This is a genomic window from Embleya sp. NPDC020886 (genome assembly GCF_044333915.1).
Taxonomy (GTDB): Bacteria; Actinomycetota; Actinomycetes; order Streptomycetales; family Streptomycetaceae; genus Embleya.
On sequence record NZ_JBIRRX010000011.1, the window covers coordinates 1 to 57,671 of the forward strand.

Annotated in this window: 39 protein-coding genes and 1 pseudogene (1 of these 40 running past the window's edge); 19 read left to right on the plus strand and 21 right to left on the minus strand. The window is 72.4% G+C overall.

The window, feature by feature from the left end; genetic code table 11:
* Positions 1–636: 636 nt before the first annotated feature.
* The 5 genes from ACH4U8_RS31660 (at position 637) to ACH4U8_RS31680 (ending at position 5,280) form a co-directional block, all read left to right on the plus strand.
* Positions 637–1,596, plus strand: a complete 960-nt coding sequence (locus ACH4U8_RS31660) for an ABC transporter ATP-binding protein (RefSeq protein ID WP_379988014.1) — start codon at positions 637–639, stop codon at positions 1,594–1,596.
* Positions 1,596–2,444, plus strand: coding sequence for an ABC transporter permease subunit (locus tag ACH4U8_RS31665; RefSeq protein ID WP_360322077.1), 849 nt, complete (start codon positions 1,596–1,598; stop codon positions 2,442–2,444). The genes ACH4U8_RS31660 and ACH4U8_RS31665 overlap by 1 nt, the downstream gene beginning before the upstream one ends.
* Entirely contained in the window at positions 2,441–3,652 is a 1,212-nt protein-coding gene (locus ACH4U8_RS31670) for a histidine kinase (RefSeq protein WP_360322074.1), read from the plus strand. Before ACH4U8_RS31665 ends, ACH4U8_RS31670 begins: the two co-directional genes overlap by 4 nt.
* A 1-nt stretch (position 3,653) precedes the next feature.
* Positions 3,654–4,322 (plus strand): response regulator transcription factor, encoded by a 669-nt coding sequence (locus ACH4U8_RS31675; RefSeq protein ID WP_360322071.1) that lies wholly within the window; start codon positions 3,654–3,656, stop codon positions 4,320–4,322.
* Between the two features lie 265 nt (positions 4,323–4,587).
* Positions 4,588–5,280, plus strand: coding sequence for an RraA family protein (locus tag ACH4U8_RS31680; RefSeq protein ID WP_360322068.1), 693 nt, complete (start codon positions 4,588–4,590; stop codon positions 5,278–5,280).
* 25 nt (positions 5,281–5,305) lie between these two features.
* Here the strand turns inward: ACH4U8_RS31680 and ACH4U8_RS31685 are convergent, their stop codons facing one another.
* The 4 genes from ACH4U8_RS31685 to ACH4U8_RS31700 form a co-directional block, all read right to left on the minus strand.
* Positions 5,306–6,433 (minus strand): PP2C family protein-serine/threonine phosphatase, encoded by a 1,128-nt coding sequence (locus ACH4U8_RS31685; RefSeq protein ID WP_379988011.1) that lies wholly within the window; start codon positions 6,431–6,433, stop codon positions 5,306–5,308.
* A gap of 140 nt (positions 6,434–6,573) precedes the next feature.
* Positions 6,574–7,350 carry a VOC family protein gene (locus ACH4U8_RS31690; RefSeq protein ID WP_360322062.1) on the minus strand — a complete coding sequence of 259 codons (777 nt, stop codon included), beginning with the start codon at positions 7,348–7,350 and terminating at the stop codon, positions 6,574–6,576.
* 147 nt (positions 7,351–7,497) lie between these two features.
* On the minus strand, positions 7,498–8,358 hold the full coding sequence (locus ACH4U8_RS31695) for an arginase family protein (protein ID WP_395781795.1): 861 nt from the start codon (positions 8,356–8,358) through the stop codon (positions 7,498–7,500).
* A 157-nt stretch (positions 8,359–8,515) separates the two neighbouring features.
* A complete protein-coding gene (locus ACH4U8_RS31700) occupies positions 8,516–8,716 on the minus strand; it encodes a DUF1918 domain-containing protein (RefSeq protein ID WP_360322056.1) in 201 nt (66 codons plus the stop codon).
* Between the two features lie 178 nt (positions 8,717–8,894).
* Here ACH4U8_RS31700 and ACH4U8_RS31705 point away from each other — a divergent pair, with 178 nt between their 5' ends.
* Positions 8,895–9,512, plus strand: a complete 618-nt coding sequence (locus ACH4U8_RS31705) for an ATP-binding protein (protein ID WP_395782114.1) — start codon at positions 8,895–8,897, stop codon at positions 9,510–9,512.
* Between the two features lie 500 nt (positions 9,513–10,012).
* On the opposite strand, the pseudogene ACH4U8_RS31710 reads toward ACH4U8_RS31705, so the two are convergent.
* From ACH4U8_RS31710 to ACH4U8_RS31760, 11 genes and pseudogenes are all read right to left on the minus strand, one after another.
* Positions 10,013–10,450, minus strand: a pseudogene (locus ACH4U8_RS31710) (M48 family metalloprotease); the annotation flags it as partial.
* Positions 10,451–10,528: 78 nt separating this feature from the next.
* Positions 10,529–10,915: a BlaI/MecI/CopY family transcriptional regulator gene (locus ACH4U8_RS31715; RefSeq protein WP_395781796.1), complete on the minus strand. Its 387-nt coding sequence runs from the start codon at positions 10,913–10,915 to the stop codon at positions 10,529–10,531.
* A 166-nt stretch (positions 10,916–11,081) separates the two neighbouring features.
* Entirely contained in the window at positions 11,082–11,534 is a 453-nt protein-coding gene (locus ACH4U8_RS31720) for a DUF4267 domain-containing protein (protein ID WP_395781798.1), read from the minus strand.
* 132 nt (positions 11,535–11,666) lie between these two features.
* On the minus strand, positions 11,667–12,575 hold the full coding sequence (locus tag ACH4U8_RS31725; RefSeq protein ID WP_360322047.1) for a PhzF family phenazine biosynthesis protein: 909 nt from the start codon (positions 12,573–12,575) through the stop codon (positions 11,667–11,669).
* A 65-nt stretch (positions 12,576–12,640) separates the two neighbouring features.
* Positions 12,641–12,850 carry a ferredoxin gene (locus ACH4U8_RS31730; protein WP_395781800.1) on the minus strand — a complete coding sequence of 70 codons (210 nt, stop codon included), beginning with the start codon at positions 12,848–12,850 and terminating at the stop codon, positions 12,641–12,643.
* 28 nt (positions 12,851–12,878) lie between these two features.
* The gene (locus tag ACH4U8_RS31735) at positions 12,879–13,811 is read right to left on the minus strand and encodes a pyridoxamine 5'-phosphate oxidase family protein (protein ID WP_395781802.1); all 933 of its coding nucleotides are present in this window, start codon (positions 13,809–13,811) and stop codon (positions 12,879–12,881) included.
* Positions 13,812–14,007: 196 nt separating this feature from the next.
* Positions 14,008–14,664 (minus strand): hypothetical protein, encoded by a 657-nt coding sequence (locus tag ACH4U8_RS31740; protein WP_395781804.1) that lies wholly within the window; start codon positions 14,662–14,664, stop codon positions 14,008–14,010.
* An 88-nt stretch (positions 14,665–14,752) separates the two neighbouring features.
* The gene (locus ACH4U8_RS31745) at positions 14,753–15,595 is read right to left on the minus strand and encodes a hypothetical protein (protein WP_395781806.1); all 843 of its coding nucleotides are present in this window, start codon (positions 15,593–15,595) and stop codon (positions 14,753–14,755) included.
* A 259-nt stretch (positions 15,596–15,854) separates the two neighbouring features.
* Complete coding sequence (locus ACH4U8_RS31750) at positions 15,855–16,373, minus strand: GNAT family N-acetyltransferase (protein WP_395781808.1); 519 nt, start codon at positions 16,371–16,373, stop codon at positions 15,855–15,857.
* Between the two features lie 20 nt (positions 16,374–16,393).
* Entirely contained in the window at positions 16,394–16,996 is a 603-nt protein-coding gene (locus ACH4U8_RS31755) for a helix-turn-helix domain-containing protein (protein WP_395781810.1), read from the minus strand.
* Positions 16,997–20,103: 3,107 nt separating this feature from the next.
* Positions 20,104–21,570 carry a YibE/F family protein gene (locus ACH4U8_RS31760; protein ID WP_395781812.1) on the minus strand — a complete coding sequence of 489 codons (1,467 nt, stop codon included), beginning with the start codon at positions 21,568–21,570 and terminating at the stop codon, positions 20,104–20,106.
* A gap of 216 nt (positions 21,571–21,786) precedes the next feature.
* On the opposite strand from ACH4U8_RS31760, the gene ACH4U8_RS31765 reads away from it, so the two are divergent.
* Both ACH4U8_RS31765 and ACH4U8_RS31770 read left to right on the plus strand, forming a co-directional pair.
* Positions 21,787–22,227 (plus strand): Lrp/AsnC family transcriptional regulator, encoded by a 441-nt coding sequence (locus ACH4U8_RS31765; protein WP_360322847.1) that lies wholly within the window; start codon positions 21,787–21,789, stop codon positions 22,225–22,227.
* Between the two features lie 410 nt (positions 22,228–22,637).
* Positions 22,638–22,991: a DUF6204 family protein gene (locus ACH4U8_RS31770; RefSeq protein WP_360322849.1), complete on the plus strand. Its 354-nt coding sequence runs from the start codon at positions 22,638–22,640 to the stop codon at positions 22,989–22,991.
* Here the strand turns inward: ACH4U8_RS31770 and ACH4U8_RS31775 are convergent.
* Entirely contained in the window at positions 22,988–23,554 is a 567-nt protein-coding gene (locus ACH4U8_RS31775) for a 2'-5' RNA ligase family protein (protein ID WP_395781814.1), read from the minus strand. The two genes, ACH4U8_RS31770 and ACH4U8_RS31775, sit on opposite strands and share 4 nt — an antisense overlap.
* A 131-nt stretch (positions 23,555–23,685) precedes the next feature.
* On the opposite strand from ACH4U8_RS31775, the gene ACH4U8_RS31780 reads away from it, so the two are divergent.
* A complete protein-coding gene (locus ACH4U8_RS31780; protein ID WP_395781816.1) occupies positions 23,686–24,222 on the plus strand; it encodes a DoxX family membrane protein in 537 nt (178 codons plus the stop codon).
* A 103-nt stretch (positions 24,223–24,325) separates the two neighbouring features.
* Entirely contained in the window at positions 24,326–25,177 is an 852-nt protein-coding gene (locus tag ACH4U8_RS31785) for a hypothetical protein (RefSeq protein ID WP_395781818.1), read from the plus strand.
* A 47-nt stretch (positions 25,178–25,224) separates the two neighbouring features.
* On the opposite strand, the gene ACH4U8_RS31790 is transcribed toward ACH4U8_RS31785, so the two are convergent.
* Positions 25,225–27,156 carry a glycerophosphodiester phosphodiesterase gene (locus ACH4U8_RS31790; RefSeq protein ID WP_395781820.1) on the minus strand — a complete coding sequence of 644 codons (1,932 nt, stop codon included), beginning with the start codon at positions 27,154–27,156 and terminating at the stop codon, positions 25,225–25,227.
* 387 nt (positions 27,157–27,543) lie between these two features.
* Between ACH4U8_RS31790 and ACH4U8_RS31795 the strand changes: the two genes are divergently transcribed.
* Both ACH4U8_RS31795 and ACH4U8_RS31800 read left to right on the plus strand, forming a co-directional pair.
* Positions 27,544–32,562, plus strand: a complete 5,019-nt coding sequence (locus ACH4U8_RS31795) for an amino acid adenylation domain-containing protein (RefSeq protein WP_395781822.1) — start codon at positions 27,544–27,546, stop codon at positions 32,560–32,562.
* Positions 32,559–38,024, plus strand: coding sequence for an amino acid adenylation domain-containing protein (locus ACH4U8_RS31800; RefSeq protein ID WP_395781824.1), 5,466 nt, complete (start codon positions 32,559–32,561; stop codon positions 38,022–38,024). The genes ACH4U8_RS31795 and ACH4U8_RS31800 overlap by 4 nt, the downstream gene beginning before the upstream one ends.
* Positions 38,025–38,080: 56 nt before the next feature.
* Here ACH4U8_RS31800 and ACH4U8_RS31805 read toward each other — a convergent pair whose 3' ends face one another.
* Positions 38,081–40,657: a beta-glucosidase gene (locus tag ACH4U8_RS31805; protein WP_395781826.1), complete on the minus strand. Its 2,577-nt coding sequence runs from the start codon at positions 40,655–40,657 to the stop codon at positions 38,081–38,083.
* Between the two features lie 61 nt (positions 40,658–40,718).
* Between ACH4U8_RS31805 and ACH4U8_RS31810 the strand changes: the two genes are divergently transcribed.
* Complete coding sequence (locus tag ACH4U8_RS31810; protein WP_360322865.1) at positions 40,719–41,372, plus strand: TetR/AcrR family transcriptional regulator; 654 nt, start codon at positions 40,719–40,721, stop codon at positions 41,370–41,372.
* A gap of 7 nt (positions 41,373–41,379) precedes the next feature.
* Here the strand turns inward: ACH4U8_RS31810 and ACH4U8_RS31815 are convergent, their stop codons facing one another.
* Both ACH4U8_RS31815 and ACH4U8_RS31820 read right to left on the minus strand, forming a co-directional pair.
* Positions 41,380–43,671, minus strand: coding sequence for a hypothetical protein (locus ACH4U8_RS31815; RefSeq protein WP_395781828.1), 2,292 nt, complete (start codon positions 43,669–43,671; stop codon positions 41,380–41,382).
* Positions 43,672–43,946: 275 nt separating this feature from the next.
* Positions 43,947–44,849, minus strand: coding sequence for an alpha/beta fold hydrolase (locus ACH4U8_RS31820; protein WP_395781830.1), 903 nt, complete (start codon positions 44,847–44,849; stop codon positions 43,947–43,949).
* 184 nt (positions 44,850–45,033) lie between these two features.
* Between ACH4U8_RS31820 and ACH4U8_RS31825 the strand changes: the two genes are divergently transcribed.
* From ACH4U8_RS31825 to ACH4U8_RS31850, 6 genes are all read left to right on the plus strand, one after another.
* Positions 45,034–46,365 (plus strand): hypothetical protein, encoded by a 1,332-nt coding sequence (locus ACH4U8_RS31825; protein WP_395781832.1) that lies wholly within the window; start codon positions 45,034–45,036, stop codon positions 46,363–46,365.
* A 120-nt stretch (positions 46,366–46,485) separates the two neighbouring features.
* The gene (locus ACH4U8_RS31830) at positions 46,486–48,927 is read left to right on the plus strand and encodes an MFS transporter (RefSeq protein WP_360322873.1); all 2,442 of its coding nucleotides are present in this window, start codon (positions 46,486–46,488) and stop codon (positions 48,925–48,927) included.
* On the plus strand, positions 48,920–51,895 hold the full coding sequence (locus tag ACH4U8_RS31835; protein ID WP_395781834.1) for an ATP-binding cassette domain-containing protein: 2,976 nt from the start codon (positions 48,920–48,922) through the stop codon (positions 51,893–51,895). Before ACH4U8_RS31830 ends, ACH4U8_RS31835 begins: the two co-directional genes overlap by 8 nt.
* 3 nt (positions 51,896–51,898) lie before the next feature.
* On the plus strand, positions 51,899–52,852 hold the full coding sequence (locus ACH4U8_RS31840) for an alpha/beta hydrolase (protein ID WP_395781836.1): 954 nt from the start codon (positions 51,899–51,901) through the stop codon (positions 52,850–52,852).
* A gap of 245 nt (positions 52,853–53,097) precedes the next feature.
* Positions 53,098–55,026, plus strand: a complete 1,929-nt coding sequence (locus tag ACH4U8_RS31845; protein ID WP_395781838.1) for a CocE/NonD family hydrolase — start codon at positions 53,098–53,100, stop codon at positions 55,024–55,026.
* A gap of 1,359 nt (positions 55,027–56,385) precedes the next feature.
* Complete coding sequence (locus tag ACH4U8_RS31850) at positions 56,386–56,994, plus strand: hypothetical protein (RefSeq protein WP_360324726.1); 609 nt, start codon at positions 56,386–56,388, stop codon at positions 56,992–56,994.
* Between the two features lie 69 nt (positions 56,995–57,063).
* Here the strand turns inward: ACH4U8_RS31850 and ACH4U8_RS31855 are convergent, their stop codons facing one another.
* Positions 57,064–57,671: the 3' portion of a pyridoxal phosphate-dependent aminotransferase gene (locus ACH4U8_RS31855; protein ID WP_379992648.1), read on the minus strand. Its footprint extends 559 nt past the window's final position; the window shows 608 of its 1,167 coding nt (coding positions 560–1,167); its start codon lies off the right edge, out of view; the stop codon is at positions 57,064–57,066.

Genomic DNA, 57,671 nt, shown 5'->3' on the forward strand with positions numbered 1-57,671 from the left:
CCGGTGACCGTGGGACCGGGTCCATCTCCACCAGCCCACGTCGACCGTTTAGCACAAGGCCACCCGCTGCCGACCAAAACGCGACCGCCGGCCGCGAACGCCCGGCCCACTCGGGAAGGTTCCCCGGCGGACCCGACCGGGCCGCCCTCCCTCCGCGCCGTTGCCAGCGCCTTTCCCGTCGAGCAACGCCCACATCTCGCCGGGAAGTCCAGGGCTCCTGACCGCCGGTGACCCTGGGACCGGGCCCACCTCCGCCAGTCCACGCCGACCGTTTAGCACTGAGCCACCCGCTGCCGACCAAGACGCGACCGCCGGCCGCAAAACACCCCACCCACCCGGAAAGCCCCCGGCGAACCCAACCCGACCGCCCGCCCGCTCCGCCCCACACCCCCACACCCCCACACCCCCACACCCCCACACCCCCACACCCCCACCCCATGCCCTCCCGGCGAGCCCCGTGTCATCCCAGCGAGGTATCCGTTCACCCTCCGGGCGCATGAACGCCGTTGCAAGGTTCGCCCGCGCGGCGATCGTCGGGGCGCCGGCCGCCGGCTAGCGTTGAGGGCAGATCGGGCACCCGCCCGGTGGCCCTCCGCTCGGAGGCGCCGAAGCACCGGAGCCACGGAGACGGCAGCGATGATCAAAGCCGACGCACTCACCAAGCGCTACGGGCCCAAGACCGCCGTCGAGGCACTGACCTTCACGGTCCGTCCCGGCATCGTCACCGGCTTCCTGGGCCCCAACGGCGCGGGCAAGTCCACCACCATGCGGATGATTCTGGGCCTGGACCACCCGACCTCGGGCACGGTCACCGTCAACGGCCGCCGCTACGCCGACCACCGCGCCCCGCTGCACGAGGTCGGCGCGCTGCTGGAGGCCAAGGCGGTGCACACCGGGCGCTCCGCGTACAACCACCTGTTGTCGATGGCCGCCACCACCGGGATCCGCACCCGCCGGGTGCGCGAGGTGATCGAGATGGTCGGCCTGGACGAGGTGGCCCGCAAGCGGGTCGGCGGCTTCTCCCTCGGGATGGGCCAGCGGTTGGGCCTCGCCACCGCGCTGCTGGGCGACCCGGCCACGCTGGTGCTGGACGAGCCGGTCAACGGGCTGGACCCCGAGGGCGTGTTGTGGATCCGCACGCTGCTCAAGTCGCTCGCCGCCGAGGGCCGCACGGTCTTCCTCTCCTCGCATCTGATGAGCGAGATGGCGCTGACCGCGGAGCACCTGATCGTGGTCGGTCGCGGTCGGCTGATCGCCGACACCTCGGTCGCGGACTTCATCCGCAACGCCGTCCCCAACCAGGTCCGGGTCCGCACGCCCGACGCCGATCGGTTGCGCGCGCTGTTGTTCGGACCCGAGGTGCGGGTCACCGGCCGCGAGCGGGACGTCCTGGAGGTCACCGGGGTGTCCAGCGACGACATCGGCCGGCTCGCGTCGGCGCACGGCATCACCCTGTTCGAACTGGTGCCGCAGCAGGCATCGCTGGAGGAGGCGTTCATGGAATCGACCCGCGACGCGGTCGAATATCGAGTACCCGAGGGCGTGTCCGCGCGGGCGGCGGGCCCGGCCCGCCGGCGCGGCGGCGAGGTCGCGTGATGTCGGCCGGCACCGTCACCCCCGGCACCGGCACCGGACCCAGGTTCGTCTCCCGGGCCGCCGGCCGAGGCCGGGTCACCTTCGTCCGGGTGCTCAACGCCGAGTGGATCAAGCTGCGCAGCCTGCGCTCGACCTTCTGGGTGCTGGTCGCTGCGGTCTTCCTGGTGATCGCCCTGGGTGTGCTGGTCTGCATCGGCACGGTCAACCGCTGGCCGAACACGAGCGCCGCCGAGAAGGCCCGACTCTCCGCCCCGAACGCGAGCCTGACCGGGCTCTATCTGGCCCAACTGGCCATCGGCGTCCTCGGCGTCCTGGTGGTCACCGGCGAATACGCCACCGGTTCGATCCGGGCCACCATCGCCGCGGTGCCGCACCGGTTGCCGGTGTTGTGGGCCAAGACCGCGGTGTTCGGGGTGGTCACCTTCGTGCTGATGCTCGGCGCCTGCCTGGTCGCCTTCCTGAGCGGGCAGGCGGTGTTGGCCAAGGAGAACATCGACGTATCCCTCGGTGACCCGGGCGTGCCGCGCGTGGTCGTCGGCGTCGCGGTCTACCTCGCCGTCACCGGCATCCTGGCGATCGGCATCGGCGCGATCGTGCGCAACGCCGCCGGCGGTATCGCGATCGTGTTCGGGCTGCTGCTGGTACTGCCCGAGGTGGTGCGCGCGTTGCCCTCCGACTGGCAGAGCCGGATCACCAAGTACCTGCCCAGCGAGGCCGGTCAGGCACTCACCCGGTGGCATCCGAAGGGGGACGAGCTGTCCCCGGGCGCGGGCATCACGGTGTTCGTGCTGTACGCCGCGGTCACGCTCGCGGTGGCGGCGGTGTTGCTCCGCAGGCGCGACGCGTGAACGCGCTGTCGCGACGGTACGGCGGCGAGCGCGGGCTCGCCGTCGTACCGGCACGTGTGGTGGCCTTCACCCGCAGCCATCCGATCTGGGCGGACAGCACCCTCGCGGTGGCCCTGCTGCTGCTCTTCGAGGCCGGGAACCTGCTGCGGTTGTCCGGCTGGGTGGTGTTCGGGGCGGCCCTGACCCTGCCGCTCGCGCTGCGCCGCCGGGCCCCGATCGTGGTGTTCACGGCGGTGGCGATCGTGGCCCTCGGGCAGTGGGCGATCGACGCGCGCACCGGTGCGGACGCGAGTCTGCTGATCGCGCTGTACACCGTGGCCGCGAGCTGCAACCGGCGCCGGACGTTGTACGCACTCGCCGTGCTCGAGGTGGGCATCGTGCTGGCGGTCGCGCGCTGGACCGTCGACGGGTTCCGGTTCGGCGCGTTCGTCGGGCTCAGCGCGATGGCCGTGACCGCGGCGGTGCTCGGGGCCAACCTGCGGACCCGTCGGCGCTATCTGGCCGCCCTGGAGGAACGCGCCCAACGCCTGGAACGCGAACAGGAACAGCAGGCCGAACTCGCGGTGGCGGCCGAACGCTCGCGGATCGCCCGGGAGATGCACGACATCGTCACGCACAACCTGTCGGTGATGGTGGCTCTCGCGGACGCCGCCTCGATGACCGTGCACAACAAGCCGGAGCGCTCCGCCGCGGCGATGGAACAGGTGTCCGGCACCGGTCGGCAGGCCCTCACCGAGATGCGCCGCTTCCTGGGCGTGTTGCACGAGGACGAACCCGACGCCGCCCGACACCCGCAGCCGGACCTGGCCCGGCTGGGCGCGCTGGCCGAACAGGTGCGCGCGGCCGGCCTGCCGACCACGCTCACCGTGCAGGGCGACACCCGGAACGTGCCGCCCGGTGCCCAGTTGGCGGTCTACCGACTCGCCCAGGAGGCGCTGACCAACACCCTCAAGCACGCCCAGCCCGGGGCGAACGCGCGGATCAGGGTGTGCAGTTCGGCCGATCGATTGGAATTGAGCGTGGTCGACGACGGCCTCCCGCGCCGGATCGGGATCGGCGAGCGGGACGAACCGCGCGGCGGGCGCGGACTGGCCGGCATGCGGGAACGGGCCGCCGTCTACGGTGGAGACGTGGAAGCCGGGCCGTTGCCCGGAGGCGGCTGGCGTGTGTCGGCGCTGTTGCACCTGACCGATCCGGGAGGATCCTGACGTGGCCATCGACGTATTGGTGGTGGACGACCAGCCGTTGTTGCGGTTGGCGTTCACGATGGTCCTGGACGCCCAGGACGACATGAGCCTGGCCGGCGAGGCCGACTGTGGCGAGGAGGCCGTGCGGTTGGCCGAACTGAGGCGCCCGGACGTGGTGTTGATGGACGTACGGATGCCGGGCATGGACGGCATCGAGGCGACCCGGCTGATCACCGAGCGCTGCCCGGAGACCAGGGTGCTGATCCTGACCACGTTCGACCTGGACGAGTACGCGTTCGCCGGGCTGCGCGCGGGCGCCTCCGGCTTCCTGCTCAAGAACGCGCTGCCCGCCGAACTGCTGGGCGCGATCCGCTCGGTGGCGGCGGGAGACGCGGTGGTCGCCCCCCGGATCACCCGCCGCCTGTTGGAAACCTTCGCGCACCGGCTGCCGCAGCACGACGTCACGCCCGGCGCCGAGGACCCGCGACTGGCCCAGTTGACCGAGCGCGAACGCGGCGTGCTGATCGAGGTCGCCCGCGGCCTGTCCAACGCGGAGATCGCCGCCCGCCTGCACCTGTCGGACGCCACGATCAAGACGCACGTGAGCCGGGTGCTGGCCAAACTCGGCGTCCGCGACCGGGTCCAGGCGGTGGTGGTCGCGTACGAGAGCCGCCTGGTGCAGCCGCTCTGAGCCCCGGCGCCGGCCGCCGCTGCGAACCCCGACGACGCCCGGCTCGGGAGCCGCGTGCCGTCGTGGCCGGGGCGCGGCCCCCTTCGTCGCCATGGCCGGCAACACGCACACCACACCGGCGGCGGCCACCGCACCGCGACCCGAACCGGGAGCTTTCGAACTCCGGATCGTCGACGTCCGGAAGCGGGCGCGGATAGCATCGCGGGGCTGTCTCGCCGCATCCGCGCGCGTCCCCGCAGGACGACGCCGAGCCACGGAGCACGCCATGTCGAAGATCTTCGCCGAACTCTCCACGCCGCTCGTGGCGGACGCGTGTGTGCGACACCAGGTGCCGCTGCGGGTCGCCCCGCCGGGCATCGGCGCCGTGCTCCCCGGGCAGCGCATCGCCGGTCGGGTGTTGCCGGTTCGGCACTACGGCAGCGTCGACGTGTTCCTGGAGGCGTTCGGTGCGGCCGAGCCGGGGGACGTGTTGGTGATCGACAACGGCGGTCGTACCGACGAGGCGTGCGTCGGCGACCTGGCGGTCCTGGAGGCCGAGGCGGCGGGGGTGGCGGCCCTGGTGGTGTGGGGGCTGCACCGCGACACGCCGGAACTGGTGGAGATCGGCCTGCCGGTGTTCAGCTACGGCAACTTCCCGCCCGGCCCGACCCGGCTGGACGAGCGCGAGCCCGAGGCGCTGAGCACCGCCCGGTTCGGGCCGCATCTGGTGAGCACCGCCGACCTCGTCTTCGGCGACCGGGACGGCGTGGTGTTCCTCGCCGCCGATCGGGCCGCCGAGGTGCTCGCGACGGCCCTGCGCATCCGCGACACCGAGCGCGAACAGGCCCGCCGGATCCGGGCCGGCGAGACGCTGCGCCGACAGACCACATTCGACGACTATCTGGCCCGCCGCGCGATCGACCCGTCGTACACGTTCCGCCGGCACCTGCGCCGCACCGGCGGCGCGATCGAGGAGTAGCACCGGCCCACCGCCGGCATCGCGGTCAGGACCCGGGCGGATGGTCCGGCGGGTCGGGGGCGCGCGCGAGTGCCAGGACCAGCGCGTCGTCGGCGAGTCGGAGCACGCCGATGTGCCGGACCAGGTCGTCGCCCAACCGTTCCACCGCCAGGACCGGATCGGCGGTCACCCGACCCTCGCCGAACAACGCCCGGATCCGCTCGACCAGCGGATAGTGCCGGCCACTCGTGTCCCGCGCGTCGGCGAACCCGTCGGTCATCAGCAACAGCAGGTCGCCCTCGCGAAACGGCACCACCCACGGGCGGGGCGGCTCCGGATCCAGGTCGCCCAGGCCCAACGGCAGGCCGGGCTCGGGCGGTTCGAGCACATGCACGGCGCCGTCCGCCCGGATCGCCACCGGCTCCTCGTGACCGCGATGGGTGAAGGCCACGTGTTCGGGACGGACCTCGACCAGGAGCGCGGTGACGAATCGCTCCGGCGCGTTCCTGGCCACACTGGTGTCGATCCGGCGTGCCACGGTGCCCAGTTCGGGTTCGTCGTACGCGGCCTCGCGAAACGCGCCGATCGTGATCGCGGCCGTGCGGACCGCCCCCAGGCCCTTGCCGAGCACATCGCCGATGATCACCCGCACCCCGAACGGCGTGTCCAGCGCGATGTAGAGATCGCCGCCGAGCTCGGCCTCCTCGGCCACCGCGAAGTAGCGCACGGCCAGCCGCACCCCGCCGAGATCGTCGCTGGGCGGCAGCAGGATCGCCCGCTGCGCGGCGACGGCCACCTCGGAGACCGCGACCAGGGCCCGTTCGTGGTGGATGCGGGCGGCGGACAGGTATATCGCCAGCGCGGTCGCCATCACGTACATCCAGGTGCTGACCTGGAAGAGGTTGCTGTACTCGGGGCCCAGGTAGCCGTCCTGCGAGGCCAGCCAGTAGCGCAGCGGCAGCGAGACGCAGCCGATCACCAGGATGGCCAGGGGCCGTGCGGTCGCGGCGGCCAGGGTCGGCGCCAGCAGCAGGAACGGGTAGTAGACCGTCGAGGATCCGGTCGCCAGATCCACGGTCGTGACGACGACGAGAATGCTCACGGGCAGCCCGACCTGCCGGACCAGCGACCGGGTCGCCGCCCCGACCCCGCGCGGTGGTGTCAGGTTGCTCATTGTTGCGTCCATGATCGTGGGGAAGCCGGCCCCCGGGTGGCTTCGCGGCACCCGCCGAACAGGTGAAGCCGCCCGAACGGACGCGGTGGGCGTCCCGGAGCCGCGGCTCGATACGCCCACCGCGAGGCGGGGGCACGCCCTCAGGGCTGGGGTGCGCTCCGGATGATGGCGAAGGGCGCGCCGAAGGGGTCGGCCAGCCAGGCGAGGCGACCGACCTCGGGGACGTCGGTGGCGGGCATGAGCACCGAGCCGCGGTTGACCTTGGCCCGCTCCACGACGTCGTCCGCGTCGGCGACCTCGAAGTACGCGATCCAGTGCGGGTCCTGGCCGTGCGAGTCCGGAACGATGCCGCCGAACGAGGTGTCCTGCGGGTCGCCCTCGGCCGTGGACAGCACGGTGTAGGTCATCCCGGGCATCTGGAACTCCTGCGAACGCCAGCCGAACAACCCTCCGTAGAAGGCGAGCGCGGCGGCGGGTTCGACGCCGTGCAGTTCGACCCAGGCCAGGGAGTTGGGCTTGCCGAGCAACTCCGAGCCGTGGAAGGTGCCGGGTTGCCAGACGGCGAAATCGGCGCCGGCCGGATCGGTCAGCGGGGACATCCGGCCCATCTCCATGACGTCGAACGGCGCCACTCGAACCGTTCCGCCGCTCTTCGCGGTGGCCGCGGCGGTGGCGTCGGCGTCGGGGGTCCGGAAGTACACCGTCCACGCGGACGACGCGCCCTCCTCGGTGAGCGGACCGAGCCCGGCGACGGTCTTGCCCTCCTGCCGGAAGAGGCCGTAGCCGCCGGCGTCGGGGCCGGCGGACTCGAAGTCCCAGTCGAAGACGGCGCCGTAGAAGGTCGCCGCGGCGGTGGGGTCGGGGCTGCCCAGGTCCAGCCAGTTCGGCGAACCCGTCACGAAGTCGGTGCTGAGCACGTCGCTCCTTTGCCGGGCCGCCGGCGACCCGAATGACATTTTTTGTAGTGACTTGCCCAGTCTGACGCCGGACACCGGCGCCGGGCCCGCAAGCGCGCGGGCCCGGGCCCGAGGTGTCGCCGTTCCTGCGCCGTACGGGTGATCCGGCTACAGCGGTGCCAGGCCGTCGAAGATCTCGTGCAGGACGCGGTCGTCGCGGGTCGAGTCGGCCGCGGGCGCCGGCGCGTGCTCGGTGATGCCCAGCCCGGCCACGGTGAATTCCTCGGCAAGCGCGCGCAACGCCGCGCCCAACCGGGCCGGCTCCAGGCCGTTGGGCTCCGGGACGGACAACGCGCCGAATCGCTTCGGGTCCAGCACGTCGAGATCGACGTGCAGGTAGACATGCGTGGCCCCGGTGGCGGCCACGGCGGCCACCAGTCGGCTCGGGTCGTCGCATTGCTCGACGGACAACCGGCGAATGCCTTCGGCCTCGATGAAGTGTGCTTCGGCCGGGTCGACGGCGCGCACTCCGGCCAGGACGAGCCGCTGCGCGGACGGCCGTTGATCCGGTGGCGGCAGGAGCGCGGTGGGGCCGTCGCCCAGCAGGGTGCGCAGCACCATGCCGTGGAAGGCGCCCGAGGGGGAATCGTCCGGGGTGTTCAGGTCGGGGTGGGCGTCGAACCACACCACCGCGAGGCGTTCGCCGTGCCGACCCACCGCGTGCGCGATCGGCGCGAGTTCGACACCGCAGTCGCCGCCCACGGTGCACAGGGGGCCGTCGCCCCACTCGGCCAGCACCTCCCGCGCGGCCGAGCGCGCGCGGGCCAGGGCGTCGAGTCGGCGCACGCCGTCCCGGTCCGGGGCCGGATCCGCGTCGATGGCGAGGATCGTACGGCGCCGCGCGGGAAGCAGTGCGCTCAACCGGTGCGCGCCCGCGACCAGTCGGTCGGGGTGGGCGGTGCCGGACCCCTGCCATTGGGGGACGACCAGAAGGTGTTCGAAGCCGGGTGATGCATGAATATGTTTCACTCGACATACATTTGCAGGGGTGGGCGTGGGCTGTCCAGGACTTTGGGGCGACGGGGGTGGGCGGGTGCGCCGACCGGCTCCGCGCCGCCGTGCCGGGCCGGGTGCGGCCCGGCGCGTGGTCGGCGGCGCGGAGGGATGTTCGGGAAGGGTCGAGAGGCTAGTCGGCGTCGGCGGCGTCGTGATGCTCGACCACCGAGTCCGGGCCCGGCGACATGATCGATTCGTGTCCGTCGGCGGCCCGTACTCGATAGGGCGGGGTGCCGTCGGGGCCCAGGACCTCGACGATCTCCACGAAGTGGTCCTGTTGGCCGACGACTCGGCCGTGGATGAGAAGGCGATCGCCCTTGGTGGCGTGCATGCGGCCTGGCTCCTCTGGGTGGATGGCGTGCGGCGAGACCCCGAGTATTCGCATGGTAACAGGATGATTACGTGTGGTGACGGGTGGGTGCGATCGGGCGAAGCCGGTGGCTGGAGTCCGGGCCGGATCTCTCCTACAGTGCGTAGGACTTACTCTGCCCGGTGAGGAGAGACGTGCGATGGCGCAGCTTGCAGGTGGCGGGCCGGCCGACCCGGCGGACCCGGCCGGCCCGGCCCGCGCGGCACGCCCGACATCGCTTCGGGGCGGAGCGGTGTTCGACGCGGTCCCCGCCGAGGTGCCGCGCGCGCGGCGCGTGTTGGTCGCGGCCCTGCGCCGGTGGCACGTGCACGAGGACGACGTGCACACCGCGCAACTGGTCGCCGGCGAACTGCTGAGCAACGCGGTCCGCTACGGCAGCGGGCCGACGATGGACCTGGACGTGCGGCTGGACGCGGAGTCCATACACGTGGCGGTGCGCAATCGGCATGCTCGGCCCAGGCGGCTGTCCCGCGCCAACGGGTCGGCGGTGTCCGGTGCCTCGCTCGGACCGCGGGCGTTGCCGGAGCAGCGCAGGGCGCCGGCGCCGAGTGCGTGGGCGGGGTTCGACGATTCGATGCCGACGGATGCGGCTCCGGAGGAATCGCTCTGGGACCTGTCGGTCTGGGAACGCGAGTGCGGTCGTGGGCTTCGGCTGGTCGAGGCGCTGGCGCTGGAGTGGGGGAGCCGGCCGTTGGCGGGGGAACTGCTGGTGTGGGCCACGATTTCGCGGGGCGATCCGGAGGACGCCGGCTCGTAGGCGTCGCCCGGGGCCCCTGGGCCCTGTCCGCCGGATCTCGGTGGGGCCGCGCCGCCGGACGGTGCCTGGCGGGGGTGGGCGAACCGGGCCGGGTGGGTGCAGGCGTCGGTGATGTGGCAGCGGACCAGGGTGGTGCCGAAGTGTGCGGCGCCGACCAGGGTCGTGCCCACCACCAGGCCCGCCATGGTGAGCGCCCCGGCGCGAACGGCCGCGTTGCGCCGCCGGGTACCGATCGGGCAACCCTCCAGGAGCAGTCGGATGCGGCGGCCGGCGTAGGCCGGTGAGCGGCCGATCAGCCGATGCGGCGCGGCGACGGTACCGACCGGTGCGGCGAGCGCGGCCTTGCACACCGCGCTTGCCAGGACGAGTGGGTCGTGGTCGTGGTCGACCGCCCACACGTCGGCGTCGCGTTCCAGGTGGAAGGACAGTTCGTCGCCGGCCCGGGCGGTCCCGGGCAGCCATCCGGCGAGCAGTCGGCAGACCTCGGCGCCGGCCTGCCACCAGTGGTGCGCGCGGGAGATGTGGCTCTGCTCGTGGGCCAGTCCGGCCGCCAACTCGTCGTCGTCCAGCGCGGCCAACGCGCCCGCGCTGACCACGATCGCCCGATGTCGCCAACCCACCGCGGCGAGCAGCACCTCGCGGTCGCCGACCACGATGCTGCCGCCGGGACCGGGCAGCGGGAGCGGATGCGCGGGGGCGCGGGCGCCGCGCAGGCAGGCCCACAGACGTCGGACGGTGGCGGCCACGGCCAGGAACGTCAGCCCGACCAGCAGCAGTTCGGTGTCCCCGACGCCGGCGATCAACTGATGCGGCAACTCGCGCAGCCAACGTGCGAGGCGTGGGGTGTCCGGCAGGCAGATCACCGCGGTGAGCGCGGCGCCGACCGCGATGACGGCGCGGGCCACCAGGGCGGTTCCCCATACCGTCGCCGCGCCCACCGGGCGGACGATCCAGGGGGAGCAGGTGTGGTGTCACCACCGCCGCGGCCAGGAGCGTGGCCGGGACGGCGAGCGTGTTCATCGCGCGCCGCGCTCCCGTTCGATCCGGCGGGCGAGTTCGCGCAGGTCCGCCAACTCCGACACGTCCAGCCCGCCGACCAGTTGCGCGAGGGCCACCCGGCGGGCCGGCGCGGACGCGGCGGCCAGCGCGGAACTCACCGAGGACGATACGTAGTCGGCCTCGGTCACGGCGGGCCGATACACGAACGCCTGCCCCTCCCGGGCCCGGGCCAACAGACCGCGCTCGGCCAACCGATTGCACACGGTCTGCACCGTCGTGTAGGCCCCGCGCGAGGGCTCGGCCAGTTCGGATCGGATGCGCTCGACGGTGCCGGCTTCGATCCGCCACAACACGGCCATGATCTCGGCCTGCAACTCGCCCTGTACCCGTGGCGATTCGTCCATCGCGTGCTCCTTCCTCCGGTGTCCGGGCGCGCCCGCTCCGGCCGGTCGCGGGTCTCGACGGTACCCGCTCGCGGGCGCCCGTCGGAGGCTGCCCGACACACGCCGGCCGCCCGTCCCGTCGCCGCAAGGGCGGTCGGGGCGGGCGGCCGGGTCGAGGCCGAGCGGGTCAACGCGTCGCGGGGGCCGGGATCCGGGTCGTGGCCGGGGAGGCGGTCGTGGGCATCGCCGCCCGGGCCGCCGGGCGTTCGCGCAGCAGCAGGCCGGCGGTCAGCGCGACCAGGACCGCGGTGAGGCCGTGGATGCCGAGGGCCTTGCCGGTCGAGCCCTCGTTGCTCAGCACGATCACCATGTCGCCGGCGGGTATGAAGGACATGGCCAGCATCGCCCACCCCAGCGCTCGCCGGTGACCGGTCAGCAGGAGCGCGAAGAGCACCAGCCCGGTGCCCAGGTCACGCACGCCCTTGATGGCGAGGAAGGCGGTGCCCTCGTGCTCGGGCCAACTCGGCAGACCGAACCCGGACGCGCTCGACTGCGGGGCGATCAGGAAGGAGAGGCCGATGTAGAGGATGAACAGGCCGCCGAGTGCGGCCAGGGTGGTGGTGAGGTTCCTGACGTTCATGGTGGTCTCCCCGTGAGGCGGTGGTTCGGATCGGGCGGTCTTCGTCGTCCTGGAAGAACTCTCGCCGGGGGATCCTGGAAGGCGCATGGAAGCGACTTGGAGCCGCGGCCCGCGCCGGCCGCCGCAGGCTCGCTACGCGCGGCGCGGCGGTGGCGGGGCGTGTAGGGTGCCGGTGCCCACCATGGCGACGGTGCCGCCGACGGTGATCCGCTCCACGTTCTCGGCAGTGCCGTGCGCGGTGATGGTCAGGGTGCTGGGGCGGCCGACGAAGCGGCCCTGGGACAGGGTGCGTGCCGCGCCGGTGTGGGCCAGGCCGTGGCGCAGCAGGTAGGCCGCGACGCAGCCGGCGGCACTGCCGGTGGCGACGTCCTCCAATCCGCCGTCGTTGTTCCAGTGCCGGCCCTCGGGTGCGCTCGCGTCCAGCAGGTAGGCGAACTCGGCGCCGAAGCCGGCCAGGAAGGCTCCGAAGTCCGGGTGCACGATCCGGGCCCGGCCGAGCGGGTCGGCGCCGTCGACCGGGACGACCAGGTAGCGCAGGCCGGTGGAGACCACCTCCACCGGCAACGTCGGATCCAGGTCGGCCGGGTCCAGGCCCAGGGCTGCGGCGATCTCCGTCCGGCGCGCCGGGTCCGGTGCGGGAATCCACTCCGGCCGACCCTGGTCGAGCACGGCGGACACCCGGCCGTCGGCGTCGGCCCGGGTGCGCACCGGGACGACCCGGTCGGACAGGGCGATCGTCCAACGGCGTTCCTCGCCGACGGCGGCGCCCGACCCGGCGTGCAGGACGGCGCCGGCGCCGAGGACCGGGTGCCCGGCGAACGCGAGTTCCTCGAACAGGTCGAACACCCGGGCGTGCACCACGTCGTCGGCGTCCGGGGTGGTGACGAAGATCGTCTCGAAGTGCCGCAGCTCCTGGGTGATCCGGAGCATCTGCGCGGCGTCCAGGGCCGGCGGATCGACGAAGACCGCGAGGCTGTTGCCGGTGTAGGGGCGGTCGGCGAAGACGTCGACGTGGTGGTAGTCGATGGCAGTCGAAGGCATGGCCCGAGCGTATGCCGCCCGAACTGGGCCCGTGCGGGGTCGAGGCGGTGGCGGGCCGCGCCGAATCACGCCTCGCCACGCGGTGCGTCGGCGTCGACGGTGATCGCGCGGACCGGGCACATGGAAGCGGCGGTGCGTACGTGTGCGGCGTACGCGTCCGAGGGGTTGGTGTCGTAGTGCAGGTAGTCGTCCTCGTCGAAGGAGAAGACGGCGGGTGCGGCGAAGACGCACTGGCCGTGGCTCTGGCACAGGTTCGTGTCCACGGTGACGCGCATGAGGCAACTCCCTTGTCCGGTGGGTCGTTCAGTTCACGGGCGGGTTGAAGCGGGAGTAGTTCGGCGCACTCCAGCGCAGCGGGACGGCGTCGGGGATCTCCACCACGCCGGTGACGGTGAACTCGACCAGGCGCTGCGCTCCCGGCACCCGGGCGACTTCGTCCGCGTCCCAGATGGTGCGGGCGGCGCCGGTCAGATGCAGGGTCGATCCGGTGTCCCAGCCGGGCACCAACAGACCGGCCGCCGGATGGAGTTCGAGGTTGCCCAGGGTGAGGAACATGGCGTTGCCGACGTAGTCCGGCCAGCGCAGCACGGTGGGGGACAACACTTGGACGAAGCCGGGATTGCCACCTCGGTGCGACGCGTCGGTGTTGCCGGCTTCGTCCGAACTGGCCACGAAGAAGGTGTCGGTGGCCCGCAGGGTCTGCTGTTGGGCGGGCGTGAGGGCGACGCCTCGGGTGGGCGGCGCGGTGGCGGGGCGGGGAGCGGACTCCGGTTCGGACCTCGGGTCGGTGAGGAAGCGGAAGTCGCGTTTCTGGATGTACTTGGGGCAGTTGGCGATCACCTGGTCGAGGTCGACGCGCAGGCCGCCGGTCACCGGCGTGGAGCGGCCGTTGATCCGCATCCGGCGTCGGGACGTCGGCTCGATGGCGATCATGCCGACCGTGCTCGGCCCGGCGAGGGCCGCCGCGAGCGGGTCCGCGGCGAGCGGGAGCGCATCGACCAGGAGCGTGCGTGGGTCGGGGACGCGCAGGAAGCCGGGGGCACCGACCAGTTGCGAGGACCAGAGGCGGCCCGCGGCGTCGGTGCCGCCGACGATGATCATGGGCTGCTCGGCGAGGAACGCGGCGGCGACCGGCGGGATGGACTCCCCGATGCCGCCGAGTGCGAACGACGCCTGCCGAGTCAGGTCGGCGCGATCCTGCACCGCGCGTTCTCCGCGGTGGTATCGGGTGGCCACGGCATCCCCCTCCGTTGATGGTCCGGTGTGTGACGAAAGGGCGGGGCAGTGTCCCCGTCGCTCTATCTAATGATTACACACATCATGAACCATTAGAAGGAGAAAGCGTCCTCGTCTTCGATTTCCGGGTCCGGAAACGACTCCGCCCCGGACGGCGGGGCCGTCCGGGGCGGACTGTTCGGGGCGGGCTTTTCGTTCAGGTGGCGGGAGGTGGCGGTGGGTGCTGTCCTCGATCGGGGTCGGACAGGGCGGCGAAGTGCACTTGGCGGCCCAACGCCTGGAAGCCGTAGGTGAGTTGCTCATAGTGCACGCGTTGATCCTCGAGTTCCCCGGTCACCTGTGCGGTGCGCGGGACCGGCCCCGGGCGCGAGGTCGGGTCCGTGTCCGGGAACAACATCACCGGGTGCACGGTGCCCGGATGGCGAGGATCGCCCGAGCGTGGGAAGACCGTGAAGTCCCACGACTGGACGTCGCCCGGAGCCGTGCCCGCGTCGCGTAGCGAGAGGGCGTAGGCGGGCGGTTGTCGCCAGACCTGGAGGGGCGCGAGCACGGCGAGATGGGCGCCGACCGCCCGCCAGATCGGTACGGGCCGGCCGAGGTGGTGCAGGTCGCCGAACAGGTCCCGACGCAACTCCGCATAGCCCGGCGCGATCGCGGCCAGACCCTCGACCGCCGTCGCGACGTCGAGCCGATTGTCGCAGTACGCCAAACTGTGTGCGCGCGGGGCGAGTTCCCGGCGAATCCACGATCGGAGCTGGGCATCGAGGGCGCCGAGCGGGTAGGCGTCCTCGGCACACTCCGCGGTGAACAGCGCCGCCTCGTACAGACCTTGATACCGCGTCGCCAGGTCCACGTGCTCCCCTTGTCGCTCCGTCGCGGGATGGCCGCGCCAGGGTACGGCCATCCGCGTTGGCCCGGTCGGTGCCGGAGTGTGTGCGGGGTCAGCGGCCCAGTTGGGCGTAGGTCTTGAACGTGTAAAGGCCGTCCAGGGTGATCGAGTTGTCGCCGGCGGGCGAGGGCAGGTGGTTGCGCCCGTTGAGGAGCGTGCCCAGTGGGCCGCAGTTCGTGGCGGCCGGGAGCGCGACGGTGTTGTCCCACAACGTGCCCTTGAGGATGGGCGGGTCCTTGGACACCCATTCGTTGGGGCCCTTGCGCATCATGGTCAGCCGGATCGGGTGTTCGGCGGTGCCGATCGAACAGTCCTTGGGCAACAACGGCCCACCCAGGGCGAGCGTCACGTCCAGCCCACCGGCGGACGTACCGTGCGAGAGGAAATCGAACCAACCGCCGTACCTGGTCTCGACGTTCACCCCCAGGACGGGGGCCTGCTCGGGGAGTCCGGGGATGCCGAGCAGGCCACCGGCGGCCGGGCTCGGCGTCGCGTGCAGCGCCCCGAACACCTGCCCGGTCGAGCCGTCGGGCAGCGGTCCCTCGGCATGGGTGATGGTCATCGGCCGGAGCGGGACGTCGAGCCCGCCGAGTCGCATCCGGCCGGTGGCGACGTGCACTTCGCAGCGCCACTTGTTCGGGTCGGCGTTCGCCGGCAGCGCGGGGCAGTCGGTGAAGTCGAAGGCGGGCAGCGGCGTGGCGGCCGGGGGCGTGGCGGCCGGGGGCGAGGCGGCTGGATTCGTGGCGGTTGGGTTCGAGGCGGCTGGGTTCGAGGCGGTTGGGGGCGCCGGTCGACCGTTCGCCAGGGCCGGGGCGGTGCACAGTCCCACGGCGCCGAGCGCGAGTCCGGCACTTGCGACGACCCTGGCCAACTTGCGGTTTCTCGTGCGATCCACGCTGATCGTCCCCTTGTTTCGGCGGATGACTGACTCCCCCTGAAGGTAGGGAAGTCGGACCCCCGGGCAGTATCCGGCGACCCCCAGACTCGGCGCTGGTGCCGGCCCCCGCTCCGGGCGTGGTGCCTGCCGGGGGATGGGGGATCGGGGCGGGTCGGATCGGGTCGGATCGAGTTGGGTTGGGGCGTGTTGGGCTGAGTCGGGCCAGGTTAGGGAGAGTTGAGATGCGTGAGGGCAGATTAGGGCGGATTGGGGCGGCTCAGCTCAGTTGTTTGTAGTAGAAGCTGCAGTCCCGGAGCGCGCCGGCGGGGTCGGCCGCGTAGTCGGGGACCACGCCGTATCGGGTCCAGCCGGCCGCGCGATAGAGGTGGTCGGCGGTGCTGTCGGTCTCGGTGTCGAGCAGCAGCAGGGTGGCGCCCACCCGGGCGGCGGCCTGTTCGGCGGTGGCGAGCAGAGCACGGCCCAGGCCGCGGCCTCGGGCGTCGCGGTGCACCATGAGCTTGACCACCTCGGCGCGGTGCCGGCCGTTGGGCTTGCGTTCCAGGGCCAGGCTCACGGTGCCGGCGATGCCGTCCGCGCCTCGGGCGATCCAGACGCACAGGCTGCCGTCGGCGACGGCCGACTCCCGTGCTCGCCACCAACTCGCCGCCTCGGTCGCGTCGAAGGGCGCCAGGAAGCCGAGCGAGGAGCCGTCGGCGACGACGTCGGTGAGGAGGTCGGCCAGGCCGGCCACGTCGGCTCGGAAGTCGTCGGGGGTCAACCGGGTGATGGTGTGCATCGAGGTCTCCGTGGCTCTTGTTACGGCAGGACGATCAGCAGCGCGTACCGAACCGGCTCCGGACCGGCGCAGCGGAAGCGCGACGGTCCCCACAACCGGAAGCGCAGGCAGTCCCCGGCGCGCACCTCGTGTACGTGACCGCCGGCGGTCACCTCCAGGACCCCCTCCAACACCCAGATGTGCTGCTCCAACCCCGGTACGGGCGGCCCGTCGTAGGAAATGTCCGCGCCGCCCCGCAACGCCCCCTGGACCACCTCGCCCCGCAGCCCCGGATGCGGCGGCGACACCGACCGCCGGGTGAACCCCGAGGCCCGATCCACCCACACCTCCTGCCGCTCGGCACGCACCAATTGCGGCGGCTCCGCCTCCACCTCGGCCAACAACCGCGACATGGTCCGCCCGTACACCGCGCACAATCGACCCAGCAGAGCCGCCGTCGGACTGATCTCGCCCCGCTCCAACCGGGACAACGTGGATCGACTCACCTCGGCCCGCCGCGCCAACTCATCCAACGACCACCCACGCTCCCCCCGAAGCCCGGCCAGCCGACGAGCCAACCGCCCCTCGATCTCCGCCGGGCCGCTTTCTTCGGGCGCTGCCGCGCTGTCATCGGTGCTTCTCATGCTGGGGACAGTATCCCGAATATGAGACGGTTGGGAGGGTGGGGGGGTACCTGCGCTCTCCCCGGGCACCGGGGTCAGCGGCCCGGGGTCGGGTCGGCCTTGGGCGGGGGGTGCGTCTTGGTGGGGTTGGGGCGGGTGGCTTTGCGCTAACCGGTTGGCGTGGGCTGGGGGAGGTGGCGTGGTCCCGGGGTTGCCGGTGGTCGGGAGCCTTGGGCTCTCCGGGGAGAGGTGGGCGTTGCTTGCCTGGAAAGGCGCTGGCAACGGCGCGGAAGGGTGGGCGGTCCGGTCGGGTCCGCCGGGGAGCCTTTTCGAGTGGGTCGGGTGTTCGCGGCCGGCGGTCGCGTCTTGGTCGGCAGCGGGAGGCTCAGTGTTAAACGGTCGACGTGGTCCGGCGGAGGTCAGCCCGGTCCCACGGTCACCGGCGGCCGGGAGCCTTGGGCTCTCCGGCGAGACACGGGTGTTGCTTGCCTGGAAAGGCGCCGGCAACGGCGCGGAAGGGTGGGCGGTCCGGTCGGGTCCGCCGGGGAGCGTTTCCGAGTGGGTCGGGCGTTCGCGGCCGGCGGTCGCGTCTTGGTCGGCAGCGGGTGGCTTTGTGCTAAACGGTCGGCGTGGACCGGCGGAGATCGGCCCGGTCCCGGGGTCACCGGCGGCCGGGAGCCTTTGGCTCTCCGGCGAGAGGTGGGTGTTGCTTGCCTGGAAAGGCGCTGGCAACGGCGGAGCGGGAGGGCGGTCCGGTGAGGTTCGCCGGGGAGCGTTCCCGAGTGGGTCGGGCGTTCGCGGCCTGCGGTCGCGTCTTGGTGGGCGGCGGGTGGCTTTGTGCTAAACGGTTGGCGTGGATCGGCGGAGATGGACCCGGTCCCACGGTCACCGGCGGCCGGGAGCCTTGGATTCCCCGGCGAGAGGCGCGTGTTGCTCACCGGGAAAGGCGCTGGCAACGGCGCGGAAGGGTGGGCGGTGCGGTGAGGTTCGCCGGGGAGCCTTTCCGAGTGGGTCGGGTGTTCGCGGCCGGCGGTCGCGTCTTGGTCGGCGGCGGGTGGCTTTGTGCTAAACGGTCGGCGTGGGCCGGTGGAGGTGGGCCCGGTCCCGGGGTCACCGGCGGCCGGGAGCCTTTGGCTCTCCGGCGAGAGGTGGGTGTTGCTTGCCTGGAAAGGCGCTGGCAACGGCGGAGCGGGTGGGGCGGCTCGGTGAGGTCCGCCGGGGGCCTTTCCGAGTGGGTCGGGGGCGGTTCGGTGGGCGTTTCGGGTCGGGTGGTTGGGTGCAGGGGCTGTCGGAGGGCTTTGAGGGTCGCGATCGGGATGCCGAGGCTGCTTTGGGCGTGCGGGTTCGTGCTGACCTGCGGTTTTGCGAGGATGCGCGGTGCGAGTGCGTGTCGAAGGCCGGTTTGTGAATGCCGGTGATGGATTGCGTGTGGACCGGGCTCTCGGTGGGCGTTTCGGGTCGGGTGACGGGGGCGGCCCGCAAGGATTGCCGGCGGGGTGCCTTTCCGGGTGGGGCGGGCCTGTCTCGAGGGGCGTTTGGGGTTGGGACGGTCGGATGAGAGGTGGTCTGAGGGGTTCGAGGGTCACCATCGGGATCCCGAGACGGTTTCCGGCGCCCGAGTTTCCGCTGACCTGCGGCTTTACGGAACCGACCGGCGAGAGTGCGTGTCGAGGGCCGGTTTGTGCACCCCCGGCAACCGAAACCGCCCACTCACAGCCCTGCCCTTCTCCTTCTCACCCGCAACCGCCCACCCACCGCACGCCGAAACGGCCCGACCCACTCGGGAAGGCTCCCCGGCGGACCCGACCGGGCCGCCCACCCTTCCGCGCCGTTGCCAGCGCCTTTCCCGCCAAGCAACGCCCGCGTCTCGCCGGGGAGTCCAGGGTTCCCGGCCGCCGGTGACGGTGGGACCGGGTCGATCTCCGCCGATCCACGCCGACCGTTTAGCACTGAGCCATCCGCTGCCGACCAAGACGCGACCGCCGGCCGCAAGCGCCCGGCCCACTCGGAAAGGCTCCTCGGCGGACTCGACGAAAGCGCCCTCCCGCTCCGCCGTTGCCAGCGCCTTTCCGGCGAGCAGCACTCAGGTCTCGCCGGGGAGTCCAGGGCTCCTGACCGCCGGTGACCGTGGGACCGGGTCCATCTCCGCCGATCCACGCCAACCGTTTAGCACAAAGCCACCCGCCGCCCACCAAGACGCGACCGCACGCCGCAACCGCCCGACCCACTCGGGAACGCTCCCCGGCGAACCTCACCGGACCGCCCTCCCGCTCCGCCGTTGCCAGCGCCTTTCCAGGCAAGCAACACCCGTGTCTCGCCGGAGAGCCCAGGGCTCCCGGCCGCCGGTGACCGTGGGACCGGGCCGATCTCCGCCGGTCCACGTCGACCGTTTAGCACAAGGCCATCCGCTGCCGACCAAGTCGCGACCGTCGGCCGTGAACGCCCGGCCCACTCGGAAAGGCTCCTCGGCGGACCCGACGAAAGCGCCCTCCCGCTCCGCCGTTGCCAGCGCCTTTCCGGCAAGCAACACCCGGGTCTCGCCGGGGAGCCCAGGGCTCCCGGCCGCCGGTGACCGTGGGACCGGGTCGATCTCCGCCGGTCCACGCCGACCGTTTAGCCCTGAGCCACCCGCTGCCGACCAAGACGCGACCGCATGCCGCAACCGCCCGGCCCACTCGGAAAGGCTCCTCGGCGGACCCGACGAAAGCGCCCTCCCGCTCCGCCGTTGCCAGCGCCTTTCCGGCGAGCAACGCCCGCGTCTCGCCGGGGAGCCCAAGGCTCCTGACCGCCGGTGACCGTGGGACCGGGACAATCTCCGCCAGCCCACGCCGACCGTTTAGCACAAAGCCACCCGCCGCCGACCAAGACGCAGCCGCATGCCGCAGACGCCCGGCCCACTCGGAAAGGCTCCCCAGCGGACCCGACCGGACCGACCGCTCCCGCTTCGCTGCTGCCGGTGCCTTTTCGCCGAGCAACACCGCACGCTCGCCGGAAAGCCCAAGGCTCCCGGCCACCCGCGCCTCCGAGACCAGGCCCCCACCCCCCCAGCCCACGCCGACCGTTCCGCACAAAGCCACCCGCGCCCAACCCCACCAAGATGCAACCGCCGCCCGACGCCGACACCCCGGTCAGCGCCCCCGGTGTCGTCCCCGGGGCGTGGGTACGGGAGTGGGCTTGGCTTGTGTGGGGTCGTCTGTCTTCGGCTTGCCTCGGGGGGGTTTGCCGTGGTCGGCTGCGGCCAGGATTGCTGCCAGGGCGGTGGTGACCGGGACCGAGGCGATCAGGCCGATGCTGCCGACCAGGGTGCGGGCGATCTCCTCGGCGACGATCTCGCTGGTGGCTACGTCCAGGACGTCCCGACGGGCGATGGAGAACAGCAACATCAGGGGCAACGCGGCGCCCGCGTAGGCCAGTACGAGGGTGTTGACCGTGGACGCGATGTGGTCGCGGCCGATTCGGATGCCGGCTCGGTACAGCCGACGGGCCGTCATGGTCGGGTCGGCCTGCTTGAGTTCCCAGACCGCCGAGGTCTGGGTGACGGTCACGTCGTCGAGTACGCCGAGCGAGCCGATGATGAATCCGGCCAACAGCAGGCCGTGCAACTCGATGTCCGGATACATCGCGTGGACCAGGCCGGTCTCGTCGGAGGTGTTGCCGGTCAGGTGCGCCCACCCGATGAACAGCGACCCCAACACCCCGATCAGGGACAACGACACGAGCGTGCCGACCACCGCGACCGAGGTGCGGGTGGACAGGCCGTGGCACAGGTACAGCGCGACGAACATGATCGCGCTGCCGCCGACGACCGCGACCAGGAGCGGATCGGAACCGTGCAGGATGGCGGGCAGGATGAAGAACGACAACACCGCGAAGCTGATCGCGAGTGCGATCAGCGCGGTCAGGCCGCGCAGTCGACCCACCACGATCACCGCGACCGCGAACAGGCCCGCGAGCAGCAACATCGGTGGGCCGCGCCGGACGTCGATCACCGAATAGCGCAGGTCCTCGGGCGCGCCGGGGGAGTACGCGAGCACCACGCCCTGCCCGACCGAGAACCGGCGCGGCTGATCGGGCCGGAGCAACTCGGTGAACCGTCGGCCCCGGTCGGCGCCGGAGGTGACCTCGATCGTGGCGCGGCGGCAGTCGGCGGGGGCGGCCGGGGTATTCGGGGCGTGTGGTGCGCCCGACGCGCCGAGTGGGGGTGGGGGCCAGGGGATACCGCCGGGGTGCTCGTCCGTACCCAGGGTGCCGCCTGCGTCGGTGGGGCCGGCGAAGACCTCGGCGTCCGCCTGGGCGCAGGGCAGTTCCTCGACCTTGGTGACGCGGCCGTCCCGGGTCTCCTGGTCGAAGCCGGCTCCGGTACGGGGGTGCGGCGGGGTGCCGCCCGGCCACAGCACCACCAGGCCCACCAGTACGGCCGTCGCGAACGGGATCAGTACGGCGGCCACCAGGCGGCGCAGCCGGGCCGACGCGGGTGACGGCGGCCCGTGCGCGTGGCTGTGCCCGTGGCCCGGTGGGTGAGCGGGCGCGCCGGGGACCTCGTTCGTACCGTCGTGGTCCGCGTGATCCGCGTGATCCGCCCGTGTCCTGTCCATGGCCCAGCCCCTCCCGATCCGGCCGACGCGTCATCGAGGCGGGATCTCGGCGGAAGCGTATCGGGCCGGAAGGCTGGGTCCGCAGCCTGAGCCGTCGTCGGCCACCGGCGCAAGCAACTTGCGGGGGATCGCCCCGAGGCCGCAAGATTCTTGCCTGCCGGTCGGGTTCAGGGCCTGGCGTTTTGCGTGGCAGCGTCGAGGAGGGGAGCGTCGAGCATGGCCGAGATCGACAGCATCGACCACACCATCCTGCGCATGTTGCGCGAGGACGGGCGGCGGACCTTCTCCGAGATGGCCGGCCAGATCGGCCTGTCCGTCGCGGCGGTCAAGCGCCGGGTGGACCGGATGCGCGAGGAGGGCGTGATCACCGGCTTCACCGTCCAGATCGACCACGCCAAACTCGGCTGGGGCGTCGAGGCGTTCACCGAACTGCGCTATCCGGGCAGCATGCCGGTCGGCGAGATCGTCCGCACCGCCACGGACACCCCCGAGGTACAGGCCGTCTACACGATCGCGGGCGACCCCGACGCCCTCATCCACGTCCGAGTCCGCGACATCACCCACCTCCAACAGGTGATCGACCACCTCCGTCGCAGCGGCAACGTAACCGGCACCAAAACCCTGATGGTCCTGGGCTCCTGGACCAAGGAAAGCTGACCCACCTCCCGCCCCCGTCCGCGCGCCACCTGCCCGTCTGTGCCCGGGTGGCCGTCCGCTCGCCCGCCTGGCCGCCCGTGTCCGTAGTCCCTGCTCGTCTGCGCTGCCGGCCCGTGCGCGTGCGCGTGCGTGCGCGTTGCCGCCCGTCGTGTTCGGGTTACCGGCCGGTCGCGCGTCGAACCGGAACGTGGGGTGGGGCGGGATGAGGGCGGGCGGACGCAGGGGAGGCGGTGCACGCGGCCGGGGTGCGGACGTGAGCGGGCAGCGGCACGAACGGGCGGGAGGCAGCGCGGGTGAGCGACGGCGCGAACGCGGACGGACGGCACGCGGGCGGGCCGGCGGCGTGAGCAGGCGCCCGCACACCCGTGCGCGTTCCGATATCCGGTTGTGGTGGTGGTTAGGGTTCGGGCATGGGTGAGCGTGTTTTTCGGGTTACCGTTCGAGGGGCCTTCGATGGCCTCAGTGATGTGCAGCGGGCCGGGTTGTTGGCGGTGGCGGCGGAGCATGATGTGTTGCGGGCTGCGTTCACGGCGGAGGGGCAGGTGACCTACGACGTTGCGGCGCGGCCGTTTTTCACCTTTCGGTTCCTGGATTCCGGGGACGCCGAGGAGGACATCGTCGCGGCGACCGATCGGGCACTGGCCGGTGCCGAGGCGTGGCTGAACGAGCGCGGTTACGGCTACAAGAATCTCAAGGCCCAGGCCGAGGATCTTTCCCTGGCGGCGCTGTCCAAGCGCCAACGGCGGGCCCGCGCGGCCGGTTAGGGCGTCCCGGCGGCGTCGGTCGTGGCGCGTGCCGCGAAGGCGAACGAGTCCCGGAGGGACCAGTTGCCGTCGTCGTCGCAGACCACCAGGTCGAGCCGGTCGACGCGCGTGGTCAGCGGCAGACGGCCCGTCACCTCCTGCGCCAGGGCCCGCAGTTCGTCCGGACCCTGACCCAGCGCGACGGTCAGGTGCGGGCCGACGTCGTCGGCGTCGTCCAGGTACGCGCCGCCGTAGGGGAGGTGGTCGGGCCATCGGGTGGTCACCGCGTCGATCAGGCGCAGTACCGGCTCGGCCGGATCGGGCGCCAGCCACAACCCCCGGTGGAATTGGCCGACCCGGCCGAAGACCAGGTCCAGCACGGGCCGCGCGGCGGCGATCTCGGCGAGCGCGGCCAGCTCCGTCGGGCCGATCTCCGCGGGCGTGAGCCACGGATAGAGCACCGTGACGTGCGCCGGGATCCCCTCCGCGGCGCGCGGGTCGTAGCGCTCGCGCCAGGGCTCGACGACCTGTTCGACGTCGGGGACCAGCAACACCAGGGCACTCGCCGCGTTCCGTTCGGGCATTCCCGCAGTGTACGGTCCGCGTCCGGTCCTACCCGGCCATCGTCGGATCGCGGTCGGGGTGTTTCGCCCATCGGGGTCGGCGTCGCGTACGGGTGGGTTCGACGCGCCGGTTCCGGGGGCACTCGTCCGCCATGGCTGTGTTGAGAGTCTTCGCGCGTCCCATGATCGCCTCGATCCACCTGTTCCAGGGCTACGACTGCGTGGTGCATCCGGACCGGGTGGTGCCGGCGGCCGAACCGGTGGTGCGCCGGATCGCCGGGTGGCTGCCGGTGGTGCCCGCCGACCCGCGTACGGCGGTACGGGTGAACGGCGGCGTGCAGTTGGTTGCCGGCACGCTGCTCGCACTCGGCCGGGTGCCGCGCCTGGCCGCGCTCGCGCTCGCGGTCACCCTGGTGCCGACCACGATCGCCGGCCATCGATTCTGGGCCGCCGAGAGCGGTCGGGAACGCGTCGGGCAGCGCATCCACTTCCTCAAGAACGTGTCGATGTTCGGCGGCCTGCTGATCGCCGCCGCGGACACCGGCGGCAAACCCTCGCTCGCCTGGCGCACCCGCCAACGGGCACACGCGCTGCGCCACGACGCGAACCTCGCCCGTCGCAGCGCCAAGGTGAGCGCGACCTCGACCGACGCGGCCCACCGGCTCGCCGACCTGGTGCCCGGCCGCTGACACCCGCGTGCGGGTACAGCGGGTGCGGCAAGTGGGCAAATGGGGCAGCGTGCGCGCCACGTGTGGCCGGGAACCGATTCACGTAGGTGACCATCGAAGCGGCGTGACATCGACGGACGACAACGACGCCCCCGCGACGCAACACACCATCGAGCCGGCCGGGCCGGGCCCGGTCCGCACAGGGCACCCGGACCGCCCTCGGACCACGATCCGAGTCGCGCTCGCCCTCGCGACGTCGGCCGCGGTCGCTGCGGCGGTGCTGCTCGCGTGGCCGCCGTGGGCCGGGGGCGACCCGGACCGGGTCGGCGCCGGGCCGACACTTGCCCCGGCGAGCCGGGCCTATCCGGTGTTGCCCGGTCCCGAAGACGGCCGCTACGACGCCGAGTTGTCCGGCCGGCTGATTCGACAGCGGCAGGCATTTCGCCAGAAGGTGGCCGAGGTTCTGCAACAACACCTGCCGCCGGGAGCGGCGATGGCGATCAGCGAGAGCTCGTTCGGGGACTACCGGCTCACCGTCGACGGCACGGAGTATCGGGTCGTGTTGTACATCGATCCGGGCCGGATGGGCGAGCGATCGCCCAAGGGCGCGGTGGCGATGGCTTCCGGATCCCGCCCGCAACTCGGCGTGGATCGATACGAGCCCCGGTGCAGGCCGGCACCTGCTCGGGCCGCCGGTCGGGGTTGCGTCGACGGGGCGCTGCCCAACGGCGAGTTCGCCACCGTCTACTTTCCCGAGCGCACCGATGTCCCGGTCGGTCCTGCCGACTGGGGAGTGTCCTCCTCCTTCCGGTACCGGGGCGGCCGGGTCGACCTCGGGATCGTCCCGCATCCGCGGTCCCGGATGGTCCCGGCGATCACCGGCGAGCAATGGCTGCGGTTGGTCACCGACCCGTCCTTCGTCGAACTCGTGGACTACTGGCGGGCGTATCCCGACCTGAAGGGCAACGGCTGGTAGGGGCCGGGCCGGCGAAGCCCGTGCCCCCACCGGTGTGTCGAGGTAGGTCAGCGCAGGGCGCGCGCGTCGCCCGCGATGAGAAGCGCACGAGCCGTCGGGATGGTGCGCCCGGCCTGGTTGTCGGCCCACCGGGCCAGCGCGTCGTATTGCTCGTGGGCGAGCATCGTGGTGAGCGTCGCGATCGCGTTGCGGTCGGCGGCGGAGGTCAGGATCAGGTGGGCCAGGCCGGTTCCGGACGCGGTGACGGTGAAGGTGGACTCCACCGCCGTACTGCCGCCAGGGCCCTTGGCCTCGGCCCGCAGCGTGTGTGCGCCGAGCGGCAGGCTGCCTGAGTCGATCGGTGTCCCGGGTGCCAACTCCCGCCCGTCCAGAGTGAGTCGGACCACGTCCGCGCCGGTGGTGGCGAGCGCGGGGACCGGGTTGCTCGCGCGCTCCACCCGGGCGCCGGTCGCCGGTGCGAGCACCTTGACCGTCGGGGCGACGGGCGACACCGGCGGTCCGATCTGCCGCCACGCGGCGATCCAACCGGCCAGCTCGGCGGGGCGGTTGGTGATGACCGCGTCCACGCCGCCGGTGTCCAGGGTCTTCCAGCCGGCGGCGTCGTCCACCGTCCAGGCCATCACGGCGACGCCGGCGCGGTGCAGGTCGGCGACCAGTCCGGGGCGGGTGGCCAGCGCGGCGGCCGAGGGGTTGTACGCCTTGAGATCGAGCTGCCGGGCCAGGGCGACCGGGTCCGCGTCCAGGGCGCTGCGGAGCAGACCGAGCGGCAGGTCCGGCGCCACCTCACGGGTGAACACGAGGGCGTCGACCTCGAAGCTCTGCACGAAGACCCGCCCGCTCATCCCGGTGTCGCGGATGTCCTTGACGATCCGGGCCACTTCGTCCCTGCTGTGCCGGCCCTTGATCTCCAGGAGCAGGTTGCCGCCCCGCGCGCGCAGGTCGTCGAGTTGGGCGCGCAGGGTCGGCACCCGGGCCCCGGAGTGCAGCGGGGAGAACCACGAACCGGCGTCCAGGCCCGCGAGTTGAGCGGCCGTCAGGTCGCGGATCCGGCCCTTTCCGTCGGTGGTCCGGTCGACCGTGTCGTCGTGCAGGATGTGCGGGATGCCGTCCTTGCTGGGCTGGACGTCGTTCTCGATCCAGTCGGTGCCGGCCCGGCGGGCGGTCTCGTCCGAGATCAGCGTGTTCTCCGGCGCGGCCGAGGAGGCGCCCCGGTGGGCGATCACGGTCGGCGGGGCGCCGGGCGCGCGCAGGTAGGCGTTCGCCTCCGGGGCGATCCGGGTGATTCGGACCTCGTCGAAGGAGACCCGGGCACCGTTGACCAGCAGGGCCTGCGCGCCGTCGGTGGAGCGCTGGACCCGGGTGCTGCGCAGCGCCTCGCGGCCGTCCACCACCAGGCGGGCCCGGCTGCCGTGCACCTCGACCGCGACCCGGACGTCCCGGCCGGTTCCGGCGGCGGTCGGCGCCGAGCCGGTGTCGGTCACGTTCCAGGTGTTGGCGGTGGTGCGCTGGGCGAACTCCAGGCCGTTGGCCGCCGTGCTGCCGGTACGCATGGTGGCGATCGACCACGGGGGCGCTCCGCCGGCGGGCACGTCCAGGCCGAAGGCGGTCCAGCGGGCGGTGTCGACGGCGCTCTCGAAGCGGACCACCGCCTCGAAGCGGAAGTCCTCCAGGTGCCGGCCGAAGGTGATCCGGCTCTGTTGGCCGGAGTTCACCGAACTGCCGACCAGGCGGCCGTTCTCCACCTTCCAGTCGCCTTCCACCGCCCGCCACCCGTCGGGCAGCGCGGAGCCGGCGAAGTCCTCCGAGACCACCACCTCGTCGGCGGCCGGTGCGCCGGCGGGCTCCGCGCTCGCGGGCAGGACGTCGATCAGGCCGGCACCGGCGCCGAGGCCGAGGGCCGCGACCAGGGCACCGGCCCGGAGTCGGGAGCGATGCCGCCGAGGCAGCCGGAACGGGGACGAAGACGTTTGCGAGGACATGATCGAAACGGTAGGAAGCGCGAACGAACCCCCGAATACGCGACGGCGAAGCTCTGCTCAACGATCGGGTACGCACGAGCGCATTCGGATGTATCGCCCCATGTGCGAGTAGTTCCGGTGTATCGGTCCATGTCGCCCTTGTGGTCGGGCGTGCCTGTTCGGGCTCCGCAATCCCGCGCCAAGCGCGGTACAAGCCCGACCCGGTACTTCTTGAGCCATCCGACGACGAACACCGGCCGGGCCGCCCGTGACGGCGACTTTGAGCCAACCCGAAGTAGTGAGGGGAAGATGCTAGGCACAGTCAACGCTTTCCTCCACGATCTCCCCGGGAGCACATCGTCTGCGCCGCCGACCACGAATCGGCACCAGGACACCTCAGGAGAGTCGATGAGTCCAACCGCCTTCCCCGAATCGGATCCGGCCGCATCCCTGGCCGCTCTGCTCGCTGCCCGGATCGACCACTCGCCCACGCCGATCGCCGTGATCGCCGGCGAACAACGGCTCTCCTACCGCGAGTTGGGTACTCGGGCCGACGTGATCGGGGCGCGCCTGGCGATGGCCGGGGTGACCAAGGGGGATCTGGTCGGCGTCTGCCTGCCGCGCACCCCGCACCTGCTCGCGACGCTGATCGCGGTGTTGCGTGCGGGGGCCGCGTACGTCCCGTTGGACCCCGAGTATCCGCGCGAGCGCCTGGAGTGGGTGATCGGTGACGCGCAGGCTCCCGTCGTGGTCACCGATCGCGCGCACGAGCACCTGCTTGCCGGCGCGACGGCCGACCTCGTGTACGTCGACGCCGAGCCGCCCACCGGGGTGCGGCCGGCCCGGGCGCACACCGGCCCGGACGATCTCGCCTATGTGCTCTACACGTCCGGCTCCACCGGCCGCCCCAAGGGTGTGCGGGTGACCCACCGCGGAGTCACCGCGATGTTGCGCTGGGCGGCCGACACCTACCGGCCGGACCAGGCCGAAGCGGTGCTGTTCGCCACCTCCGTGTGCTTCGACATCTCGGTCTACGAGATGTTCTTCCCGCTCGTCGTCGGCGGCACGGTGGTCCTGGTGGAGAACGTGCTCGCGCTCGCCGACGCGCCGGCCCGGGACGAGGTCACCCTGATCAACACCGTGCCCAGCGCGATGGCCGCGCTGTTACGCGGACCCGGACTGCCGCGCGGCGTGCGCACGATCAACCTGGTCGGCGAGGCGCTCTCGCGTCGGGTCGCGGACCAGGTGTACGCGTGCCCGCAGATCGAGGAGTTGTACAACCTGTACGGGCCGACCGAGGACACCGTGTACTCCACCTGGGCGCTGGTGGACCGCACCGACCGGGCCGAGCCGCTGATCGGCATACCGCTGCCGGGTACCACGGCGCACGTCCACGACGAACACGGCGCACCGGCCGGGCCCGGCGAACTCGGCGAGCTCTACCTCGCGGGCGACGGCCTGGCCCAGGGCTATCACGGCCGCCCCGACCTGACCGCCGAGCGGTTCGTCACGGTGGCGGGGGAGCGCCGATACCGTACCGGCGACCTGGTCCGCCGCAGGCCGGACGGCGTGCTGGAGTATCACGGGCGGGTGGACCACCAGGTCAAGCTGCGCGGCTTCCGCATCGAACTGGGCGAGATCGAGGCGGTGTTGACCGGCCACCCGGGCGTGCAGGCCGCCGCCGTGGTGCTGCGCGAGGACGCGGCGGGACCCTATCTGGCGGCATTCGTGCAGGGTGCCGACCCGATTCCGGAGCCCACCCCGGCCGAGTTGCGCGCGCACTGCCGGACCCGGGTCCCGACCTACATGGTGCCCGACGCGGTCGCCCTCCTGGCGGAGCTGCCGCTCACCCTCAACGGCAAGATCGACCGCAAGGCGTTGCCCGCCGCGACCCGATCCCGGTTCCGGGACACCGAGTTCGTCGCACCGCGCACGCAGACCGAGACCCGGATCACCGAGATCTTCCGCGCCGTGCTCGACGCGACCCGGATCGGCATCCACGACCCGTTCCTGGACTCGGGCGGCAACTCGCTGCTGGCGGTCGGCCTGTTGGCCCGGATCGAGCGGACCTGCGGGGTCCGGATCCCGTTGGACGCGTTCTTCGCCGCTCCCACTCCGGCCGCCGTGGCCGAGCGGGTGGACCGGGCCGAGGGGCACTCGGCCTCGACGGTCGACCCGCCGTACCGCGACGCGCACGGACCCGCGCTGGTGAGCACCGTGCAACGCGAGTTCGCGATGCACGAGTTGGTCGCGTCGGGCAGCGCGCTCTACAACGTGCCGCTGCGGATTCGGGCCACCGGCGCACTGGATGTGGCCGCGTTGGGCCGGGCCTTGGGCGAAGTGGTGCGCAGACACGAGGTGTTGCGCACCGCGTTGTCGTACCGGGCCGGTGAGCCGGTGGCCGAGATTCGCCCGCCCTACCCGGTCGAGGTGCCGGTGCTCGACCTGCCCGACGCGGACGGCGACGCGGATCGGCACGAGGCACGCCTGAACGCCCTGCTGCGTGCCGACGCGCTCCGCCCGATGGACCGGACCGAGGGCAAACTGCTGCGTGCGCTGGTCGTGCGGGTCCGCCCGGACCGGTACGAACTGCTGCTCACCGTGCACCACATCGCCGTGGACGGCTGGTCGATCGGTCTGCTGTTGCGCGACCTGGCCCGCGCCTACCAGGGACTGCCGCTTCCCGAACCGACGTTGCAATACCGCGACGTGGCCGAATGGGAGCGGCGGTACGCGGACGCCGAGGACGAGGAGGCGCGGCGCTGGGCCGGCCGACTTCGGGGCCTGGGCGTCGAACAGCACATCCCCGGCGACCGCGACCGTCCCGACCCGTTCGACCCGAGCGGAGCCCGGCTGGCCCGCAGGCTGGATCCGGAACTCCTGCGCGCCGCCGAGGAATGGGCGGCGGGCGAGGGCGCCAGCCTGTACATGACCCTGCTCGCCGCGCTCGGCACGCTCGTGCACCGCTCCACCGGTCGCACCGACCAGGCCGTACTGACCCCGTTCGCCGTCCGCCCGCATCCCGAACTGGAGGACGTGGTAGGCCCGTTGCTCAACACCGTGCCGTTGCGCTTTCGGATCGAGGGCAGCGATACGTTCCGCGAGTTGGTGCACCGGCTGCGTCCGGTGGTGCTGGACGCGCTCGATCACTGCGCGCTGCCCTATCTGGAGCAGCTCCGCTTCGCCGGTGTGGGCGGGGCGGAGACCTCGACCCCGGTGTCGCAGATTCTGCTCGCGGTCCAGAACCACCCGGGCGCGTCGGTCGAACTGCCGGACCTGAAACTGGAATTCCTGCACGAGGTGTGCAACGGCGGGGCCAAGACCGATGTGTCGATGTTCCTCGAATTCCCGTCCGACGGGCCGTTGTTGTCCGTGGAGTACCGCACCGGACGCTACGACCCGGCCTCGATCGAGACGCTGATCGACCACCTGATGGCCGTGCTGGCCGAGGCACTGGCCGCGCCGGACCGAGCGATCGCGGAGACGATCATGCTCGACCCGGCCGAGTCCGCCCGGCTGATCGAGGCGGACAATCCGGCCGCCACCGCACGTCCCGACCTGTGCCTGCCCGATCTCGTCGCGGCGCAGATCGCCCGGACCCCGCACCGAACCGCCGTCTCGGCCGACACCGGAACCCTCACCTACGCCGAACTCGACGCCACCGCACACCGATTGGCCAACGCCCTACGGGCGCACGGCGCCGAACGCGGCACCCTGGTGGCGATCGCCATGCCCCGCTCCCACCTGCTGCCCGCGGCCCTGTTGGGGGTGCTGCGTACCGGCGCCGCCTACCTGCCGATCGACACCGAACAACCGGTGGCCCGCAATCGGGCGTTGCTCGACGACGCCAAGGTCACCCTGATCGTCGCGGAGCGAGCCCACGCGGCCGGCACCCCGCTCCTGACCGATCCCGGCTACGACGTGGTCCTCGTGGACGGCCCCGAGGTCACCGGCGCCGCCGCGACGGCGCTGCCCGAACAGGCCGAGGGCGAGGACCCGGCCTACCTGATCCACACCTCCGGCTCCACCGGCCGGCCGAAGGCGGTGGTGGTACCGCACCGGGCGATCGTCAACTTCCTGCTCTCGATGGCCGATCGTCCCGGGCTCGGCGCCGCCGACACGATGGCCGCCGTCACCACGCTCACCTTCGACATCGCCGCGCTGGAACTGTGGTTGCCGCTCGTGGTCGGCGCCCGGGTCGAGATCGCCGGCCGGGACACCGCCACCGACGGGCACAGGCTCGCGGAGTGGCTCGACCGCCGCGAGGTGACGGTCTGTCAGGCCACCCCGGCCACCTGGCGCATGTTGCTCGACGCGGGCTGGACCGGTCGACCCGACCTGGTGGCGCTGTGCGGCGGGGAGGCGCTCACCGGGGACCTGGCCCGGGCCCTGCTGGACCGCTGTGGCCGGGTCTGGAACATGTACGGCCCCACCGAGACCACCGTGTGGTCGACCGTCCTGCGGGTGGACCGCACGCACGCGGTGCGGCGGGTGGTGCCGCTCGGCACGCCGATCGCCAACACCCGCGTCCACGTGCTCGACGCGGCCGGGCGGCCCGCGCCGATCAATGCCCCCGGCGAGTTGTGCATCGCCGGCGCCGGGGTCGCACTGGGCTATCTGGGCCGCGCCGAACAGACCGCCGAGCGCTTCGTCGGCGACCCGTGGGGGCCTCCCGGCGCGCTGATGTACCGGACCGGCGACCTCGCCTGCCGCCGACGCGACGGCACGCTGGAGTACCACGGCCGGGCCGACCATCAGGTCAAGCTGCGCGGCTTCCGGATCGAACTCGGCGAAGTGGAGGCCGGATTGACCGCGCTCTCGGGCGTCACCGGCGCGGTCGCGACGTTGTGGCAGGGACCGGCCGGGCCGACCCTGGTCGGCTACGTCGTCACGGACGGCGAGTTCGACGCCGTGGACCTGAGCGCGGCCCTCGGTGAACGGCTGCCCCGGCATCTGGTGCCCGGAGTGCTCGTCCCGCTCGACGCGCTGCCGCTGACCCCGGCCGGCAAGATCGACCGGGCCGCCCTGCCGGAACCTCGGCCCGGCGGCAGCGGTGCCCCGCCCCAGGGCGACTGCGAGGAGATCCTGGCCGAGATCTGGCACGAGTTGCTGGGTCCGGACCGGATCGGCCGGGACGACGGGTTCCTCGCGCTGGGCGGCAACTCACTGCTCGCGCTGCGCCTGATGGCGCTGGTGAGCGAACGCTTCGAGATCGACTTCCCGCTGCGTGTGGTCTTCGAGGCGCCGACGCTGGCCGCGATGGCCCGGCGCATCGAGGACATCCTGCTCGGCGAACTCGGCGAACTCGGCGAGCCGGACGCGTCGGGCGAGTTCGGCGACCCCGGCGCCTTCGCCGAGCCGGGGCCGTGGAGCAACCACGCCGGTCACGGCCTGGCGAACCCTTCCATCGACCGGGACAAGGAATGACCGACTCCGAGGAGATCCTGACCACCCGCCCCGAGCCCGACCCCGAGCAGGTCCGCCGCGAACTGCTCCGCCGTCGACTGGCCCGGGCCCGGGTGGCGACGCCCCGCGCCGAACCGACCCGCAGGCCCGCCGACGTGCCCACACCGCTGTCCGCGGCGCAGCGCCGGATGTGGTTCCTCGCCCAGTACGAACCCGACGGCGCCGCCTACAACATGCCGCTGGTGTTGCGCCTGTCCGGCCGACCGGACATCGCCGCGCTGGTGGCCGCGTTGACCGACGTGGTGGCCCGGCACGAGGTGTTGCGCACGGTGTATCCGAGCGTGGACGGCCATGTGTTGCCGACCGTGCACGACGTCGACCAGTTCCGGGTGTCGGTGCTCGACCTGCCGGAGCCGGAGGTGGCCGGGCTGCTCGCCGCCGAGGCCCGCCGCCCGTTCGACCTGGTCGGCGAACTACCGATCAGAGCGTCGCTGCTGTGTTCCGGCGAGCGGTACGTGCTGAGCGTGGTGTTGCACCACATCGCGGCCGACGCGTGGTCGATCGGCGTGTTGTTCCGGGACCTGGCCGCCGCGTACACCGCGCGGTGTGCCGGTCATCCGCCCGAACTCCCGCCGCTGCCGGTGCAGTACGCGGATGTCGCGTACCGGCAGCAGACCACGCTCGCGGCCGAACTCGATCGGCAGTCGGCCTGGTGGCTGGCCCGCCTGCAGGGCGCACAGACCACGGTGACGGTGCCGGTGGACCACCCGCGTCCGGCCGTCGCGGACACCCGGGGCGAGCGGATCGAGGTGGCCTTCGGGGCGGAGCGGTCGCGGCGCATTCGTGCGTTGGCCGAACGTACCGGGGGCACCACGTACATGGTGCTGTTGACGGCCTTGCAGGTGGTGTTGGGTCGATATAACGGGACTTCGGATGTGACGGTGGGGAGTCCGGTCGCCGGGCGTACGCACAGCAGCACCGACTCCCTAATAGGCTGTTTCGTCAACACTCTTGTTATGCGGACGGATGTGTCCGGTGGGGTCAGTGTGCGGGAGTTGCTGGGGCGGGTGCGGGAGCATACGTTGGCGGCTTTTGCTCGGCAGGAGTTGCCGTTCGATCGGTTGATCGATGTGCTCGGGGCGGAGCGTGAGCTTGCCTATACACCGCTGTTTCAGGTGTTGTTGAATGTGCATAATCAGGCGCCTGCGCGGCCGCTGCTGCCTGGGGTGGAGGTCGAGTGGTGTGATACGCACACCGGGGCCGCCAAGTTCGACCTGTCGGTCGCGGTGCTCGACACCGGTCCCGGCGACGAGCTGGTCGCCGACCTGATCTGGCGCAGTGTGCTCTACGAAGAGGCGACCATCCGGCGGGTGTTCGGGCACCTGACCACCGTGCTGGACGCGATGACCGCCGACCCGGATCGACCGGTGGACGAACTGCCGTTGTTGACGGCCGTCGAGGAGCGTCGGCTCGCCGGCTGGAACGACACCGCCCGGGACTGGGGCACCAAGGGCACGCTGCACGCGCTGGTCGAGGAGCAGGCCCGGCGCACCCCTGACGCACCGGCCGTACGCGGCGCGGACGGGACGCTGAGCTACGTCGAACTCGACGCGCGGGCCGAGCTGTTGGCGGGTCGCCTGCGCGGCCTCGGGGTGGGCCCGGATCGGGTCGTCGGGCTGTTCGCGGAGCGTTCGGGCGCGCTGATCGTCGGCATGCTCGGCATTCTCAAGGCCGGTGGCGCCTATCTGCCGCTGGACCCGCTGTATCCGGACGAGCGGGTGCGGGCGCTGCTGGACGCGGCCGACGCGGTCGCGGTGGTCACCACCGAGGACCTGCGGGCGCGGGCGACCGGTTCGGTGCCGGTCGTGGTGCCCGAGGCGGCCCCGGCGGGGCCGGAGCGCGCCGTCCCCGGAGCGGCGGGTGGCCCGGCCGACCCGGTCGCGGCGGCCGGGCCCGACAACCTCTGCTACGTGCTGTTCACCTCCGGGTCCACCGGCACCCCCAAGGCGGTCGCCGTCGAGCACCGCAACTACCGCAACTACCTGGCCGGTCTGCGAGAGCGGGTGGGTCCGGGGCGTACGGCCGACGGGCGGCCGTGGAACTGGGCGCTGGTGTCCACGTTCGCCGCGGACCTGGGCACCACCAACGTGTTCGGCGCGCTCACCGGCGGTGGATGTCTGCATCTGTTGACCCGGGACCAGGCCACCGATCCGGACGCGTTCGCCCGGTATCTGGGCGAGCATCGCATCGATGCGATGAAACTGGTGCCCAGTCACCTGGAGGGCCTGGCCGCGCTCGGCGATCGGCTCGCCGACGTGCTCCCGCGCGAGCTGCTGATCTGCGCGGGCGAACCGCTGCGCGCGGATCTGGTGGACCGGATCCGGGCGGCTCGGCCGGAGTTGACCCTGCACAACCACTACGGGCCGACCGAGACCACGGTGTCGATGCTCGGTGCCCCGGTGGCCGCGGTGCCGGCCGGGGCGGCGAGTGCGCCGCTGGGGCTGCCGTTCGGCAACGTCGGCGCGTACGTGCTGGACGGGCACCGGCGGTTGTTGCCGGTGGGCGTGCCGGGCGAGTTGTACGTGACCGGGGCCGGGTTGGCCCGCGGCTATCTGGGTCGGCGGGAGGCGACCGAGGAGCGCTTCGTCGAGTGGGCCGGGCGCCGCGCGTATCGCACCGGGGACCTGGTCCGGCGCCGTGCGGACGGCCTGATCGAGTTCCTCGGCCGGGCCGATCACCAGGTCAAGATTCGCGGCTTCCGGGTGGAGATCGGCGAGGTGGAGGCCGAACTGGCCGCGCAGCCCGGTGTTCGCGAGGCGATCGTGGTGGCCCGCGGCGAGGGCGCCGCGCGCAAGCTGGTCGGCTATGTGGTCGCGGAGGCGAAGGTCGCCGCGGACGGCGCGGCGATCCGGGCCGCCACCCGGGCCCGGCTGCCCGACTACATGGTGCCCTCGGCCGTGCTGGTGCTGCCCGCGCTGCCGCTGACCGGCGCGGGCAAGGTGGACCGGGCGGCGTTGCCGGAACCCGAACTCGCCCCGGCCGAGACCGGCCACGTGGAGCCGGACACGGCCACCGAGGCGGCGGTGGCCGAGGCGTTCGCCGAGGTGTTGGGCCGGACCGGGGTCGGTGCGGTGGACGACTTCTTCGCGTTGGGCGGTGACAGCTTCACCGCCGTACGCGCGGTTCGCACGATCGGCCGCGGCCTGTCCATCATCGACCTGTTCCAACAGCCCACCGTGCGCGAACTCGCCGCTCTGCTCGACGCACGCGCCGACGAACCGGACACGGGCGAGCGCCCGCGCCCGCTGCTGCACCGGCTCACCAAGGACGCCGGGCCGACCACGCTGACCCTGGTCTGCGTGCCCTACGGCGGGGGCAGCCCGATCACCTTCCAACCGCTGGCCGACGCGCTGCCCGCGGAACACCGGCTGTACGCCGTGGAGTTGCCCGGCCACGATCCCAGTCGCCCGGAGGACGAACCCGAGGCGCTGGACTCGCTCGCGGACCGGCTGACCGCGCAGATCACCGAGCGGATCAGCGGGCCGATCCTGCTCTACGGGCACTGCCTGGGCGGCGCGCTCGCGACCGCGCTGGCCGGGCGACTGGAGGCGGCGGGCGCCGAGCTGCGCGGCGTCGCGCTGGGCGGCACCTTCCCGGCGGCGCGACTGCCGGGAAGGTTCGCCGAGTGGCTGGCCCGGCGGCTGCCCGGGGACCGGTTGCTCTCCGATCGGGCCTACCTCGACTACCTGCGCGCGATGGGCGGTTTCACCGACGTCTACGACGAGGCCGAACAGCGTTTCCTGATCCGGGCGTTGCGGCACGATGTGCGGCAGGCCGAGGACTTCTACACGCGCGCCTACGGGGCCGAGCGGCCGGTGCCGGTGGCCGCGCCGATCCTGTGCGTGGTGGGCGACAAGGACCGGGCGACCCTGCTGTACGAGGAACGCTACGCCGAGTGGGAGCACTTCGGTCCACGGGTCGAGCTGGCGGTGATCCCGCGCGCCGGCCACTACTTCCTCAAACATCAGGCCGTCGAACTGGCCCGGGTGCTGGGTCGCTGGTCGGCGGGGCCGACGCCGGCGGCCGAGCGGCCGAGTCCGCGGCCGGCCTCGGCCCGGCCGGATCTGGCCACCTTCGCGAAGGTGGCGGGCGGGCAGTTCGTGTCGATGATCGGCACCGCGCTGTCCACGTTCGCGCTCGGCGTGTGGGTCTACCTACAGACGGGTTCGGCCTTCGACTTCGCGATGATCTCGGTCGCGGCGGTGTTGCCCGCGGTGTTGTTGTTGCCGATCGCGGGCGCGGTGGCGGACCGGGTGGACCGGCGGCGGATCATGATCGTCACCGATACCGTGGCCGCCGCCGCGATGTTGTCGCTCGGTGTGTTGTTGTGGACCGACCACCTGCACCTGTGGCATGTGTACGTGGTGGCGTGCGTCGGCTCGGTCTGCAACGCGTTCCAACGACCCGCCTACATCGCGGCGATCGCCCAACTGGTGCCCAAGCGCTATCTGGGTCAGGCCAACGGGCTGGCCCAACTGGGCACCGGGTCCGGCGACATGCTCGCCGCGCTGGCCGGTGGCGTGCTGGTGGCTGCGGTCGGGCTGCACGGCGTGGTGTTGTTCGACATGGCCACCTTCCTGATCGGGGTGACCGTGCTGCTGCGGGTGCGCTTCCCGGACGCCCTGTTCGAGAAGCGCGAGGAGCCGCTGCTGCGCGAAGTGGTCACCGGCTGGCGGTACATCGTGCGTCGGCGCGGACTGGTCGCGATGGTGGTGTTCTTCGTGGTGTTCAACTACCTGTTCGCGGTGGCCACCGTGCTGGTCACCCCGATGGTGCTGGCCGACGGTTCGGCGGTGACGCTGGGCGTGGTGACCGCGTTCGGCGGGGTGGGCGCGGTATTGGGCGCGCTGGTGATGGCGTTGTGGGGCGGGACGTCGCGGCGGGCCACCGGCATGATCGGCTTCACCTCGGTGGTCGGCCTGGCCGCGGTGTTCGCGGGCAGTCGGCCGGAACCGGTGTTCGTCGCGGTCGGGTTGTTCGTGTTGTGGGCGGCGCTGATGATCCTGAACTCGCACTGGATGGCCCTGATCCAGACCAAGGTCGGGATGGAGTTGCAGGGTCGGGTGTTGGCCACCAATCAGATGTTGGCGATGTCGATGATGCCGCTGGGCTTCGTGACCGCCGGCCCGCTGGCGGACAAGGTGTTCGAGCCGCTGCTGCGGTCGGACGGTGCGCTCGCCGATTCGGTGGGCGTGGTGCTGGGCACCGGGCCGGGCCGGGGCACCGGCTTGTTGCTGGTCCTGGTCGGTCTGGCGCTGGGCGTCTGGGGTCTGATCGGGTTGTCGTACCGGCCGCTGAGTCGGATGGAGGACCTGTTGCCGGACGCGATCCCGGACGTGGAGATCGGCGACAAGGACACCATCCAGGCCGAAGCCGACCGGCAGTTGGCCCGCAAGGGGGAGGCGGTCTCGCCGGTGTCCTGACCGGTTGGCGGGTGCATTGTGGGGCGGCGGACGAGCACCGCCGCCCCACACCGGGGTCAGGGTCGCAACCCCGGGCCCACCTCCAGCTTCGCCGTCAGCGGCAGCTCGGCGCTGGAGCCGCCGATCCGCAGGGTGTAGCCGCCGGGCTCGGTCTCGCGGCGGCCGGATTCCGCCGACCAGTGCTCGAAGGCACGTGCCGGGATGGTGAGTTCGACGGTCACCTCGGCGCCGGCCGGTGCGCTCGCCCAGGTATGGCCGGCCAGCCACAGCACGGGGCGCTCCACCATGCCGTCGGCGCGGCTCAGGTATGCCTGGACCAGGTGCCGGCCCGGACGTGGGCCGGTGTTGCGGATCCGTACCCGGGCCACGAAGTCGGCGCCGGAGGCGACCGTTTCCACCCAGACGTGTTCCCACGTCGTCCAGCCCAGGCCGTGACCGAACGGGTAGGCCGGGGTCACGCCCGCCCGCAGCCAGCCGCGATAGCCGATGTGGATGCCCTCGGCGTAGTCGAGCCGGCCCGCGACCGGCGTGGTGGACAACACCGCCGGATCGTCCTCGTGCGCGGGCCAGGTCATCGGCAGCCGCCCGCCGGGCTCGCGGTGCCCGAGCAGTACGTCCGCCAGCGCCGCGCCGAACTCCTGGCCGGGGAACCAGGAGACCAGGATCGCCGCGACGTCCGCCCGCCACGGCAACAACACCGGCGAGCCGCTGTTGACCACCACCACCGTGTTCGGGTTGACCGCCGCGACCCGGCGGATCAACTCGTCCTGCCGACCGGGCAGGGACAGGTGCGAGCGGTCACGGCCCTCGCTGTCGCTCTCCTCGGTGCTGCCCACCACGACGACCGCGACCTCGGCCTGCGCCGCCAGGGCGACCGCGTGGTCGAGTTCGGCGTCCTCGTGCACCACCGGCCGGTCCACACCCAGGACGAACCCGGTGCCGGGACGCTCCGCCGCGAAGTCGTGGCGCAGGTGCAGCTCGACCTCCCGATCGGCGGCCAGGTCCAGCACGGCCCATCGCTCGGGTGGGGTGAGGATGCCGCCGAGCGGGTCCTCGGTCACCAGGTCGTCGTCCACGAGCGGGACACCGTCCGCGAGCAGCCGGAACCGGCCCACGCCGGCCACCCCGATCCGGTGCGGCCCGTCGACGCGAGCTCGGAGCACGCCGACCGCCTCGATCGCGACGGCCCGCGCGACGATCGGGTCGTCCAGCCACAACAGCCGTCCACCACCGCGCAGTTCCTCGTGCAGCAGCTCGCCGTCGGGGCCGATGAAGCGCACCCACAGGCCGGGCTCGCCGGTCTTGGGGTCGTGCACGTCGGCGCCGGTGACCGCGGGCAGCCGGTGCCGGATGCGCGCGCCGACGGCGTGGGTGACCTCCACGTCGGGCCCCAGCGCCGCCCGCAGCCCGGCGAGCGGGCTGATCGCGTACGGCGGGATCACCGTCGCGCTGCCCCCGCCCTGGATCCGGGCGACCTCGGCATTGGGACCGAGCACCGCGACCCGGCGCAGCGTATCGGGGGTCAGGGGCAGCGCCGTCCCGGTGTCGCGCAACAACACCATGCCCGCCGCGGCGGCCTCGCGCAGCAGCGCGGCGGCATCCGGCGCCGGTCGCGGGGGCGGGGGCGGCACGAGGGCGCCCAGCGCGCCGACGCGGGCCGCGAGCAGCAGCAGTCGGCGCACCTTGCGCTCGATCGCCTCCGCCGGCACCAGGCCCGCGCGCACCGCGGCCACCAGCGCCGCGCCCCACGGCTGGTCCGGTCCCGGTCCCGGCATCGCCAGGTCCAGTTCGGCCCGCCCGGCACCCTCGGTGGAGCGGGTCGCGAACCAGTCCGAGACGACCAGTCCGTCGAAGCCCCACTCGGTGCGCAACGGCGTCTCCAGCAACGGACTTTCCGTCATCGTGACGCCGTCCACGCTGTTGTACGCGGCCATCAGCGCCCAGACCCCGCCCGCCCGCACGATCTCCTCGAACGGGGCGAGGTGAACCTCGTGCAGCGCGCGCTCGGACATCCGCACGTCGACCGAATACCGTTCGGTCTCCGAGTCGTTCGCGGTGTAGTGCTTGACGGTGGCCGCGACACCGCCGGCCTGGATGCCGCGGACCAGCGCCGCGCCGACCCGACCGGACAGGAGCGGTTCCTCCGAGTAGCACTCGAAGTGCCGGCCGGCGTACGGGCTGCGCTGAAGGTTGACGGTCGGGCCGAGTACGACGTCGACCTGCTTGCGGCGGGCCTCGATCGCGAGCAGCGCGCCGAGCCGCTCGACCAGACTTTCGTCCCACGAGGCGGCGAGCGCGGTCGGACAGGGCAACGACGCGGACGGCTCGCGCTCGTCGAAGCGCTCACCCCGCACGCCCGCCGGGCCGTCGCACAGCACCATCTCGCGCAGTTCGATGGCGGGTTCGGCGGCGGTTCGCCAGAATCCGGACCCGGTGAGCAGGCGGACCCTGGCTTCGAGATCGAGGCGGGCCAGGGCCGCCTCGACGAGTTCGAGGGTGTGGGCGTCCGGCGCCCCGGGTTGGTGCGGGGGTGGGGGTATGCGGGTGGTTTCGAGCGGCTCGAAGGCGCCGGACGCCTCTTCGGCCGAGGACGGGGGAAGGGTGCGGTCATCATGACCGTTGGCCTGCGACACGCGGGGCACACTACATTCAATACATTCCAGGTGGAATGCTTTCACGAGGGGAGCCGAACGGATGTCGGATCGCACGGGGGCACGCGGCCCGTACGCGCGCGGTGTCGCACGGCGGCAGGAAATCGTGCACGCGGCGCTGGAGGTGTTCGCCACGCGCGGCTACGACGCGGTCTCGCTGCGCGAGATCGCCGCCCAGGTGGGCCTGTCCCATACCGGCCTGCGGCACCACTTCGCGTCCAAGGAAGAGCTGCTCACCGCGGTACTGCGCTACAAGGACGAGCTGACGCTGACCCCGGACGAGCAGGTGGACGTCTCCGGCATCGCCTGGGTGCGGGCCAGCCGGGACGTGGTCGCGCTCAACGCCCGGCAACCACTGCTGATCCGGCTGTTCGCGACGTTGTCCGTGCAGGCCACCGACCCCGCGCATCCGGCCCACACGTACTTCGTCGAGCGCTACCGGATCGCGCGCGAGATCGCCGCCGGGCACCTCGCGCGGGCCCGGGACGACGGCGACATCGCCGCCGACGTGGACGCCGAGCACTGCGCCGAGCTGATGCTGGCCGCGATGGACGGCCTCCAGGTGCAGTGGCTGCTCGAACCCGACCGGGTGGACATGGTGGCCGCGTACGGACAGTTCCTGGATCGTTTCCTCGCCGTGCTCGCCGTTCCGCTGCCCTCGGGACAGCGGAACGGCGAAGCGGCGAACGGAAGCTGAGCCTGCGTCAGCCCGCCCGGCCGATCTCGTGCCGGCCGGCGGGGTAGGACCGGCCGGCGTGCACGAACGGCACCGGGCTGTGCACGTTCAGCAGCGTCGGCGTCACCGTCACCTCGATGAGACCCGCCGGGCAGGGCACCGCGCCCGAGGCCCGGCTCAACTCGCCGAGTGCGGGCTCGATCCGGGCCACCGCGAAGCCCGGTTCGGCCGGCTCGACCCCGAGCACGCGCGTCATCAGGTCGCGGGTGGGCGTCGAGGACCAACCATGGCTGATCGTGCCGCCGTACCAGGTCTCGCTCCACGAGGTCTCGCTGCGGGCGAGCAGCGCCGCCCAGTCCAGACACAGGCCGGCGATCAGGTCGGCCCGGCCCGCTCGGGCCAGCGCGTCGTGCACCACGTAGCGGAAGAACGGCTGGGCGCGCACCACCGCGCGACCGGTGTCCCACCACGGCTTCGGCGGCCCGGCCCGCAGGTGCGCCCCGCCGACCTCGGTGTTCGAGCCGGGCTCGGCGGGGCCGTCCGGAGCGCTGAACGCGGCGTGTACCAGGTTCTCTTCGGCGGTGAGCACGGTCACCAGGCGCTCGATCCGCTCGGCCGGCACCAGGCCGCCCACGATCGCCGCCGCCTGGCCGTGCTGGGAGGCCATCGGGCGGCGCTCGCCGTCCGCGATCGAGTCCGCGTAGCGCTCCCGCTCGGGATCCCACAGCCGCTCGAAGCCGAGCACGAGCCGGGCATGCGCGGCCCGTGCCCAGTCCGCCCGGTTTCGATCGCCGAGCCAGTCGGCCAGTTCGGCGAACTCCAGCAGGGCCCGACCCCACAGCCCGCACAGCGCCGCCGAGACGCCCTCGGTGTGCACGGCCGACCAGTCGATGATCACCCAGCCGAAGACGTCGGTGGGCAGGCCGGTGTCGTCCAGGAACGGCACGAACCAGCGCAGCACCCGCTCGGCCACCGGGAGCAACTCGGCGATCTCCTCGCGATCGCCGACGTAGCGGTACAGGTTCCACACCGAGTGCACCCAGTGCAGCGCCCAGTCCGGGATCACCGTGAAGTCGGCCCACTCGGCGTCGCCGGCCACCGCCATCGGCAACATCCCGTCCGAGCGCGGCGACGCGGCCAGCCGGGGATGCCAGCGGGCCAGCCGCCAGTCGGAGTTGGTGGTCAGGTCGACCATCTGGTGCACCACCGCGTCGCCGGTCCAGGCCCGCTGCTCGCGGGTGGGGCAGTCGACGTAGGCGTCCGCCGAGCACAGCGTCACGGTGCGGCGTCCGACCCGCCAGATCTGTTCCAGGCGCGGATCCGAGCAGGCGAACCACGCGTCGCCGGTGACCGGGTAGGTGCGTTCGCGGACCGCCACGCGATGCACGGTGACGCCGTCCGGGGCCTCGACCAGGACGCCGCGCAGGCCGTAGGAGTCGAACGACTCCAGGGCGCGACGGGTGCCGTCGACGGTCACCGCCAGGCTCGCGTCGTGCTCGCCGGGCGCGGGCCGCCCGTTCGGGTCGACGAACTCGGCGGTGCGAACCAGGACCTCGGCGCCGGCCGGGCCGTGCGCGTCGACGACCACGGTGCCGGAGAGCACCTGCTCCGCCGTGTAGGCGCCGGCCGGGCCCGGGGTCAGCACCGTCTCGCGTGGTTGCGGCCAGGTGATCGGCCGGCCGCCGAACGGGCCGCCGGGGTAGCTGGGCGGCTCGGGCCGACCCGGCTCGCCGGTGGTCATCGCGCGCCGCAGCACCGCCGCCGGCCAACCGGGATCGTGGTCGGGGTGTTGCCAATCGGCGGGCAGCGCACGGGCGTCCAGCAGCTCGCGACCGCGCCCGGAGATGGTGCCGCCGCCGGGGGTCGCGGTCCACCCGGCCAGGACCCGGGCCTGCCAGTGCTCGCCGGTGACGAACCACGCGTCCGGGCCGAGCCGGGCCTCGAGCACGAACGCGCCGTGCACCAGGTCGTTGGCGAACGGCGACGGCGGCAACCACCACGGATTGGGCCCGTCGTAGACCCAGGCCAGCGCGGTCACCACGTTGGTGCCCGGGCGCAGGTGGGCGGCCAGATCGAGATCGTCGTACGGCCGCAGGCGCGGATTCGCGCGCACCGGCCCGCGGGCCACCTCGACCCCGTTCACGGCCAGCGTGTACCCGGACAACGCGACCACGCGCGTGGGCACCCGCTCGGGCACCCGGTCGAGATCGAGCACGGCCCGCAACGCGACGGTATGCCGCCCCTGCGCGCCACCCGCCGCGTCGGCCCAGATCCACCGGGCCCGCCATCGGCCGGGCGGAAAGTCGGTACTGACGATCACGCGATCATTCCTTCGTGTCGAACTGAAAATTCCGGCCACCGAACCAGGCGCCGAAACCGGACGAAATCCGGCCGGGCCGATGCCGACGCCGAACCACGTACCGAAGCCGGGCGAAAGGCCCGGACCATCCGGCAGCAATATGGAGTAGATGCATCCAAGTCGGGCAATCCGTGGCCCGGCCGGCGTTCGGGTCACCTCGGCCGAAGGCCGGGTCCGCTCGGCCGGTTCGGCGCTTGAGCACACAACCGCCCGGCGATTGCCGGCAACCCGCCCGGCTACCGGGCCAGGTGCTCGCGGACCGCCGCCAACCACGCTTGCGGCCGCTCGGTCTGCGGACTGTGCTTGGCCCCCGCGACGACCCGAAGCTCCGCGCCCCGGATGCCCGCGGCGAACTGCTCCGCCGCGCCCCGCAGTCGCCGATCGTGTTCGCCGACGACGACGGTGACCGGGCAGGAGATCTCGGCCAGCCGGCCGACCAGCGACGGATACGCGCCCAGCGCCTGTGCGCACCCGACGAACGCGGCCGGGTCCATCCCGGTGATCGCGCGCGTCTGCCGCTCGCGGCGGGCCAGGTCCTCTGCCGTGGCCCCCGCCGGAGGGCGGGAGAACGGCTTGAGCAAGGTCAGCAGTGGCGCCAGGCCGAACCTGCCGACCACCGCGTTCATGCCCCCGGAGAGCACCCGAAGCAGCGGCGTGGAGGTGGGCTCGGCGGCGGTGTCCATCAGCACGAGCGAGCGCACCCGGTCCGGATGGGCCAGCGTGTACCGCAGCGCCAGCACGCCGCCCATCGAGTGCCCGAGCAGATCGATCGGCTCGGGCAACACCCGCTCGACGAACCCCTCCAGGTCGGCGGAGAGGTGATCGAAGGTGTAGGCGGCTCGGTCGGCGAACTTGGTGCTGTCACCGTGTCCGCGATGGTCGTAGGCCAGGACCCGGCGATCCCGCGCCAGCAGTGGCGCGACACCGTCCCAGTCGGCCAGGCTGCCGGCGAATCCGTGCAGCAGGAGCAGCGGTGCCGGGCCCGGCTCGGGCGCGGCGGAGGGCAGGTCGCAGTAGCGCAGATCCGCCCCGGAAAAGGGGGGTCGAGGGGTGTCGGAGTGATGCGATTCGGCCTCGCCGCGGGTACCGCCGGCGAGGAGTCGGGATGATGCCGTCCACGAAAGCCTTCCATCTGGCATGTATTCGATGTTAGCGTCCCGCCGTCGTGATGTGACACACAAATCCCCCCGGATTCCTCGGGGCCAAGGCCCCCCGGCCGCCATTCCCACCCCGGATCCGCTACCGGACGTCGGCACTCCCGACGCTCTCGGCGACCGAACCACCCGTGATCCACTGCTTCCTTCGAAGGACAGGTGAGCCCCTGTGTTGCTCCGAGGAGACGGACCCGCTCCGGCGCGACGTATCGCAATAGGCGTCCTGCTCGCCACCTTCGGCCTGACCGCTTCGGTCGGCTGTTCGGTCGAGAAGAAATCGGACGACAAGAAGCCCGCCGGCCCGGCCGCGGCCCCGAGCGGCCCCGCCCGCGGCGTCACCGACACCACCGTCAAGCTCGGCGTCGCCGCCACCGACCCGGCTCAGCTCAAGGCCTTCGGCGTGCCCAGCGAGGGCCCGGCGAGCAAGGACCTGTACGCCGCCTGGACCGCCGCGCAGAACAAGCGCGGCGGCGTCCAGGGGCGCACCATCGAACTCGCCTTCCGCCCGTTCCTGCCCACCGGCCCGGCCGAGGCGCAGGCCGCGTGCGTGGAGCTGAGCGAGGACAAGAAGGTGTTCCTGGCCATCGGCATCCTCACCGGGGACACCCCGCTGTGCTTCACCGAGACGCACGGCACGCCGTACCTGGGCCAGTGGGGCCAGTCCGCCGAGCGGGACCGCCGCTCCAAGGCGCCGTTCGTCGCGCTGGAGATGGCCGACGACCGGCAACGGGCCGCCGCCGTTCAGGCATTGCTCGACCAGAAGTTGCTCCAGGGCAAGAAGGTCGCGCTGTACTGGGAGGCGCAGGACGCGGCGGTGACCAAGAACACCGTCAAACCGCTGCTGGACGCGGCCGGCGTCGACGTCGTCGTGCAGACCCCGCTCGACGACTACGGCACCGACCAGGCCGCCGGTGACCAGGCGTTGGACACGCTGGTGCAGAAGATGCGCTCGGCCGGCGCCGACACGATCCTCAACACGTCCAACTTCTCCAACCTGATGATCGCGCTGCAACGCGCGAACTGGCTGCCCGAGCAGGTCTACGCGACCTCGGCGCAGGCGCTGAGCCCGGCGGTGGTCAAGACCACCGGGATCAAGCCCGCGACGATGCAGAAGGTGACGGTGGCCGCGCCGTACATCCCGACCAAGGCGGAACTGCTCGCCGATCCGGCGGTCACGGCGTGCGTGGACGAGTACAACGCCGGCGGCGGCGAGCGCTTCGACGCCCCGGCGGCGAGCCGGGAGGCGCTGAGCGCGGTGGCCAACTCGTGCGCCTCGTTCCGGTTGTTCGTCCAGGCCGCCGACGCCGCCGGTCGCGACCTCACGGCCGCGTCCTGGCAGCGTGGCGCCGAGTCGCTGACCAAGCTCTCGCTGCCCGGCATGCCGCTCGCCTCGCTCGCCCCCGGCAAGCACAGCGCCGGCGACGCGGTGGGTGTGTACCGCTGGGACACGACGCAGAACCAGATGCTCCCGGCGGGACCGCCGATCTCCGCCGCGAAGTGACGGCAACCGGCTCACTCGACACCACGTGAGGGCAGCCGACCCACCCGACACCACGTGACGGCAGCCGACTCACACGACACGAAGTGACGGCACGCGAACCACAAGAAAGGCCGATCACCTATGGACGGCGGCACCGCCGCACCTCAGCGGGACGACACCGCGGGCGAGCCGGGCAACCTGGCGGACCTCGCCGGCGCGATCCTGGACGAATCACCGCGGCCGGCCGGGCGCACCTCGCGCCGCGGCCGGACGTCGCCGCCGGCCACACCCGGCCCGACCACCGTCGCCGACACCGCCGTCCCCGGTGTCGGCGACGGAGCCCGCCCGGCGGCCGGGAAACCGGCCGCCGAGCAATCGACCCTGCGTCAGGGGCTGCGCCGGGGCGGCACGTCCGTGTTCACGGTGCTGCTGATCCTGACCGCGCTCGACGAACTCGAAGGCGCCGCGCTCGCGGTGCTTGCCCCCGACATCCGGGACAGCCTGGGCGTGGGCAACGGCACCATCGTCTTCCTCGGCGTCGCCGCGGGCGCGTTCACCGTGCTCGGCGCGGTGCCGATGGGCTGGATCGCGGACCGCTGCCGGCGTGGTCCGGTGATCGGCATCTCCACCGCGTTCTTCGCCGTGATGGTGTTCCTGTCCGGCTTCGCGACGAACGCGTTCATGTTCTTCTGGACCCGGTTCGGCGCGGGTGTGGCCAAGTCCAACAGCGGTCCCGTGCAGGGGTCGTTGTTGGCCGACACCTATCCGATCGGGATCCGCGGCCGACTCGGCGCCTCGATCGGCGTGTCCGGCCGGCTCTGTGCGGTGCTCAGCCCGCTGGTGGTCGGCGGCATCGCGGCGGCGGTCGGCGGACCGGACGGCTGGCGCTGGGCGTACTACCTGCTCGGCCTGCCGGTGGTGATCTTCGCCGCGTTCGCCTTCTTCCTGCCCGAACCCCCGCGCGGGCAATGGGAGAAGAAGGACACGCTCGGCGAGGTGATCGAGGACGAGAACCCGCCGCCGATCTCGATCGAGGCGGCGTTCGCCCGGCTGGGCCGGATCCGCACGCTCAAGACGGTGATCCTCGCGTTCGCCGCGATGGGCTTCGGCCTGTTCACCACACCGGTGTTGGGCAACCTGTTCCTGGAACAGGAATACGGCCTGGACGCGTTCGACCGGGGCCTGGTGGGCACCGCCGGCGGTATCGGCGGACTCGTGGTGCTGCCGTTCATCGGCCGCTACTACGACCGGCGCTTCCGCGAGGACCCGGCGCAGGCGTTGCGGCTGATCGGGTTGTTGATCGTGCCCTCGGCGTTGTTCGCGCCGCTTCAGTACTTCTCGCCCAACGCGGTGCTCTACACCGTCTTCGGGGTGCCGCAGATCGTGCTGCTGTCCTGTGCGTTCGCGCTGATGGGACCGCTGATGCAGACGATCGTGCCGTATCGACTGCGCGGCCTGGGCACCGCGATGGCGTCCATCTACGTGTTCTTCATCGGCGCCACCGGCGGCGGCCTGGTCTCCGCGCCGCTGATCGACAGCTTCGGCCCGCGCACCGCGGTGCTGATCACGCTGGTGCCGACCACCGTGATCGGCGGCCTGCTGATCATGCGCGGTGCCGGCTACGTGCGCGACGACCTCGCGCTGATCGAGGCGGAACTGCACGAGGAATACCAGGAGCACGAGCGCCGGCAGGCCCGACCGGATCAGGTCCCGGTGCTCCAGCTCAACCACGTGGACTTCTCCTACGGTCAGGTCCAGGTGCTGTTCGACGTCGGTTTCGAGGTACGCCGCGGCGAGGTGTTGGCCCTGCTCGGCACCAACGGTGCGGGCAAATCGACCATCCTGCGCACGATCGCGGGCCTGGCCACGCCCGAACGCGGGGTGATCCGGCTGGGTGGCCGTACGGTCACCTTCGTCGCCCCCGAGCAGCGGGTCCGGCTGGGCATCGTGTCGTTGGCGGGCGGTGCGGGCGTGTTCCCCGGGATGAGCGTGCGGGAGAACCTGGAGATGGGCGCGTACATCCACCGCGCCGATCCCGAGCAGGTGCGGACCCGGATCGAGCGTTCGCTGGGGCTGTTCCCGCAGTTGGTCGAACGGGCCGACGAGCCGGCCTCGGCCCTGTCCGGTGGGCAGCAGCAGATGTTGGCGCTGGCCATGGCGATGTTGCACGACCCCGAGGTGCTGCTGATCGACGAACTCTCGCTCGGCCTGGCGCCGGCGATGGTGGCCGAACTGCTCGCGGTGATCGAGCGGTTGAAGGCCGAGGGCCTCGCGATGATCGTGGTCGAGCAGTCGCTGAACGTGGCGATGTCGATCGCGGATCGGGCGATCTTCCTGGAGAAGGGCCGGATCCGGTTCGAGGGGGCGGCGGCCGACCTGGCCGAACGCGACTTCGTCCGGGCGGTGTTCCTGGGCGGCGACGCGGAGGCCGGTGACCCGGACGGGGCCGCCGGCGGCGGTGCGGTCGTGGAACCGGCCGATCCGGCCGATCCCATCGACCCGACGGGCCCCATCGATCCGACCGACCCCGCCGATTCGGCAGACCCCACGGATTCGGCCGGAAAGGTTGCCGACCATGGCTGACCTGATGACTCGCCAGATCGCCTTCGACGGCCTGGTCAACGGCCTCGCGATCGGCCTGATCGCGCTGGGCATCGTGCTGGTGTACCGGTCCAGCCGGGTGATCAACTTCGCGGTCGGCAACCTCGGGGTGATCGGCGCGGCGCTGCTGCCGCTCGCGGTGATCAACTACGGTGTGCCGTTCTGGGCGGCGCTGATCGGCGCCCTCCTGGTCGGCACGCTCGCCGGCACCATCGTCGAACTCGCGGTGATCCGCCGGTTGTTCCACTCGGCCCGGGTGACCGTACTGATCGCCACCATCGGCGTCGCGCAGGCCTGCGTGGCGGCGGTGCGCGCGCTGCCCGACGTGGACGGCGCGGTCCGCGCGAGCTACCCGGTGGCGATCACCGAACAGTGGGAGATCGCCGGAGTCCGGGTGACCGGCGCCCAGGTCTGTGTCCTGGTCGTGGTCCCGCTCGTGGCCGGCGCGCTGACCTGGTTCCTCGGCCGCACCACCCAGGGCCGCGCGGTCACCGCGTCCGCCGAGAACCCCAACCTGGCCCGTACGGTCGGGATCAGCCCCAAGATCGTGTCCACCGTGGTCTGGACCCTGGCCGGCCTGCTCTCCACCCTCGCGATGATCCTGATCGCCGGCCAGTCCGGCCGGGTCTCCGCCACCGCCGACCTGGGCCCGAACACGATGGTCCGGGCGATGGCCGCCGCGGTCATCGCGGGTCTGACCTCGTTCCGCTGGTCGATGCTGGCCGGGGTGGTGATCGGAGTGCTCCAGGCGGCCGTTCGATTCAACTTCGTCGAACAGACCGGTCTGGTCGACTTCCTGCTGCTGTGTGCGGTGGTCACCGCGGTGTGGGTGCGCGCCCGGCGCGACGCCCGTACGGACGGTCGCGGCGACGTGCGCGCCTTCGCCACCGGCCCGCGCCCGGCCCCGATCCCGGAACGACTGCGCGGCGTGTGGTGGATCCGGCACCTGAACCGACTCGCCCTGGTGATACCGCTCCTGGTCGCGGTGCTGCTGCCGCTGGTGGTCACCCAGGCATCGCGACACCTGCTCTACGGCACCATCCTGGCGTTCGCGATCTGCGCCTGCTCGCTCACCGTGCTCACCGGCTGGGCCGGCCAACTCTCGCTCGGCCAGATGGCGTTCGCCGGTCTGGGCGCGCTGACCACGGCCGCGCTCACCCGGGGCCTCTCGATCGACATCGGCGCAGACCGCACGATCGCCTTCCAGGCCCTGCCGTTCGCGCTCTCCGCGCTGATCGCCGCACTGGTCACGGCCGCGCTGGCGGCGATCGTCGGCGCCGGCGCGCTGCGGGTGGACGGCATGCTGCTCGCGGTCAGCACCTTCGCACTCGGCGTCGCGGCGGCCGGCTACCTCTATCGGCGGCCGTTCCTCACCGACGGCAACGCGTCCTCGGTGCCGCTGCCCCGAGGGGACCTGTTCGGCCTCGACCTGTCCGACGAACGCACCTACTACTACGTGCTGTTGGTCGTGTTGATCGTGGTGCTGGCGCTGATCGCCCGGCTGCGCGCACACGGCACCGGGCGGCGCACCATCGCGGTCCGCGACAACCCGGAGGCGGCCGCCGCCTGTACCGTCGCGCCGCTGCGCACCAAGGTCACCGCGTTCGCGCTGTCCGGGGCGATCGCCGGCCTCGGCGGCGCGCTGCTCGCGGGCAGCGTGCAGAGCGTGCCGCTGACCGAACGGTTCTTCCAGGTCTCGGATTCGCTGACCCTGGTCGCGATCGTGGTGATCGGCGGCCTGGGTTCCACCGTCGGCCCGGTGATCGGGTCGGTGTGGGTGGTCGGACTGCCCGCCTTCTTCCCCGGCAACTCGCTCGTGCCGATCTTCGCCTCCAGCATCGGACTGCTGGTCCTGCTGCTGTACTTCCCGGGCGGACTGACCCAGATCGCGAACGCGGCACGCGCGGCGCTGCTGCGCTGGGCCGAAGGGCGGTTGCCGGCGGAGCCCGAGCCGTCGACGCCTGCGCCGAAACCGGAACGTCCTCTACGAGTTCGCGAGCGCACCGAGACACCGACGGCCTCGGCCGACGCTCCGGTACTGCGCACCCGCGAGGTGTCGGTGCGCTACGGCGGCAACACGGCGGTGGACTCCGTGTCGATCCAGGTGCGCCCCGGCGAGATCCTCGGCCTGATCGGCACCAACGGCGCGGGCAAGTCCACCCTGCTCAACGCGATCGGCGGATTCGCACCGGCCACCGGCACCGTCGAACTGCTCGGACAGGACGTCTCGCGCCTGGCCCCGGCCAAGCGAGCCGCCCTCGGCCTGGGGCGCACCTTCCAGGCGGCCCGCCTGTTCCCCGAACTCACGGTGCGGGAGACGGTGTTGGTCGCACTGGAGGCGCGCCGTCGGTCCGGTCTGCTGTCCACCGCGCTGCTCCTGCCCGCCGCCACGCGCGCCGAACGCCACCGCCGGACCGAGGCCGCCGACCTGATCGACCTGGTCGGCCTGGGCCGCTACGCGGACACCCCCGTCGCGCAACTGTCCACCGGCACCCGGCGGATCGTCGAACTGGCCAACCTGATCGCACTGGACGCGCGGGTGTTGTGCCTGGACGAGCCGACCGCCGGTGTCGCACAACGCGAGACCGAGGCCCTGGGTCCGCTGTTGTTGCGGCTGCGCCGGGAACTGGACGCCGCGATGATCGTGATCGAGCACGACATGCCGTTCATGATGTCGATCAGCGACCGGCTGTACTGCCTGGGCGCCGGGCGGGTGATCAGCGAGGGCACACCGGAACAGGTGCGCACCGACCCGGCCGTGATCGCCGGCTACCTCGGCACCGACACCCGCGCGATCGACCGGTCGGGTGCGGCCACGGCGGCCGTCCGCGACACCCAAACGTCATCCGGGGCCGAGTCCGGCTCCGGCTCCGGCCCGGGCTCCGGGGGCGACCCCGAGTCCGCCCCCGCCCGCTCGCACCCCATGCCCGACCCCGTGATGGAGAGCTGACCCATGCCCCTGGACCCGCCGATTCAGCGCATCATCGACCTGTTGGCCGCCCACCGCGACACCAACGAGCCGCCCGGCACCCTGGAGGAGCGGCGCAAGCTCGCGAACGCGACCATGCGACTGGCGTTCACCGGCCGGCCCGACGACGTCACCGCCACCGATCACCTGGTGCCGGTCGCGGACGGCGAGATCACCGTACGCATCCTGCGACCGGCCGGACTGCCCGCCGCCGCACCGGTGTTCTACTTCATCCACGGCGGCGGCTGGTTCCAGGGCGACCTGGACACCGCCGAGGTCGAACTCGGGCCGATCACCTCGACGGTGCCGTGCGCGGTGGCCCTGGTCGACTACCGTCTCGCCCCCGAACACCCCTATCCGGTACCGCTGGAGGACTGTGTCGCGGGATACGCGTGGTTGCACGCCAACCACGCCGAACTCGGCCTGGACCCCGAACGCGTCGTCGTCGGCGGGTGCAGCGCGGGCGGCAACCTGGCCGCCGCCCTGTGCCTGATCGCCCGCGACCGGGAACTGCCGATGCCGCGCGCCCAGTTGCTCGACGTACCGTGCCTGGACCTGACCGAAATGGACACCGACGGCGACCCCGAGTCGATCCTCGACTTCGGCGGCCTGACGCCCGAGGCGTGCAACGAGTTCTTCGGCCTCTACCTGGCCGGGGTCACCGACCCGCGCGATCCCAGGGTCTCGCCTATGTTCGAGCCCGACCTGAGCGGACTGCCGCCGGCCGTGATCACCGTCGCCGAATACGACCCGGTCCGTGACCAGGGCGAACGCTACCTGACCCGGCTGCACGAAGCCGGCGTCGCGGGCGCGGCCTTCCGGGTACTGGCCCACCTGCACGGCGGCTGGGTCATTCCCGGCACCGTCACCCACGCCCTCGTCGGCGACCTCCGCGCCGCCTCCGTGCGGCGCGCCCTCAGCGGGACGCTCGCGCCCTGACCGGGACATTCACGTCCCCTCCGGGCCCGAAGCGACCCACGCACAGGTCCCATCCCTCCCTTTCCCTGCCATCCCATCCGTCCCTTCCATCCCGTCCCTTCCATCCCTTTCCGTTCCTCCCGACGCACGTTGCGCCACCGTCCCCTTGTCTTGCGTGATCCTTGGAGGTCAGGGTGTCCGTCCACATACCCGTCCATATCCCCCGACAGAGAACAGCACGCAGAGCGGCCCGCCGACGCATCGGCGTGGCCCTCGCCTCGACCCTCGCCCTGCTCGCCGCGCTGTTCGGCGCGGTCCCGGCGAGTTCGACCACCGCCGCCGCGACACCGCTCGTGCAGGGCAGCGTCGCGCAGTACGGCATCGCCAAGCAGCAGAACCTGCCGGTCACCATGTCCGACGGCACGGTCCTGCGGGTCGACGTCTACACCCCGGCCACCGCCGGCACCACCACGCCCGCCACCGGCTCGTTCCCGGTGCTGCTGACCCAGACCCCGTACGGCAAGGGCTCCACCGAGGCCGAGCTGTCCTGGTTCGTGCAGCGCGGCTACATCGCGATCGCCGCGGACGTGCGCGGCACCGGCACCTCCAACGGCTCGTGGTCGCCGTGGGCGCCCAAGGAGGGCCAGGACGGCGCCGAACTCGTCGCCTGGGCGGCCCAGGTGCCGCACTCCGACGGCAAGGTCGGCCTCACCGGCGGCTCCTACGCCGGCATCAACCAGATCATGACCGCCTCGTCCATCGGCCCGAACTCGCCGATCAAGGCGATCTTCCCGCTGGTGGCCGGCAACGACCTCTACCGTGAACTGGCCACGATGGGCGGCATCCCCGACGCCGAGTTCATGTCCTTCTGGCTGACCTACACCGGCATCTCGCACATGACCGCGCCGCTGGCCGAGGCACTGCGCGAGGGCTCGACGCAGAACATCCTGGACACCCTGACCCTGGAGCTCCAGCACCTGGGCGGCGTCGCCTCGGCCAACCTGCCGATCCTGACCGGTCTGCTCGGCGGCGGGGAACAGGCCTACGACGGCTCGTTCTGGCAGCAGCGCCGACCGGCGGACATGCTCGCGAACGTGGTCGCCAACGGCGTGCCCGCGTTCCTGGTCGGCGGTTGGTACGACCTGTTCCAGCGCGGCGCGTTGATGAACTACGCCGGTCTGCAGAACGCCTGGGCGGGCCGCCCGGTGGGTGCGCCGATGATCGCCGGCCAGCCGGTCACCGACCGCTACCAGCTCCTGATGGGCCCGTGGTACCACGACCCGCGTCAGGACCCGACCCTGGACCTGCCGGCCCTGCAACTGCGCTGGTACGACAAGTGGTTGAAGGGCATCGACACCGGCATCACCGGTGGCGCCAACCCGCTGCACGTCAAGGAACTGGGCAGCAACCGCTGGCTGGACACCCGCAACTACCCCTTCACCGGCGCCGACCCCACCCGCCTCTACCTGGCCCAGGGCCGCACCGGCAGCGCCCCGGCCTCGGCGAACGACGGTCTGCTCACCCCGACCGCGCCCACCGGCAACGGCAGCGAGTGGATCAGCTGGACCGCCAACAACAGCCCGTGCACCCGCTCGACCGCACAGTGGCTCGGCGGCTTCATCAAGGATCCCGCCTGCACCGACAGCAACACGGCGCGCGAGACCGGCCCGGGCTCGCTCGTCTACACCACCGCCCCGCTGACCGAGACCAAGGTGCTCGCCGGCCCGATCGGCGCGACCTTGTACGCGCAGTCCAACACCCCCGAGACGCACTGGGTGGTCACCGTCACCGACGTGGCCCCCGACGGCTCCTCGGTCCCGCTCAGCTCCGGCTCCCTGGCCGGCTCGCACCGCGCCCTGGACCCGGCGCGCACCTGGTACGCCCCCGACGGCACCACGATGATGCCGTACCACCCGTCCACCCAGAGCACCACGACGTCGGTGCAGCCGAACCAGATCACCCGCTACGACATCGAGGTCTTCCCGACCTTCGCGTCCATCGCTCCGGGCCACCGGATCCGGGTCAACATCACCACGGCCGACACTCCGCACCTGGCCGCGACGCTGACCCAGACCCCGGGCCTGCTGGCGGGCATCTGGCAGGTGAAGTCGGGCCCGGCGAACCCGTCGTCGGTGACCATCCCGCTGGCCTCGGCCACCGCCTTCGGGACGCCGTGCACGAGCGTCTGCCCGTGACGGCCTGACCGCAGCACGTTGATTCGGGCGGGCGCCCGACCGGGGACACGGATCCCCGGTCGGGCGCCCGCTCGCGTTCGGCCCCGGTCGGGCCCGGTCCCCGACCGACACCATCGCGGTGATCGTCCCGTGCCCGCAGGCGCGCACCGCGTGCACGTCGACCCGGTGCGCCCCGGGCGCCGGCGCCTCGAACGCCTCCGCGTAGCGGCCACCACCCGGAGTGCGCAACATGCGCCGGGTGCCCCCGACCCTGTTCGCCGGTCAGCGTCGCCCGTACGGACAGCGCGTCCGCGCCGTCCCGCTCCACGGTGCCCCCGCCGTGCAATCGCACAAATCCGCGACCCCGCGACCGAGGGTGGTCGCGGCGCCCGCTCGGCATCGCGCCCCGAGGTCGATGCGGACCCGCCGGTCGACCCTTCCCGGCCCATCGACCACCGCCCTGCGGCCACCGCTCGCCGGTCCGAATCGGGCTCTGCGCGGCACCCGATGTGCGGCGAACACGAGTCGGCCGTCGCCGCGTACGGCCGGCCGACCCGCCGGACGCGCGTGCGGAGTTGGCGCAGGCGGAGTGTCGGGCGCGGCTGCGCGGGCATCGGTATCCGGAACCACCCGTGCTCGGCGGACGCGCCGAACTGCGTCGCGGGGTCGCCGAGTTCCCGGCGGCCGACCGGACGCTCGGTCGCCTGGAGGCGCTCGCCGCGAGCCCGTCGCCGCCCACCGAGACGGTCGGCGACACGGTCGTGTGGGGCCGGCGGCCACGCTGTTCGCGAATGCCGAGGCGGACGTCGACCCGGTGCCGTCGGGCGTCGACCCGGTGATGTGGGCCCGGGAGTTGTCGCCGATGACCTCCACCGGGGCGTCGGCCCGCCGCGATCCGGCGGGCGTCGTGCCGACGGCCGAGTTGCTCGCGGCGGTGTTGCGATGGGAGGGTGATCCGGTCGGTGCGGCCGAGGCGCTCGGGCTCGGTGCGGCGTTGCGCGGCATCGTCGACGCGGGCGGCCCGGGACCCGCGCCGGTGGGTGGACCGACTCGCCGCGGTGCCTGGCCCGGCAGGCTGCCGTGTGGCCCACGAGCGCGGCGCCACACTGCCCCGCGGGCAGACTCCGGACATCGTGCCGGCCCGACTCGAACCGGTTGGCGTGCGGAACCCGCCACGACAGGACGGGAGTTGGGGGCGGGCTTGGGGAGCGATGAAATGCCCGAATTTGCATCTGCCGGCTATGGATCCATTATTGGGTCGCAAATACAAGCTGATCAGTCGTATCGGCTTGCGGATGTATTTTGTGTCCGGGTCCGTCGGCGTGGGCATGATCCGGAGCGGTGGCTGAACGGGTGATCACGCGATCGGAGGGGGCAGCGATGAGCGATCGCGGGATCCGGGAGGTCGGGCTGGACGGGGAGTTGACCAGGGTCGCCGGGACCGAGGTGCGGATCGTCGTCGACGCCATCGCGGCCTGGGGCATCGAGTGGGTCGACGGCCCGACGGTGGACCGGATGCGTGGACACGTCGCCGCCGTGCGCAGTGCCCGACGCCGCGTCGCGCCCCCCGAGCATCGGCTCGACTACCGACGCCGGCAGAGCCCGCGAGCGTGGGCCGCGCGGGCGATAGCCGTGCTGCGGGACGCGAACTCGGCCCGCGCGGTGGCCGCCGGCGCGGCGCTGCGCCGCAACCATCCGGCCGCCCAGGGATGGCGGGCGGGTGGCCTGACCCCCGAGGACCACGCGCTGCTCGATCTGGTCCAGCGGTTGTCCGAGGGCATCGCCGACCCCGAGCGCGCGGACCGACCGGAGGACGAACCGCTGATCCGCCGACTGCTCGACGAGGGCAACCACTCCAAGGAGGCGATGTGCCGCCTCCTCAACGACGCACCGGGTGGCCTGGGCATCGGCGGCCGTCAGGAGATCGGCTCCGAGACTCCGCGTGAGCGGGTGCGGCTGCGCCTGGTCTCGGGAGACTCCGGGCGCTGAGCCCCCGGGCAGCCGGACCCGCACCCCGCAGTGCCCGGGCCCGCCGGGATGCGACCGGGCGCCGCGCGGTCAGCCGAACGCCGCCTCGAAGCGGGTGCGGATGTCGCTCAGCCGCCGCACCGGCTCGTTGGCGAAGACCAGACGCAGATGTGTACTGCCCTGCGGGCCCCAGCCGTGCATCGGCGTGGCCGCGATCCGGCCGAGCCGGAACAGCCGTTCGGCGGCCGACTCCGGGGCCAGGCCCATCGCGGCGGTGTCGATCAACAGCGACCAGCCGCCGTGCGGCCGGATGCACGGGTAGTCGGCGAGGGCGTCCAGGATGGTCGCGCACCGATCCCGCCAGATCGCGGTCGCGGCGGCGACGTCGGCGTCCGCGTCGGGTGCGGACAGCGCGGCGGCGACGGCCGCCTGACCGATGCCCACCGGGCAGACCACGTTGCTCAGACCGACGAGTTTGACGTCGGCCATGATCTCGGCGGGGCCGGCCACCCAGCCCACCCGCCAACCGATCATCCGCAGTTCCTTGGAGGCCGCGCCGCAGGTGATGGTGCGGTGTGCCAGCCCCGGATGTGCCGCCGGATGGTCGGGGGCCGTGCCGTCGAACCGGATGCGTTCCATCGCCGCGTCGTAGATCACCCAACAGTCGTGCTCGGCCACCGCGCGGGCCAGCGCGTCCC

What these genes read in the sequence shown, in the direction of transcription:
- ACH4U8_RS31770 (WP_360322849.1), top strand. Translation starts at nt 22,638, where the DNA reads ATGGGTGAGCGTGTTTTTCGGGTTACCGTTCGAGGGGCCTTCGATGGC.
- ACH4U8_RS31660 (WP_379988014.1), top strand. Translation starts at nt 637, where the DNA reads ATGATCAAAGCCGACGCACTCACCAAGCGCTACGGGCCCAAGACCGCC.
- ACH4U8_RS31750 (WP_395781808.1), bottom strand. Translation starts at nt 16,373, where the DNA reads ATGCACACCATCACCCGGTTGACCCCCGACGACTTCCGAGCCGACGTG.
- ACH4U8_RS31725 (WP_360322047.1), bottom strand. Translation starts at nt 12,575, where the DNA reads ATGCCTTCGACTGCCATCGACTACCACCACGTCGACGTCTTCGCCGAC.
- ACH4U8_RS31800 (WP_395781824.1), top strand. Translation starts at nt 32,559, where the DNA reads ATGACCGACTCCGAGGAGATCCTGACCACCCGCCCCGAGCCCGACCCC.
- ACH4U8_RS31680 (WP_360322068.1), top strand. Translation starts at nt 4,588, where the DNA reads ATGTCGAAGATCTTCGCCGAACTCTCCACGCCGCTCGTGGCGGACGCG.
- ACH4U8_RS31730 (WP_395781800.1), bottom strand. Translation starts at nt 12,850, where the DNA reads ATGCGCGTCACCGTGGACACGAACCTGTGCCAGAGCCACGGCCAGTGC.
- ACH4U8_RS31830 (WP_360322873.1), top strand. Translation starts at nt 46,486, where the DNA reads ATGGACGGCGGCACCGCCGCACCTCAGCGGGACGACACCGCGGGCGAG.
- ACH4U8_RS31795 (WP_395781822.1), top strand. Translation starts at nt 27,544, where the DNA reads ATGAGTCCAACCGCCTTCCCCGAATCGGATCCGGCCGCATCCCTGGCC.
- ACH4U8_RS31685 (WP_379988011.1), bottom strand. Translation starts at nt 6,433, where the DNA reads ATGAGCAACCTGACACCACCGCGCGGGGTCGGGGCGGCGACCCGGTCG.
- ACH4U8_RS31755 (WP_395781810.1), bottom strand. Translation starts at nt 16,996, where the DNA reads ATGAGAAGCACCGATGACAGCGCGGCAGCGCCCGAAGAAAGCGGCCCG.
- ACH4U8_RS31780 (WP_395781816.1), top strand. Translation starts at nt 23,686, where the DNA reads ATGGCTGTGTTGAGAGTCTTCGCGCGTCCCATGATCGCCTCGATCCAC.
- ACH4U8_RS31665 (WP_360322077.1), top strand. Translation starts at nt 1,596, where the DNA reads ATGTCGGCCGGCACCGTCACCCCCGGCACCGGCACCGGACCCAGGTTC.
- ACH4U8_RS31835 (WP_395781834.1), top strand. Translation starts at nt 48,920, where the DNA reads ATGGCTGACCTGATGACTCGCCAGATCGCCTTCGACGGCCTGGTCAAC.
- ACH4U8_RS31810 (WP_360322865.1), top strand. Translation starts at nt 40,719, where the DNA reads ATGTCGGATCGCACGGGGGCACGCGGCCCGTACGCGCGCGGTGTCGCA.
- ACH4U8_RS31850 (WP_360324726.1), top strand. Translation starts at nt 56,386, where the DNA reads ATGAGCGATCGCGGGATCCGGGAGGTCGGGCTGGACGGGGAGTTGACC.
- ACH4U8_RS31720 (WP_395781798.1), bottom strand. Translation starts at nt 11,534, where the DNA reads ATGAACGTCAGGAACCTCACCACCACCCTGGCCGCACTCGGCGGCCTG.
- ACH4U8_RS31705 (WP_395782114.1), top strand. Translation starts at nt 8,895, where the DNA reads ATGGCGCAGCTTGCAGGTGGCGGGCCGGCCGACCCGGCGGACCCGGCC.
- ACH4U8_RS31765 (WP_360322847.1), top strand. Translation starts at nt 21,787, where the DNA reads ATGGCCGAGATCGACAGCATCGACCACACCATCCTGCGCATGTTGCGC.
- ACH4U8_RS31700 (WP_360322056.1), bottom strand. Translation starts at nt 8,716, where the DNA reads ATGCACGCCACCAAGGGCGATCGCCTTCTCATCCACGGCCGAGTCGTC.
- ACH4U8_RS31820 (WP_395781830.1), bottom strand. Translation starts at nt 44,849, where the DNA reads ATGCCAGATGGAAGGCTTTCGTGGACGGCATCATCCCGACTCCTCGCC.
- ACH4U8_RS31775 (WP_395781814.1), bottom strand. Translation starts at nt 23,554, where the DNA reads ATGCCCGAACGGAACGCGGCGAGTGCCCTGGTGTTGCTGGTCCCCGAC.
- ACH4U8_RS31760 (WP_395781812.1), bottom strand. Translation starts at nt 21,570, where the DNA reads ATGGACAGGACACGGGCGGATCACGCGGATCACGCGGACCACGACGGT.
- ACH4U8_RS31840 (WP_395781836.1), top strand. Translation starts at nt 51,899, where the DNA reads ATGCCCCTGGACCCGCCGATTCAGCGCATCATCGACCTGTTGGCCGCC.
- ACH4U8_RS31790 (WP_395781820.1), bottom strand. Translation starts at nt 27,156, where the DNA reads ATGTCCTCGCAAACGTCTTCGTCCCCGTTCCGGCTGCCTCGGCGGCAT.
- ACH4U8_RS31715 (WP_395781796.1), bottom strand. Translation starts at nt 10,915, where the DNA reads ATGGACGAATCGCCACGGGTACAGGGCGAGTTGCAGGCCGAGATCATG.